General features: G+C 37.6%; 58 protein-coding genes and 1 riboswitch (2 of these 59 running past the window's edge). Of the genes, 33 read left to right on the forward strand and 25 right to left on the reverse strand.

What is annotated here, in order from left to right:
• The 4 genes from rpoD to rpsU all read right to left on the reverse strand — a co-directional run.
• Positions 1-1,340, reverse strand: partial view of an RNA polymerase sigma factor RpoD gene (gene rpoD, locus ABXH06_RS04680; RefSeq protein ID WP_311579571.1) — the 5' portion only. The gene continues 502 nt to the left of window position 1, outside the view; the window shows 1,340 of its 1,842 coding nt (coding positions 1-1,340); it begins with the start codon at positions 1,338-1,340; the stop codon falls past the left edge of the window.
• Between the two features lie 147 nt (positions 1,341-1,487).
• Positions 1,488-3,242, reverse strand: coding sequence for a DNA primase (gene dnaG / locus ABXH06_RS04685; RefSeq protein WP_353517449.1), 1,755 nt, complete (start codon positions 3,240-3,242; stop codon positions 1,488-1,490).
• A 190-nt stretch (positions 3,243-3,432) separates the two neighbouring features.
• The gene (locus tag ABXH06_RS04690) at positions 3,433-3,879 is read right to left on the reverse strand and encodes a GatB/YqeY domain-containing protein (protein WP_311579576.1); all 447 of its coding nucleotides are present in this window, start codon (positions 3,877-3,879) and stop codon (positions 3,433-3,435) included.
• 42 nt (positions 3,880-3,921) lie between these two features.
• Positions 3,922-4,137 (reverse strand): 30S ribosomal protein S21, encoded by a 216-nt coding sequence (gene rpsU, locus ABXH06_RS04695; protein ID WP_076420232.1) that lies wholly within the window; start codon positions 4,135-4,137, stop codon positions 3,922-3,924.
• A gap of 229 nt (positions 4,138-4,366) precedes the next feature.
• Here rpsU and tsaD point away from each other — a divergent pair, with 229 nt between their 5' ends.
• The gene (gene tsaD, locus ABXH06_RS04700) at positions 4,367-5,410 is read left to right on the forward strand and encodes a tRNA (adenosine(37)-N6)-threonylcarbamoyltransferase complex transferase subunit TsaD (protein WP_353517450.1); all 1,044 of its coding nucleotides are present in this window, start codon (positions 4,367-4,369) and stop codon (positions 5,408-5,410) included.
• A gap of 59 nt (positions 5,411-5,469) precedes the next feature.
• Here the strand turns inward: tsaD and plsY are convergent, their stop codons facing one another.
• The gene (plsY, locus tag ABXH06_RS04705) at positions 5,470-6,066 is read right to left on the reverse strand and encodes a glycerol-3-phosphate 1-O-acyltransferase PlsY (RefSeq protein ID WP_432280226.1); all 597 of its coding nucleotides are present in this window, start codon (positions 6,064-6,066) and stop codon (positions 5,470-5,472) included.
• A gap of 189 nt (positions 6,067-6,255) precedes the next feature.
• On the opposite strand from plsY, the gene folB reads away from it, so the two are divergent.
• The 4 genes from folB (at position 6,256) to ABXH06_RS04725 (ending at position 9,453) form a co-directional block, all read left to right on the forward strand.
• Positions 6,256-6,612, forward strand: a complete 357-nt coding sequence (gene folB, locus ABXH06_RS04710) for a dihydroneopterin aldolase (protein ID WP_311579586.1) — start codon at positions 6,256-6,258, stop codon at positions 6,610-6,612.
• Positions 6,612-7,103, forward strand: a complete 492-nt coding sequence (gene folK / locus ABXH06_RS04715) for a 2-amino-4-hydroxy-6-hydroxymethyldihydropteridine diphosphokinase (RefSeq protein WP_311579590.1) — start codon at positions 6,612-6,614, stop codon at positions 7,101-7,103. Before folB ends, folK begins: the two co-directional genes overlap by 1 nt.
• Positions 7,104-7,113: 10 nt before the next feature.
• A complete protein-coding gene (locus tag ABXH06_RS04720) occupies positions 7,114-7,941 on the forward strand; it encodes an undecaprenyl-diphosphate phosphatase (RefSeq protein WP_311579593.1) in 828 nt (275 codons plus the stop codon).
• Positions 7,942-8,295: 354 nt separating this feature from the next.
• Positions 8,296-9,453 (forward strand): acyl-CoA dehydrogenase family protein, encoded by a 1,158-nt coding sequence (locus ABXH06_RS04725; protein WP_353517451.1) that lies wholly within the window; start codon positions 8,296-8,298, stop codon positions 9,451-9,453.
• 74 nt (positions 9,454-9,527) lie between these two features.
• Here the strand turns inward: ABXH06_RS04725 and ABXH06_RS04730 are convergent, their stop codons facing one another.
• Positions 9,528-10,958 (reverse strand): diguanylate cyclase, encoded by a 1,431-nt coding sequence (locus tag ABXH06_RS04730; RefSeq protein ID WP_353517452.1) that lies wholly within the window; start codon positions 10,956-10,958, stop codon positions 9,528-9,530.
• A gap of 189 nt (positions 10,959-11,147) precedes the next feature.
• On the opposite strand from ABXH06_RS04730, the gene ABXH06_RS04735 reads away from it, so the two are divergent.
• Positions 11,148-11,987 (forward strand): tetratricopeptide repeat protein, encoded by an 840-nt coding sequence (locus ABXH06_RS04735; protein ID WP_353517453.1) that lies wholly within the window; start codon positions 11,148-11,150, stop codon positions 11,985-11,987.
• 74 nt (positions 11,988-12,061) lie between these two features.
• On the opposite strand, the gene msrA is transcribed toward ABXH06_RS04735, so the two are convergent.
• Positions 12,062-12,598, reverse strand: a complete 537-nt coding sequence (gene msrA / locus ABXH06_RS04740; RefSeq protein WP_353517454.1) for a peptide-methionine (S)-S-oxide reductase MsrA — start codon at positions 12,596-12,598, stop codon at positions 12,062-12,064.
• Between the two features lie 175 nt (positions 12,599-12,773).
• Positions 12,774-13,886 (reverse strand): DUF3083 family protein, encoded by a 1,113-nt coding sequence (locus ABXH06_RS04745; RefSeq protein ID WP_353517455.1) that lies wholly within the window; start codon positions 13,884-13,886, stop codon positions 12,774-12,776.
• Between the two features lie 188 nt (positions 13,887-14,074).
• Here ABXH06_RS04745 and ABXH06_RS04750 point away from each other — a divergent pair, with 188 nt between their 5' ends.
• Together ABXH06_RS04750 and rmf are read left to right on the forward strand one after the other, a co-directional pair.
• Positions 14,075-14,293, forward strand: coding sequence for a DUF3820 family protein (locus ABXH06_RS04750; protein WP_311579608.1), 219 nt, complete (start codon positions 14,075-14,077; stop codon positions 14,291-14,293).
• 291 nt (positions 14,294-14,584) lie between these two features.
• The gene (gene rmf / locus ABXH06_RS04755) at positions 14,585-14,758 is read left to right on the forward strand and encodes a ribosome modulation factor (protein WP_311579611.1); all 174 of its coding nucleotides are present in this window, start codon (positions 14,585-14,587) and stop codon (positions 14,756-14,758) included.
• A 129-nt stretch (positions 14,759-14,887) separates the two neighbouring features.
• Here the strand turns inward: rmf and ABXH06_RS04760 are convergent, their stop codons facing one another.
• The 10 genes from ABXH06_RS04760 to moaA all read right to left on the reverse strand — a co-directional run bounded on the left by ABXH06_RS04760 (position 14,888) and on the right by moaA (position 21,865).
• Positions 14,888-15,637, reverse strand: a complete 750-nt coding sequence (locus tag ABXH06_RS04760; RefSeq protein WP_311579614.1) for a HesA/MoeB/ThiF family protein — start codon at positions 15,635-15,637, stop codon at positions 14,888-14,890.
• A 55-nt stretch (positions 15,638-15,692) separates the two neighbouring features.
• Complete coding sequence (gene modC / locus ABXH06_RS04765) at positions 15,693-16,790, reverse strand: molybdenum ABC transporter ATP-binding protein (protein WP_353517456.1); 1,098 nt, start codon at positions 16,788-16,790, stop codon at positions 15,693-15,695.
• A gap of 17 nt (positions 16,791-16,807) precedes the next feature.
• The gene (gene modB, locus ABXH06_RS04770; RefSeq protein WP_311579619.1) at positions 16,808-17,500 is read right to left on the reverse strand and encodes a molybdate ABC transporter permease subunit; all 693 of its coding nucleotides are present in this window, start codon (positions 17,498-17,500) and stop codon (positions 16,808-16,810) included.
• Positions 17,493-18,332, reverse strand: a complete 840-nt coding sequence (gene modA / locus ABXH06_RS04775) for a molybdate ABC transporter substrate-binding protein (protein WP_353517457.1) — start codon at positions 18,330-18,332, stop codon at positions 17,493-17,495. The genes modB and modA overlap by 8 nt, the downstream gene beginning before the upstream one ends.
• Positions 18,333-18,335: 3 nt before the next feature.
• Positions 18,336-18,812, reverse strand: coding sequence for a molybdopterin synthase catalytic subunit MoaE (gene moaE / locus ABXH06_RS04780; protein WP_353517458.1), 477 nt, complete (start codon positions 18,810-18,812; stop codon positions 18,336-18,338).
• Position 18,813: 1 nt separating this feature from the next.
• Positions 18,814-19,059 (reverse strand): molybdopterin converting factor subunit 1, encoded by a 246-nt coding sequence (gene moaD, locus ABXH06_RS04785; RefSeq protein ID WP_353517459.1) that lies wholly within the window; start codon positions 19,057-19,059, stop codon positions 18,814-18,816.
• Between the two features lie 82 nt (positions 19,060-19,141).
• Positions 19,142-19,633: a cyclic pyranopterin monophosphate synthase MoaC gene (moaC, locus tag ABXH06_RS04790; RefSeq protein WP_353517460.1), complete on the reverse strand. Its 492-nt coding sequence runs from the start codon at positions 19,631-19,633 to the stop codon at positions 19,142-19,144.
• Positions 19,633-20,187: a molybdenum cofactor biosynthesis protein B gene (gene moaB / locus ABXH06_RS04795; RefSeq protein WP_311579631.1), complete on the reverse strand. Its 555-nt coding sequence runs from the start codon at positions 20,185-20,187 to the stop codon at positions 19,633-19,635. The genes moaC and moaB overlap by 1 nt, the downstream gene beginning before the upstream one ends.
• Complete coding sequence (mobA, locus tag ABXH06_RS04800) at positions 20,180-20,890, reverse strand: molybdenum cofactor guanylyltransferase (RefSeq protein ID WP_353517461.1); 711 nt, start codon at positions 20,888-20,890, stop codon at positions 20,180-20,182. Before mobA ends, moaB begins: the two co-directional genes overlap by 8 nt.
• Positions 20,891-20,893: 3 nt before the next feature.
• The gene (moaA, locus tag ABXH06_RS04805; RefSeq protein WP_311579636.1) at positions 20,894-21,865 is read right to left on the reverse strand and encodes a GTP 3',8-cyclase MoaA; all 972 of its coding nucleotides are present in this window, start codon (positions 21,863-21,865) and stop codon (positions 20,894-20,896) included.
• Positions 21,852-22,005, reverse strand: a riboswitch (molybdenum cofactor riboswitch). Its footprint overlaps the gene before it by 14 nt.
• Before the next feature lie 144 nt (positions 22,006-22,149).
• On the opposite strand from moaA, the gene moeA reads away from it, so the two are divergent.
• Positions 22,150-23,385, forward strand: coding sequence for a molybdopterin molybdotransferase MoeA (gene moeA, locus ABXH06_RS04810; protein WP_353517462.1), 1,236 nt, complete (start codon positions 22,150-22,152; stop codon positions 23,383-23,385).
• Between the two features lie 60 nt (positions 23,386-23,445).
• Positions 23,446-24,162: an alpha/beta fold hydrolase gene (locus ABXH06_RS04815; RefSeq protein WP_353517463.1), complete on the forward strand. Its 717-nt coding sequence runs from the start codon at positions 23,446-23,448 to the stop codon at positions 24,160-24,162.
• A 174-nt stretch (positions 24,163-24,336) separates the two neighbouring features.
• Here the strand turns inward: ABXH06_RS04815 and ABXH06_RS04820 are convergent, their stop codons facing one another.
• Entirely contained in the window at positions 24,337-24,687 is a 351-nt protein-coding gene (locus ABXH06_RS04820; RefSeq protein WP_353517464.1) for a DUF3718 domain-containing protein, read from the reverse strand.
• 435 nt (positions 24,688-25,122) lie between these two features.
• On the opposite strand from ABXH06_RS04820, the gene ABXH06_RS04825 reads away from it, so the two are divergent.
• The 9 genes from ABXH06_RS04825 (at position 25,123) to ung (ending at position 34,524) form a co-directional block, all read left to right on the forward strand.
• Entirely contained in the window at positions 25,123-25,437 is a 315-nt protein-coding gene (locus ABXH06_RS04825) for a YebG family protein (protein ID WP_353517465.1), read from the forward strand.
• A gap of 19 nt (positions 25,438-25,456) precedes the next feature.
• Positions 25,457-26,185 carry a M48 family metallopeptidase gene (locus ABXH06_RS04830; protein ID WP_353517466.1) on the forward strand — a complete coding sequence of 243 codons (729 nt, stop codon included), beginning with the start codon at positions 25,457-25,459 and terminating at the stop codon, positions 26,183-26,185.
• Positions 26,186-26,755: 570 nt separating this feature from the next.
• A complete protein-coding gene (locus tag ABXH06_RS04835) occupies positions 26,756-27,121 on the forward strand; it encodes a response regulator (protein WP_311579653.1) in 366 nt (121 codons plus the stop codon).
• Positions 27,118-27,750, forward strand: coding sequence for a chemotaxis protein (locus ABXH06_RS04840; RefSeq protein WP_311579656.1), 633 nt, complete (start codon positions 27,118-27,120; stop codon positions 27,748-27,750). Before ABXH06_RS04835 ends, ABXH06_RS04840 begins: the two co-directional genes overlap by 4 nt.
• The gene (locus ABXH06_RS04845; RefSeq protein WP_353517467.1) at positions 27,750-28,706 is read left to right on the forward strand and encodes a GGDEF domain-containing protein; all 957 of its coding nucleotides are present in this window, start codon (positions 27,750-27,752) and stop codon (positions 28,704-28,706) included. Before ABXH06_RS04840 ends, ABXH06_RS04845 begins: the two co-directional genes overlap by 1 nt.
• Positions 28,707-28,950: 244 nt before the next feature.
• Positions 28,951-31,419, forward strand: coding sequence for a bifunctional aspartate kinase/homoserine dehydrogenase I (gene thrA, locus ABXH06_RS04850; RefSeq protein WP_353517468.1), 2,469 nt, complete (start codon positions 28,951-28,953; stop codon positions 31,417-31,419).
• Positions 31,419-32,402: a homoserine kinase gene (gene thrB, locus ABXH06_RS04855; protein ID WP_353517469.1), complete on the forward strand. Its 984-nt coding sequence runs from the start codon at positions 31,419-31,421 to the stop codon at positions 32,400-32,402. Before thrA ends, thrB begins: the two co-directional genes overlap by 1 nt.
• A 53-nt stretch (positions 32,403-32,455) precedes the next feature.
• Positions 32,456-33,760 carry a threonine synthase gene (gene thrC, locus ABXH06_RS04860; RefSeq protein ID WP_311579667.1) on the forward strand — a complete coding sequence of 435 codons (1,305 nt, stop codon included), beginning with the start codon at positions 32,456-32,458 and terminating at the stop codon, positions 33,758-33,760.
• A 65-nt stretch (positions 33,761-33,825) separates the two neighbouring features.
• Positions 33,826-34,524, forward strand: a complete 699-nt coding sequence (gene ung / locus ABXH06_RS04865) for a uracil-DNA glycosylase (RefSeq protein WP_353517470.1) — start codon at positions 33,826-33,828, stop codon at positions 34,522-34,524.
• Between the two features lie 44 nt (positions 34,525-34,568).
• Here the strand turns inward: ung and ABXH06_RS04870 are convergent, their stop codons facing one another.
• Positions 34,569-35,114, reverse strand: coding sequence for a PEP-CTERM sorting domain-containing protein (locus ABXH06_RS04870; protein ID WP_353517471.1), 546 nt, complete (start codon positions 35,112-35,114; stop codon positions 34,569-34,571).
• Between the two features lie 323 nt (positions 35,115-35,437).
• Between ABXH06_RS04870 and ABXH06_RS04875 the strand changes: the two genes are divergently transcribed.
• Complete coding sequence (locus ABXH06_RS04875) at positions 35,438-36,955, forward strand: aminotransferase class V-fold PLP-dependent enzyme (protein WP_353517472.1); 1,518 nt, start codon at positions 35,438-35,440, stop codon at positions 36,953-36,955.
• Positions 36,956-36,993: 38 nt separating this feature from the next.
• Here the strand turns inward: ABXH06_RS04875 and ABXH06_RS04880 are convergent, their stop codons facing one another.
• Entirely contained in the window at positions 36,994-37,560 is a 567-nt protein-coding gene (locus tag ABXH06_RS04880) for a GNAT family N-acetyltransferase (RefSeq protein ID WP_353517473.1), read from the reverse strand.
• Between the two features lie 68 nt (positions 37,561-37,628).
• On the opposite strand from ABXH06_RS04880, the gene ABXH06_RS04885 reads away from it, so the two are divergent.
• On the forward strand, positions 37,629-38,966 hold the full coding sequence (locus ABXH06_RS04885; RefSeq protein WP_353517474.1) for an NAD(P)/FAD-dependent oxidoreductase: 1,338 nt from the start codon (positions 37,629-37,631) through the stop codon (positions 38,964-38,966).
• Between the two features lie 81 nt (positions 38,967-39,047).
• Here ABXH06_RS04885 and ABXH06_RS04890 read toward each other — a convergent pair whose 3' ends face one another.
• From ABXH06_RS04890 to ABXH06_RS04905, 4 genes are all read right to left on the reverse strand, one after another.
• Positions 39,048-41,459: an Ig-like domain-containing protein gene (locus ABXH06_RS04890; protein ID WP_353517475.1), complete on the reverse strand. Its 2,412-nt coding sequence runs from the start codon at positions 41,457-41,459 to the stop codon at positions 39,048-39,050.
• 121 nt (positions 41,460-41,580) lie between these two features.
• Complete coding sequence (locus ABXH06_RS04895) at positions 41,581-42,537, reverse strand: D-2-hydroxyacid dehydrogenase (RefSeq protein WP_311579688.1); 957 nt, start codon at positions 42,535-42,537, stop codon at positions 41,581-41,583.
• Between the two features lie 17 nt (positions 42,538-42,554).
• Positions 42,555-43,760: an NnrS family protein gene (locus ABXH06_RS04900; RefSeq protein WP_353517476.1), complete on the reverse strand. Its 1,206-nt coding sequence runs from the start codon at positions 43,758-43,760 to the stop codon at positions 42,555-42,557.
• Positions 43,761-43,863: 103 nt separating this feature from the next.
• Positions 43,864-44,109, reverse strand: a complete 246-nt coding sequence (locus ABXH06_RS04905) for a DUF2164 domain-containing protein (RefSeq protein ID WP_311579694.1) — start codon at positions 44,107-44,109, stop codon at positions 43,864-43,866.
• A 242-nt stretch (positions 44,110-44,351) separates the two neighbouring features.
• Between ABXH06_RS04905 and iscX the strand changes: the two genes are divergently transcribed.
• The 12 genes from iscX to ABXH06_RS04965 form a co-directional block, all read left to right on the forward strand.
• Positions 44,352-44,552: a Fe-S cluster assembly protein IscX gene (gene iscX, locus ABXH06_RS04910; RefSeq protein WP_311579696.1), complete on the forward strand. Its 201-nt coding sequence runs from the start codon at positions 44,352-44,354 to the stop codon at positions 44,550-44,552.
• Positions 44,553-44,720: 168 nt separating this feature from the next.
• A complete protein-coding gene (locus tag ABXH06_RS04915; protein ID WP_311579698.1) occupies positions 44,721-46,412 on the forward strand; it encodes an NAD-dependent malic enzyme in 1,692 nt (563 codons plus the stop codon).
• Positions 46,413-46,728: 316 nt separating this feature from the next.
• Entirely contained in the window at positions 46,729-47,160 is a 432-nt protein-coding gene (gene ndk, locus ABXH06_RS04920; RefSeq protein WP_311579749.1) for a nucleoside-diphosphate kinase, read from the forward strand.
• Positions 47,161-47,484: 324 nt separating this feature from the next.
• Positions 47,485-48,642, forward strand: a complete 1,158-nt coding sequence (gene rlmN, locus ABXH06_RS04925) for a dual-specificity RNA methyltransferase RlmN (RefSeq protein ID WP_311579751.1) — start codon at positions 47,485-47,487, stop codon at positions 48,640-48,642.
• A 33-nt stretch (positions 48,643-48,675) separates the two neighbouring features.
• A complete protein-coding gene (gene pilW, locus ABXH06_RS04930) occupies positions 48,676-49,935 on the forward strand; it encodes a type IV pilus biogenesis/stability protein PilW (RefSeq protein WP_353517477.1) in 1,260 nt (419 codons plus the stop codon).
• Positions 49,936-49,939: 4 nt separating this feature from the next.
• On the forward strand, positions 49,940-50,926 hold the full coding sequence (locus ABXH06_RS04935; RefSeq protein ID WP_353517478.1) for a RodZ domain-containing protein: 987 nt from the start codon (positions 49,940-49,942) through the stop codon (positions 50,924-50,926).
• A 41-nt stretch (positions 50,927-50,967) separates the two neighbouring features.
• The gene (ispG, locus tag ABXH06_RS04940; RefSeq protein WP_311579760.1) at positions 50,968-52,086 is read left to right on the forward strand and encodes a flavodoxin-dependent (E)-4-hydroxy-3-methylbut-2-enyl-diphosphate synthase; all 1,119 of its coding nucleotides are present in this window, start codon (positions 50,968-50,970) and stop codon (positions 52,084-52,086) included.
• Between the two features lie 100 nt (positions 52,087-52,186).
• Entirely contained in the window at positions 52,187-53,467 is a 1,281-nt protein-coding gene (gene hisS / locus ABXH06_RS04945) for a histidine--tRNA ligase (RefSeq protein ID WP_311579762.1), read from the forward strand.
• A 2-nt stretch (positions 53,468-53,469) separates the two neighbouring features.
• On the forward strand, positions 53,470-54,105 hold the full coding sequence (locus ABXH06_RS04950) for a YfgM family protein (RefSeq protein WP_353517479.1): 636 nt from the start codon (positions 53,470-53,472) through the stop codon (positions 54,103-54,105).
• A gap of 88 nt (positions 54,106-54,193) precedes the next feature.
• Positions 54,194-55,402 (forward strand): outer membrane protein assembly factor BamB, encoded by a 1,209-nt coding sequence (gene bamB, locus ABXH06_RS04955; protein ID WP_311579770.1) that lies wholly within the window; start codon positions 54,194-54,196, stop codon positions 55,400-55,402.
• A 116-nt stretch (positions 55,403-55,518) separates the two neighbouring features.
• Positions 55,519-56,973 carry a ribosome biogenesis GTPase Der gene (der, locus tag ABXH06_RS04960; RefSeq protein ID WP_353517480.1) on the forward strand — a complete coding sequence of 485 codons (1,455 nt, stop codon included), beginning with the start codon at positions 55,519-55,521 and terminating at the stop codon, positions 56,971-56,973.
• Between the two features lie 160 nt (positions 56,974-57,133).
• Positions 57,134-57,671: the 5' portion of a PilZ domain-containing protein gene (locus tag ABXH06_RS04965; RefSeq protein WP_311579776.1), read on the forward strand. The gene runs 146 nt beyond the window's last position; the window shows 538 of its 684 coding nt (coding positions 1-538); its start codon is at positions 57,134-57,136; its stop codon lies beyond the right edge, outside the window.

Here is a 57,671-nt window from a genome sequence, read left to right on the forward strand (position 1 = left end):
CTGGCTTGGTCAGCAATAGAACGAGTAATCGCTTGTCGGATCCACCATGTAGCATACGTTGAGAATTTGTAACCACGACGGTATTCAAATTTATCAACCGCTTTCATCAATCCAATGTTACCTTCTTGGATTAAATCTAAGAATTGTAAACCACGGTTGGTGTATTTTTTCGCGATAGAAATTACAAGACGTAAGTTCGCTTCAACCATTTCTTTTTTCGCACGGCGAGCTTTAGCTTCACCAATTGACATACGACGGTTAATATCTTTTATGCCATGTACATTTAAGAAAGTTTCTTCTTCTAATTGATTTAACTTATAAATACAACGTTCAACATCTAGTTCAATATCTGCCATTTTTGCAGAATGAGGTAAACCAGCGGCTTGTTGTTCTTCAAACCAATTTTTAGAAGTTTCATTACCTGGGAATATTTTGATAAAAGTCGCTTTTGGCATGCCTGCACCAACTACACAGTGCTTCATGATCAAACGTTCTTGCACACGTAAGCGATCCATTACGCTACGCATATTCTTCACTAATTTATCGAAAACCTTAGGTACTAAACGGAACTCTTTAAATACTTCCGCGAGTGCATCAATGGCTGTTTGTGCGTCTTTATGTCCACGACCTTTTGCCGCAATAACTTTGTTTGCACTTTCATAAGCTTCACGTAAAAGAGTGAATTTTTCGCGCGCTAATTCAGGACAAGGACCTGTATCTTCTTCTTCCTCGTCTTCGTCGTCATCATTGTTATCATCTTCATCTTTAAGTTCTTCTTCAGATAATTCAGAACCAATGTGAGTTGCTGCTGCTGGGATCTCTTCTTCTTCTGCATCAGGGTCTAAAAAGCCAACAATAATGTCGCTTAAACGGCCTTCTTCTGCTTCAAAATTATCCCATTGCTCTAATAAATAATTAATTGCAGGTGGGTATTCAGCAACTGAACGTTGCACTTCTTTGATACCTTCTTCGATACGTTTAGCGATAACAATTTCGCCTTTACGTGTAAGAAGTTCAACGGTTCCCATTTCACGCATATACATACGTACAGGATCAGTTGTTCTACCAATTTCACTTTCAACGGTAGCAAGTGCCTGAGCTGCAGCTTCTGCCGCATCTTCATCAGTATTTGCTTCACTCATCATTAGCGTATCGCTATCAGGAGCATTTTCAAATACTTGAATACCCATGTCGTTGATCATACGTACGATGTCTTCAACTTGGTCTGAATCGATAATGTCTTGCGGGAGATGATCGTTAACTTGAGCAAATGTTAAATACCCTTGCTCTTTACCTTTGGTAATTAACTCTTTTAATCTAGATTGTGGGGCTTGATCCATTGACGAGTGTCCACCTAATTTATGGCTATCAAATTGAAAACAGTAAGCCGGAAATTATAGCCAATCAGTGACTAAATTACCAGCGATAAACTATTATCGTATTATTTATATGTTATATAGTTAAAATATGTTTTAACTTCAACCTGTTTAAGCTGTTAGCAGGCTATATAGCTCTTGTTTTTCTTCTTTGCTCAGCCCGTTTTTTTGCTCTTTCGCAATTAATTGTTCTGTGCGCTGTTCAATAAATTTATTCAAAAAACTTTCTAAAATATCTAAAAAAGTACTCTCAGCGTTTTCTGCTTCAACATAATGTTCAAGGCACATTAATTTTGTTAATTGCGCTCCTTCAGGTGTGCCGCGAAAATACTCAATTAATTGCGCACTATTAATCTTTTCATTTTCATTACACAACTGAACTAACCGGTTTAATAACGGCATTCCTGGCATATCTAATTGCTGTAAAATAGAGCTGTCAGGAATTGCTTTTACTATATGGGGATGCTCAAGCAATAATGCAATAGCCAGACGAATTGGCGTGATTTTAGGTTGTTTGTTTTTTGGTTTGTGTTGTTCTTTACTATGATGGCGACGCAATTCTTCTAAGCGTTTTTCACTGCCACGGGCAAACTTATTGGCAATCGATGAAATAATACTTTGCTTAAGAAAACTCTCAGGTAATTTATTTAGATAAGGCTGAAATAGCTCAACAAGTTTTGATGTGCCTTCATTGGTATTTAAATCGGTTTGCTCAGTTAAGTTATTGAGTAAAAATTCGGATAACGGCATGGCATTATCTAAAATATTTTCAAAGGCTTGTTGGCCTTGTTCGCGTATCAATGAGTCAGGGTCTTCACCATCAGGCAAAAAGACAAACTTTAACGAATAGCCATCGCGGATCAGCGGTAAGGCGTTGTCCATGGCGCGCCAAGCTGCATCTCGACCGGCTCTATCGCCATCGTAACAACAAATAACTTCTTTGACGGTGCGAAATAAAGTTTGCAATTGCTCTGGTGTTGTTGCTGTACCAAGTGAGGCAACGGCATAGTTTACGCCATGTTGCGCTAAAGCGACAACATCCATATAACCTTCAACAACCACTAGACGAGTAAGTTGTTTATTGGCTTTTTTAGCTTCAAAAAGTCCGTAAAGTTCTTGGCCTTTATGATAAATACGTGTTTCAGGCGAATTTAAATATTTAGGCGTGCCGTCGCCTAATACTCGACCACCAAAGCCTAATGTTCGGCCTCGTTTATCACGAATAGGAAACATAATACGGCCACGAAAACGATCATAAGGTTTGTTTTTATCCCCTTGAATCGCCATGCCTAAATCAATTAACTGTTGCGTTATGTCGCGGTTTTTTGCAAAAGCGCTCATCATGCCATCCCAAGCATCACTGATGTAGCCCATGCCAAAGTGTTTGACGATTTCTCCGCTTAATCCACGACCTTTTAAATATTCAATGGCGGTTTCTTTATCAGTTGCAACTTTAAGTTGTTGTTGATAGAACCGAGCAATACTGTCCATCAATTCGTAATCATTTTGCTTTTGTTGATAAGCTTGCTGTTGTTTTAATTGTTGTGCAGGTGATTGATTATTCTGTTCTCTTGGCACTTCCATATTATAATGAGAGGCGAGTTCTTCTATCGCGTCAGGGAACTCTAGTCGATCAAATTCCATTAAAAATGAAATGGCATTGCCGTGTTCACCACAGCCAAAACAATGATAAAATTGTTTGTCTTGGCTAACAGTAAACGAGGGAGATTTTTCGGTATGAAATGGACAGCAAGCTTGGTAGTTTTTACCTGCTTTTTTTAAGGGTACTCTCGAATCAATTAGTTCTACGATATCAGCGCGTGCTAATAAATCGTCGATAAATTGTCTGGGGATCATACCTGCCATGTCTTTTAAAAACCTATTTGAAAAGAGATTAGTGGTTCAAATAAATTTGACTACTATCAAAAATAACCTTGCTACTTTAGCGTAAATATAAAAAAACCGCATCTAAAAGATACGGTTTTATGTTCATCAAGAACGCTATAACGTGCTGTCATTGATCACGACAAACAACTAATTATGTTCCGATTGACTTTTAACTATTTAAGGCCGCTCTCACTTGACCACTTACCGAACCCATGTCTGCTTTACCTTGCATGGCAGGTTTTAATAGCGCCATTACTTTTCCCATGTCAGCCATAGAAGCTGCACCAGTTTCAGTAATTGCATTGGTGATCAATTGTTGGATTTCGTCTTGAGTTAGTGGTTGCGGTAGAAACGTTTCTAGTGCGACCACTTCTGCTTGTTCATTCGCCGCCATATCTTCTCGACCACCATCGGTAAACATTTTGATAGATTCTTTGCGTTGTTTAACCATTTTGGTTAATACCGCAATGATGTTCTCATCAGTTGCTTCCGTGTTGTGATCAATTTCAGCTTGCTTGATAGCAGACAATGCCATGCGGATAACGCCAAGACGTAATTTGTCTTTAGCTCGCATGGCATTTTTCATTTCATCTTTGAGTTGTATGAGTAAGCTCATAATAACTGGTTCAGTTAACTCAAATAATAACTAAGATTTTTCTTAGTACATGCGAACGCGACGAGCGTTCTCACGAGAAACTTTTTTGGCAGCACGTTTAACAGCAGCTGCTTTTTTACGTTTACGTTCCCAAGTTGGCTTTTCGTAACATTCGCGACGACGAACTTCTGAAAGGATACCTGCTTTTTCACATGAACGCTTAAAACGACGTAATGCTACGTCAAATGGTTCGTTTTCTCTTACTTTAATTACTGGCATGTACTGTTTTACCTTAGTTATGTATCTATATAAATCGGTGTTCGATTTCAGCCATTTGGCCTCATCTTCACCCACTCTATTAAAAATTGGTGCCGTATTCTAATGCTAAGGTAAGGTACTTGTAAAGTTATAAATGATTTTTATCCTGTAAAGCCGCTGGTGAAAAAAGTTGTTAACAGGTAAAATCGGCGACTTTACATTCATAGCAGAAAATCTGGGCTTATAAATAATGCGTATTTTAGGAATTGAAACCTCTTGTGATGAAACTGGTATCGCTATTTATGATGATGGAAAAGGCGATTTACCTGAAGGAATAGTTGCGCATCGATTATATAGTCAAATTGCTGTTCATGCAGATTATGGTGGTGTTGTACCTGAACTTGCCTCGCGTGATCATGTTAGAAAAACGATTCCGCTGATTAAAGAAGTCTTAGCGGAAGCTAATTTAACGCCGAAAGATCTTGATGGTGTCGCGTATACCTCTGGTCCTGGTTTAGTTGGCGCGTTACTTGTTGGTTGCTCTATTGGTCGAAGTTTAGCGTATGGTTGGGGGTTACCTGCTGTTCCTGTACATCACATGGAAGGACATTTATTAGCGCCCATGTTAGAAGATGATGTACCTGAATTTCCGTTTGTTGCTTTGTTAGTGTCTGGCGGTCATACCATGCTGGTTCGGGTTGATGGCATTGGTCAGTATGAATTGTTAGGTGAATCGGTTGATGATGCTGCCGGTGAAGCATTTGATAAAACGGCTAAATTATTAGGGTTAGATTATCCGGGAGGCCCAGCTTTATCAAAAATGGCAGAAACTGGCGTTAAAGGTCGGTTTAAATTTCCAAGGCCTATGACCGATAGACCAGGTTTAGATTTTAGCTTTAGTGGATTAAAAACCGCAACGGCAACCGCTATTCGTAAAGAAATAGACATACATGGCACTATGGATGAACAAACTCATGCGGATATTGCTTATGCATTTCAAGAAGCTGTGGTTGATACCTTGGCGATAAAGTGTCGCCGTGCCTTACAGCAATGTGAATTAACACGTTTGGTTATTGCTGGCGGAGTAAGTGCGAATACGGCCTTAAGAGCAAAGCTTGCACAAATTACGCAAAAAGTTGGCGGCCACGTTTATTATCCTCGTCCTGAATTTTGTACTGATAATGGTGCCATGATTGCGTTTGCGGGCATGCAACGTTTAAAGGCCGGAACTAATTCTGATTTAACGTTTAAAGCAACGCCACGCTGGCCTTTAGATAGCCTTTCTGCTATCTAAGTATTTGATATTACAATAGGAAATTTATCGGCAATAGATAAATTTTCTCTTGTAATCGCTTAAATTTTGAGTTTGTTATTTACTTTAGGCTCTGTGCCTTTTATCAAGCGAACAATATTTCCTTTATGCCGCATGATGATGAGCACCGAAAGCATGATCACCGGATAGGTGTAAATAGGTTTTAAGAGCCAGGTATAAAATGGGGCTAACGAAACGGCGACAATTGCGGCTAAACTTGAAAATCGAGTAAATTTAAGAATGGTCAGCCATGTAAAAATTAATAAACCACCTAAGTCTAGTCCTATTGGTAATAATACTCCAAATGCCGTGGCAACAGCTTTGCCACCTTTGAAGTTAAAAAAGACTGGAAACATATGGCCTAAGCAGGTGGCTAATGCAATGACGCCTAAATAGATAGGCTCAACATTAACAAAGTATGCACCCCACACAGGTATTGCACCTTTTAAAATATCAAAAATTAAAACACTGATAGCCGCCCATTTTCCGCCGATGCGATAAACATTCGTTGCGCCGGGATTTTTTGAACCTGTGGTTCGAGGATCAGGAAGGTTTAAGACTTTGCAAACTAAAACAGCACTGGATATTGAACCTAATAAATAGGCTGCAATTGTCAATGCAAAAGTGAGCAAAAGCATGTAAAAGTCCTTTTATTAGGGTGTATGGATGTTTATTAATTCAGTATTGTATAACTTAGTTCACTAGTTTTTCTACTCTTAGGCAGGTAAACTCGCCAATTAATTTGTAATATACCATTAATATTTTATAAGTGGTTGACCTCATCCCAGAGTATTCAAGCCATTTATCGATAAAAGAGTAGCGTTAAGATGGATAAAGTTTTTATTCGAGGGTTAAATATTCAAACCACTATTGGCTTTTTTGCTTGGGAAAAAGAAATAAAACAAACATTAGTCATTGATCTTGCTATGGGTTGGAATACGCAATTAGCTGCTGAAAATGACGAGCTTGATAAAACCTTAGATTACGCTGACATATCGGAAAAAATAGCCTTGTTTGCTAATGACAACCCTGTTGATTTATTAGAAACACTTGCTGAACGTTTAGCGAATTATTTAATGACAACGTTTCATATTCCTTGGTTAAAGCTGAGTATAGGCAAGCCAGGTGCGGTTCATAATGCTGATACCGTAGGAGTAGAAATTGAACGAGGTCAAGCGAAGTAATGGTGCAAGTATATTTATCGCTTGGCAGTAATATTGATCGTGAAAATAATTTAAAGTCTGGGTTAACTGAATTAACCGCCATTTATCATGAGTTAACGTTATCATCATTATTTGAAAGTGAGGCGGTTGGATTTGATGGCTCACCTTTTTACAATATGGTGGTGGGGTTACAAACAAACCAAACGATAGAAGAATTAAGTAAAACGTTACGTGAAATTGAATATAAATTTGGCAGAGAAGCAAACGCGAAAAAATTTAGTCCAAGAACGTTAGATATTGATATTTTACTATATGGCGACCTTGTACAAAGCGAGCCAGTTCAACTTCCACGTGATGAAATTAGTTTTAATGCCTTTGTTTTATGGCCACTCGCCGAAATAGCGCCACAACTATTACATCCTGTTTTAAAACAAAGTTACCATTCGTTATGGCAAAACTTTGACAAAAACACCCAAAAATTAGCAATCATTCCGTTTAACTGGCAAGGATAATCACCAGAAAATGAGCACTATTGAGATTTTTTTATTAGCCATAATTCAAGGCTTAACTGAGTTTTTACCTATATCAAGTTCCGCACACTTAATTTTGCCATCTGCGATTTTAGGTTGGCAAGATCAAGGTCTTGCTCTCGATGTTGCCTTACATGTTGGTACCTTGTTTGCTGTGGTACTTTATTATCGAAAAGAAGTCGGTCGTATGGCGGTTGCTTGGTTTGGCACCGTAGGTATCGGCCCAGAAAAAAATAATCAATCATTCGATGGAAAATTAGCATGGTGGATTTTATTTGCCACCATTCCTTTAGGGGCGGTTGGCTTTATTGGTCATGACTTTATCGACGCAAACTTAAGAAGTGCAGCGGTGATAGCGGCAACCACTATATTGTTCGGCTTATTACTTGGCTTTGCAGATTTCTCAGCAGGTAAAAGAAAAGCAGAACAAAACGTCAGTATCGAAAACTTAGGCCTAAAGGGTGCGATGATTATTGGTTTCGCACAAATGCTAGCATTAATACCGGGTACTTCACGTTCTGGTATCACCATGACTTTAGGTTTAATGCTTGGTTTAAGTAGAGAGAATGCTGCACGATTTTCCTTTTTATTGTCGATTCCAGCGATTGCGATGGCAGGAGGGTATTTAACTTTAAAACTAGCTTCCTCTGCTGATGCAGTTGATTGGCAAGTACTAGGTTTAGGGAGTGTGTTAGCGTTTTTAAGTGCTTATGCATGTATCCATTACTTTTTAATTTTAGTGGGTAAACTAGGCATGATGCCATTTGTTATATATCGCTTAATACTCGGTTTTGGTCTTGTATGGTTTCTAATGAGTTAATCCGTGACTTATTGTTAGTGACAAATGACTTAAGATATCACGCGCTTTAATAGCGCGTTTTTATGTTCAGGATGAACGGTATAACGTAATCACATGGATGTGAAAGAGCGTATATGTTCAGGATGAACGGTATAACTTAATCACATGGATGTGAAAGAGCGTATATGTTCAGGATGAACGGTATATCGTAATCACATGGATGTGAAAGAGCGTATATGTTCTTTAGAAATACTTACCTTTTGATCATTATTCATGATGACACTTTACGTAAACGTTAAATAGTTGATGAGAAATTTTTAATCTTTGTTTAGTATAGTGGGATTGAAAACTACTTTACAAAAATGAGTGATCCTAATGAATCTTTCGTTAACTGAAGAACAGGTCATGATTCAAGACATGGCACGTAAATTTGCTGAAACAGAATTGGCACCTGTTGCTGCTGAGCTTGATGAAACACAAAACCAAACCATATTTCTAGAAAATTTAGCGAAGTTGACTGAATTAGGTTTTATGGGCTTAAACATAAAAGCTGAATATGGTGGCGTAGAAGCAGGCACTGTTGCTTTTAGTTTAGCGATCACTGAAATTGCACGCGCTTGTGCTTCAACTGCGGTAACTACCTCAGTAACCAATATGGTTGCAGAAGTGATTCAAGCCATTGGTAGTGAAGAACATAAACAAACATATTTACCTAAATTATGCAGCGGTGAATATCCAGCGGGCGCATTTTGTTTAACGGAAAGTGGCGCGGGTTCAGATCCTGCAGGTATGAAAACGACGGCTGAATTAGACGGCGACGAATATGTCTTAAATGGCAATAAACTTTATATTACCAGCGCAAGCTTTGCGGGCATTTATGTCGTTTGGGCGGTGACAGATACCAGTGCGCCTAAAGGGAAAGGTATCTCTTGTTTCTTAGTGGAAGCGAATACCCCAGGGATCACTGTCAGTAAAGCGGAAGAAAAAATGGGCCAGAAAGCATCGCCAACCAATGAAGTGAGCTTTGACAATTGCCGCATTCCAAAAAGTGCATTAATGGGCGGCGAAAATAAAGGCTTTGCGGTTGCAGTAGGTGAGTTAGCAGGTGGTCGTATTGGTATCGGCTCTTTGGCGCTAGGTATTGGCTTGGCTGCGATGGATTACGCCCGTGATTATTTGACTGAGCGTAAACAATTTAATCAGTCGTTATCGAGCTTTCAGGGCTTACAGTGGAAATTAGCCGATCGGTATACCGAACTTGAAGCGGCAAGATTATTATTGATGCAAGCGGCATATACTAAAGAGCAAGGATTACCATTTGGTAAAGAAGCTTCAATGGCAAAATTATTTGCCGCAGAAAAAGCCAACACAGCTTGTTATGATGCACTGCAAATGATGGGGGGAGCAGGTTATATTAAAGAATATCCACTTGAACGTTTCGCCAGAGATGTGCGAGTTACCTCGATTTATGAAGGCACCAGTGAAATCCAAAAGGTGATTATTTCAAGAGCATTATTAAAAGAAGTGAGTTAATTATTCTCGAAAAGTACCGTTACGAACATAAAATGTAACGGTACTTAATTTTTTAATAACTCAGCATTAAGGAATTAAGTACTCACTTTATTGGTATTGCCCAATGTCGAAATTGAATTTTTTCCTTGCGCTTTGGCTTGATACATAGCGTTATCAGCAGAGATAAACCATTCATCCGCTGAGTCTTTAGTATGTAGTTCGGAGATACCGATACTACAAGTAACGTTAGGGCAAGCTTCACTTTTCATTTCTTGCAACGCTTGTTGAAAACGTTTTGCTAAAAGTATAGCTTCATCTATATCGGTTTCAGGACATAATAATACAAATTCTTCTCCCCCCCATCTTGCTACTATGTCTGAGTTACGGGCACATTTGATCAGTACATTCGATAGATTTTTAAGAATATCATCACCGACTTTATGCCCTAAGGTATCATTGATTTGTTTAAAGTCATCGATATCAATCATGATCAAGCATGAGCGTGTGTTGTATCGGTCTTTTAACTTAATTTGTTGATTGATCATTTCAGCTAAATGAGATCGATTATAAAGCATCGTAAGTGGATCTCTTATGGCTAGCTCAGCAAGCTGCTTATTTTTAGCATCTAATTGCGCATGTAATGCTTTTAATTTTTTATTTTTACTAGCTAATGCTCGACTAAAACGCACTGAGCGTGAATATCCCACATAAAGGATAATAAAAATTGCGCTGAAAAAACACGCTAAGCCAAGCACTAAAGTGTAATCTGTTTTATGAACAAAGTTCGTGGTTTTAAAATAATCAAAGACGGTTTGATGATCTTGCTCTGAAATTTTACTAATCGCTTGATTTAAATGAGGTAGTAAAAATTCTGAATGTTTATTGACACCAATTCGCAATTTGTCTTCGAGTTCCGCGATACCAACAATTCTTAACTTGGAAAATGAAGCGTCTTGTATGATTTTATTCGCGCTATAATAAGAACCGACATAATAATCTATTTCTTTGGCTTCAACTTTTTCCAAACCTTCTAATTCATTATTTACAGCGATAACATTTATATGAGGGAAGTTCTTTTTCAAGTAATGATATAAGCGATAATCTAATACAACTGCAATTGATTGCGTGGTAATACTCGATAAATTGCCGATCATCGGTTGATCATAATGAGCATATAAAGCATTAGGAGCATGAAAATATACATCAGAAAACGTTAAAAAGTGATCCCTTTCTGGTGACTGATTAAGCATTGAAATGAAATGGCATTTGTTTGTTTTCACAAACTCTAAGGTTTGATGCCAATCTGTTGTGGGGACAAGCTGAAATGTCAGCGGCGACTTCTGACTAATAATGTCTAAATATTCTTTTGAAATTCCTTCATGCTTTTTATTGTGGATAGCTTCATAAGGTGCCCATTTAGGATCAACACAATATTTAATTTTAGTTAACTCTGCTTTTTGAGCCCAAGCAATGCTTCCCCAAAATATTAAAGTGACCACTAGTAGGCAAAGGATGTTTTTAAACAAATAAAACCTTCTTATTTTTATCTTTCGAAGCAGAAAAAGTGTTCATTCCTTTAACTACCATAGCGCTGAGCTCGTTATACTTTAATATAGAAGGGTTTTATGAAAAATAAAACCCTTAATCTTACCTTGTTAATTATTGAAGCGTCCCCAAATAAAGTGTATTGAAATCTATTAAAGATTAGGTCGAATATGAACGTTGCGATGACAGTAGAGAATTTTCAAAAAATTATTGTTGAAGATTCTAAAGAAAAATTAGTTTTAGTCGATTTTTGGGCAGAGCAAGTGCCTGAAAGTGTTGAATTAAGAGATAAACTTGCCAGTTCACTTAACGCATTTGAAGCACATATTTTATTAGCGACGGTTGATTGCCAAACCGAGCAACAAATTGCCCAACAATTTGGTATTCAAGGCTTACCGACCGCAGTATTAGTGAAAGATGGTCAACCCATTGATGGTTTATCAGGGCCTCAAACGGATGACACTATCAAAGCATTTTTAGATAAACATTTACCAAAAGAAGAAGATCTATTATTTGCTCAAGCTCAAAAGTTAATAGAGGCGAATGATATCAATCAAGCCTTTACTGTTATTTCACAAGCATATCAACTTAATAATGAACGTGCTGATATCAAACTTTTATTGGCGGATGTATATATTCAAACCGGTAAAATTAGTGAAGCAGAGTCATTGTTATCAACGATATTAATGGTTGATCAAGGCAGTGAATATCAAGCGGTCATGGCAAAGCTTGAATTAGCGAGCCAAGCGGCAAATTCACCTGAAATTCAAGCGTTAGAAAGTGAATTAGCAAAAGCGCCTGTTAACGTTGAATTACAACAAAACTTAGCGGCGCAATATAGCCAAGTGAATCGTCATGAAGAAGCGTTAACGCTTTTGTTTAGGTTAGTACAAAAAGATGGTAGCGATCAAAAAAGTAAAGACTTGCTACTTGATATTTTAAAAGCACTGCCAGACGGCGACCCGTTAGCAACCAAGTTTCGAAGAAAGTTATACACCTTAATGTATTAAAAAGAACTGTGCTTAAGCAAGAATGATTTATTGCTTAAGCACTTTTTTTTTGTCAGTTCTTAATTTAGTCTTTATTAATCTTTCAATAGATGTGAAAAGTTGTTTAAAAACTTCTGTATCTTTTTAGCAACCACTAACTGACAATATTGATTGTCAGTGTTGTTGTTATAATAATCTTGATGGTAATCTTCAGCGGCATAATAATTCAATTTATGCTCGACAACTGTCACAATGTCATCTTCAAATGCATTTGAGTCGGTTAACTGTTTGATTTTTTCTAATGCTGCAGCTTGTTGCTCATCATTTTCTACAACAATAATTGACCGGTATTGGCTGCCAATATCATTGCCTTGACGATTAAGTGTTGTTGGATCATGAATGGCAAAAAATACTTCTAAAATTGTCTCGAATGAAACTATCGCAGGATCAAATTCTACCTTTACTACTTCTGCATGATTCGTTGTTCCTGAACAGACTTGTTCATAGCTTGGGTTTTCTATATCTCCATTGGCGTAACCACTTACTACCTTTGTAATGCCTTTGACCCTTGAAAAAATATTTTCAATACACCAAAAACAGCCACCACCTAAGGTTATTTCTTCTAAGTTCATTGCTAAAGCCTATTTAGTAACTTGCTTCATCGATAAAGTGAAACAATCTTTAAAAAGAAAGGGCAATATAATCAATTGTCACGGCAAGGTCTATGTTAATTTAAGCGGATTAAATGCTATGACTGTTTGTGAAAAAGCTCGGTGCAATATTGATATATTGCACCGAAAGCGTTGATTATAAGTTGTACGCAACATGTTGATGAAATCGGATGATAAGTTCTTCTTTGTTGCCGGGTATTTCAAGCTCAGCGGCCAATAATCGCATTGCTTGTTCAATTTGATTAATAAAACGTCCGAAACGATTGTCTGTACCATCAAGCTTAGTTGCAACAAAAATAAATTGAACATTATCAACAAGTTGATCTGCTTGCCATTTACTTACTAAACCGCAAGGACTTTGTTCAGGGTTATAACCTAACATTTGTAGTTCGCCGACACGAGATACAATTTCATGAAGGCTATAACGAACGATTGGCACTAAACCATTTGCTATTAAAGCACCATTATTTAAATTAAACCTTTTTGCTACCATAGAAAACGTATCAGTTAAAAAGGTGTATAACGGGTTGTACGGATCTTTCGAACTTGGGTCTATGTCGACCATATTTAACAAACGGTTATTAATGGTTAAGTTGATTATCGCGTAAGTAATCGCTGAATTTTCTGTCGGTAAAGTCACAGCTTGGCTTTGGTAGCGCTGATCAATACTACGAAGTTTATGAGCAACAGAGCTTGTGCAGCCTTTGTTCTTGGCAAAAATATCGTAAGTGATATGTTGATGATCTCTGACTCGAAGATCCCCTTCTTTTAATGCTAATTGTTGGCAATAACATTTTAGAAGTTTTGTGACTTTTTGGTGAAATTCAGCCGCATTAACCCTAATGTCATTGCCAGAGGCTAAAAATAACAAGGTAATTTTATTCGCTCTGGCATTGGCATCAAAAAATGAATTTTGTAATTCATGTATTTGCGGATCATAGTAAAACAATATTTGTTGGCTAGTTTGCCATTGGTGCATTTCTTGGCTATAGCGCACTCTAACGAGTTTATCATTGGCAACAAACACACTGCTCTTTATGTTAAAATCATTACTTAACGTAAACAGTAATTGTGATAAGTTTTGATAAAACTGAAAGTAAGGTTGTTTGCTGTCTTCAGAAAAATCGGGAGAAATTTGCGTTAACAAAGCATCCGATAGTTGCAACTCTGCCAGGATATACTGATTATCACGATTGTTTGACGGAATATAGGCTTTATTTGCCGCACTTCTTTTTCGAACTATTGACATTGAATGTCCTTATTTGAATGCATAAATATCTAAATAATGCTGAAATTATATGGGTAACTTGTGACAAATTTATGTCAGACACTTTGTTAAAATAAGTTAAACTTTGGCGAGTTAGCCTTTACTATTTAGCGTATTAATTAATAATAATGCACAATAAAAACACTAATATTATTTACAGTTAGGAAATTATGCTTTCAGATCAACAAGCGCTTATTCGCGCCGTAAATCAAGTGATGCCTTTTGGGAAATATGCCGGACGAAAATTGCTGCAATTACCCGAGCCTTATTTAGTATGGTTTCATAGTAAAGGGTTTCCTGAAGGTAAATTAGGCGAACAATTAGCACTGATGTATGAAGTAAAATTAAATGGTTTGGAAAAAATGTTAGAACCCTTGTTAGAAAGTTAATGGTGATTATTTTAACTTTCGTTAAATGATTTTCTTATATAAAAATACTTTTTATTAGCTTTAGATCTAATCCAATTTTAATAACAATCTGTTTTTCAAACACTTCTTTTTTGTTCAAAAAACAGTCGAGTCTTAGCAGCTTAAAATTTCAAATTTTTGACACTTTTATGATCATTTTCAACTTGCTTTAAAAAAATAAATGTTCTTAAATGAAGTGTCAGTTGTTAATTCTTACTGATAAAGAAAACTAAAGAAAAACTATACTTATCATCTAGTTATGGAGACTCGTATATGAGAAGACAGAAAAGAGATCGTTTAGGTAGAGCGCATTCAAATGGTTACCAAGCAGGCCTGTCAGGTAAAAATAAAGAAAATTGTCCTTATCAAAATACTGATGCAAAATCTGAATGGTTAGGGGGATGGCGCGAAGCCGTTACTGACCGAAATTCTGGATTATTTAAATAGGCATTAATTTCTAATTACGCTAATTAATCACCTTAGAAAACGGGTAGAGCCCTCAATATTGAGGGCTTTTTTATGCGTATGTTTTTTAATTTTATCACACGTTATTATTTCGGTTATGCAATAGTAAAATTAATTGCTCTGGCATATGGGGCAATTTACTTGTTTTGTAATGTTGAATTGTTGCCATTGATTGTGTAAGCCATCATAAACGTTTAATTGATTATGTTTAACTTCAATGCCAGCTAATAACTTGATGGCTTGTAATGCTTGTAATCCGGCAATAATTGCTAAAACTGGTCCCATAATACCTACAGTTTGACAGTTGTTTTTGGGAGCTGTTTCAGAAATCGGAAAGAAACATTGATAGCAAGCCGCATTCTCTTTTCTAGCATCAACGACAAGTTGTTGTCCATCAAAGCCTGTTGCTGCACCTAGAATAAACGGTTTTTTGTGTTCAACACATAATCTATTGACTAAATAACGCGTCTCGATATTGTCGCTACAATCAATAACTGCATCAACTTGCGGTATATAAAATTGGCCGAGTTCTTCATCAAGCATTTCATCAATGACTTCAATGTGTGTATCGCTATTGTTTTTAGTGAGTTTTTCTGCCGCGCAATCGGCTTTATTTTGGTGTAAATCTGACTCGCCGAATAACACTTGTCGCTGTAGGTTTGTCACATCAACGTTATCACCATCGGCAATGATTATTTTGCCGACGCCTGCGGCATTTAAATACATAGCAACGGGGTTACCTAAGCCACCCATTCCAACAATAAGCACACTCGCATTACGCAATTTTAATTGGCCATTTTCGCCAATATGCTTAAGCATGGTTTGTCTGCTGTACCTTAGTTGTTCTTGTGATGTAAGCACATGGTTCTCGCTGGTTATAAAATAAAACTAATCAAAATAATAAACGTTATTCAAGCTAAATGGTCAATGTTCGCACCGCACTTGCCTTAAATTGAATATAGACAGCTTGGTTGATGCTTAACGATAACTTATCGAGAGAATAGCTTGAAATATTGGCAAAAAACGTTTGTTGCTGACAGGTTAACGTAAGTAATACTTGTGACTCAACTTGAGATATCTTTGTGATTTTGCCATAGAGTTGATTGACGATCGAACTACTTGTTGGCTCTATAGTGGCAATACTGATATCACTGGCAAAGATATAACAACGTAAAGAATTAAGTTGTGTTAACGCTAGTTTATCTTTCTCGGTTAAGTGATCAATCATCATAAAAATAAATTGGTCATCAAAGGCTAATTTCACTAAACCATGTTGGTTATTTATCTCTGCAACTTTTACAGATAAGCTGGTTTGTTGCTTAATTAACTGTGTACTATTTAATTGGTGTAAAACTTGATGAACCTCGCCTGAATTTATGATTTTTCCACGCTCAATTACTATTAATTGCTCTGCAAGTTGCTGTAATTCTTCACTACTGTGGCTGACATAAACCATAGGTAAGTTTAATTTTTTATTAACCGTTTTCAGTAAAATTAATAACTCTTTTTTGCTATGTCGATCTAAAGCACTTAGTGGCTCATCTAATAACAGTAATGCCGGCTCTGATAATATCGCCCGCGCTAAGGCGACTTTTTGCTGCTCGCCACCGGAAAGTTCAGTTACTTTTTTATTCAATAAAGTACTGAGATTGGTTAATTCGATGATTTCTTGTTTAGTTAATTTACTGTGTTGGCAACGCTTAATCGCAAACTCTAAATTCTCTGAAACAGTTAAATGAGGAAACAATCTAGGCTCTTGAAACACCATGGATATATGACGATTCTCTGCGTTTATATTTTGCTTATTTTTAGTATCAAGTAGCATACGGTCGTTAAAAGATATTTTGCCTTTAACGTGTTTATCAAGTCCGGCAATTGCCCGTAGGAGGCTGGTTTTTCCTGAGCCAGAGTGTCCAAAAACTCCAACAATGCCAGAAAAAGACAAACATTGCTGAATCACTAATGAAAAGGGACCTTTAGTTGATTCAAGGTTAAGAGTTAAACGATTCTTCAAGAGAAATTATCCATGCTTTAACGTATCACTTTCTTTGATTTTATCGGTTGATGATTGAGCAAATAAATCGCAGATAATAAAACTAATGAGGCGATCACTAAACTGATGGCCAAAGTATGTGCTTGCGAATAATTAAACGCTTCAACATGATCAAATAGAGCGATTGACAGCACTCGGGTTTCACCCGGTATATTGCCGCCTATCATTAAAACTACGCCAAATTCGCCCACGGTATGTGCAAAGCCTAAACTGGCAGCGGTAATAAAACTCGCTCTTGTCATCGGGAAAACTAAAGTGAAAAATCGGTCTAACGGACCAGCTCTTAGCATGGCTCCGGCTTCTAGATAATCATTTCCTAATTGTTCAAAGGCTTTTTGTAGTGGTTGCACCACAAAAGGTAAGGAGTAAAAAATAGATCCTATCACCAAAGCACTAAAACTAAAGGCTAACTGTTGCCCTGTAAGCTCTTGCCATATTTGCCCTGGGAGATATTGAGGTGAAAAAGCAATTAATAGGTAAAAACCCAATACCGTTGGCGGTAAAACTAAGGGCAGGGCAACGATTGCTTCAATAAATACTTTACTCCGGCTGGTCATTTTCGCTAAAAACCAAGCTAATGGTGTGCCAATTATCATCAGAAAAAACGTAGTTAGTCCAGCCATTTTAAGCGTCGTGACTAATGCTAAACCGTCGTCAGAGAGCTCAATCATTATCTCGTCCTTTTAAACTGATGAATGGAATGACCGGCTGATAACCTAAACGTGCAATGATTTGTTGGCTTTCCCTTGATAATAAATAGTCACTAAGCGATTGGCTTGGCAAAATATTTTTACTACCAGATAAGATAACGAGTTGTTGTTCAATAGGTTGATAATATTGATTTGGTATTTTGATACCAGATAAATTATTTAAGATCAGTTGGCTATCGGCCACTATACCGAGAGCAACAGCGCCACTTCTAACTTGTTGGAATGTTTGATTAATATTACTGCCCATAATTAATCGTTTTGAACTGATTTTTGGCCAAAGCTCTGTAGTTTCTAAAGTTTGCTTGGCGGCAACACCGTAAGGGGCAATTGCTGGGTTGGCAATAGCCATTCGTAAACTGTTTGCTTGTATTTCCTGTAACAAGCTTTGAAAAGTTGGCAAATTATTTTTCGTTTTGTTATCGCTTTGCCATGAGGATGACCAAAATGAAATAGTCCCAAAAGCATAAGTTTTTAAACTGTTTTCAAGGGCGAGACCCGCGGCGACAAGCCTAGAAGGTCTTATTTTATCGGCAGCAATAAAAATATCAAAAGGAGCGCCGTGATGAATTTGTTGAAATAAATTACCCGTAGAGCCAATAAATAACTGTGTGTTGATACCGCTTTGTTGTTCAAATTTAGGTAATAACTTTTTTAAGGTTGGGGCAAAATTGGCTGTAACGGCAATATTAAGTTTTTTTTCTAGAGGCGCTGATGACCCTTTGGCAAGTATCGCTTGCGAAGTTAACAATGCGAAACAAAACCATGTAGCGGAGCAAAAATTAACTTTCATCATAGTTTAAGATTGCCAGAGTTTTGCTTTAGCTTCATCACTTTGCTTAGCCTCTAACCAACTTTCTACTCCATCACTTAATTCCTTTTTCCAAAATGGCGCGCTCACTTTTAAATAATCCATAATAAACTCGCAAGCGGAAAAAGCATCTTGTCGGTGTTTACTGGTTACGCCAACAAAAACAATTTGTTCGCCTACTTTTAGCTGGCCAATACGATGTATAACGGTAATTCTTCCTAATTGCCATTTTTGTTGAGCTTGCTCAATGATGCTGTGTAAGGACTTTTCAGTCATGCCTGGATAATGTTCTAGGAATAAACCACTGACTTTTTTGCCGAGATTATTGTTTCTTACTCTACCGCTAAAAGTGACAACAGCACCGTCTTCATCATTTTGCTGCTCTAACAAATTAACTTCATCTGTTAAGTTAAAATCAGCGGTTTGAATGGCAATTTTGACTGATGATTCATTTTTAACGTCCATGTTATCCACCCGTTACTGGTGGAAAAAATGCAACTTCATCACCGGAGTTAACAGGATGATCTTTGCTTACCATGTTTTGATTAACCGCATAAAGCATGCTTTGAGAAAATGCTGTCTGCCATTGTGGGTTCAAGGCAAGTAAAGCGTTAATCACATCGGCAACGGTTGCTGGTTTTTCTACGGGTATTGTAATTTGGTCACTGCCTAGTTGTTCACGCAGCGCGGCAAAAAATAATACTTTTATCATAGGATTCTCGTTTTATTTTCAGGTATTTTTCTAACGTATTCTTTTATTGGTTTGCAGTGGCTTTTATAGCGTAATCGAAAAACTATGCCTGCCAGTTTCCTGACTTTCCACCTTCTTTAGTTAATACTTTAATGCCATATATTTCCATTGTAGGATCTGCTGCTTTACACATATCAAACAATGTTAAGCAAGCGACAGAAACGGCAGTTAAGGCTTCCATTTCAACGCCGGTTTGCCCTGTTAACCGGCATAAGCTGGTGACTTTTATTTCGTTTTCCTGACCGTTAATTTCAAAGTCGACATGCACTTTTGTCAACATTAATGGATGACATAAAGGAATTAAATCGCTGCACTTTTTAGCTGCTTGGATGCCGGCAATACGCGCAACGGCAAAAACATCGCCTTTTTTGTTATCGCCTTGCTGTATTAACGCGAGGGTTTCTGCCGTCATTTTTATGAAACCTACGGCGGTTGCGGTTCTTGATGTCATCGCTTTTTCAGTGACATCAACCATATTAGCTTCGCCCTTTGAGTTAACGTGGCTCAAGGCGACTTCTTTGTTTGGCGCTGTCATTAGCTTCTTGTCTCACATTGTTCAGTATTAATATTCAAATGAGGTACAAAATTACATGGTCGATGACTCGCGTCTAATTGTTCTTTGATTAATTTATCCCAAGCGGTACGACATGCGTTAGTTGAACCAGGTACACATAAAATAACGGTTTGATTAGCTATGCCACCAAAAGCACGAGATTGAATCGTCGAAGTACCAATTTCATCTAAGGAAATAGCACGAAATATTTCACCAAACCCTTCTACATTTTTATCAAAAAGTGGCAATAAAGCCTCTGGTGTATTATCGCGTAGCGTAAAGCCTGTACCGCCAGTGCTGATAACTGCATGAATATTTTCATCGGCAATCCATTGAGAAACAGTGGCGCGTAATTGATAAACGTCATCTTTAACAATAGTTTTTGCTGCTAATTTGTGCCCTGACGAGGTAACACGCTCTGCTAATAATTGCCCTGACGTATCATTTGATTCATCACGTGTATCTGACACGGTTAATACGGCAATGTTGAGGGGAATAAATGCTTTACTGTTGTGATTATTCGCTGAACTAGACATGATCTTTCCTGTTTTGCACAATAGTGTTGTTAAACTTTTGCTTAGCTTGTTGCCATTGCTCGGGGGTATTGGCATTAAACAAGCATTGTGAATTTTTAGGGATTAATGTTTTATGGGGTGTTTGCATTAATAATGCTTTAATCGAAGGCCCTTTAACCGCAGGTTTATCTTTAGTTTGGTGAAAGCCCGCTGATTTATCAGAGGATAAAAGTGGTTTAAAGGGCAAAAAGCTTTGCTCAAAAAACTGTTTAACAAACGCATTTACGGGCAAATATAATGGCAACATAGAATTGTGAAAAAAAGTCGCCTTTTGTGATAATTCCCCAGCACGTTTCAGTTGCAGTAATGATTGACTGTCTATTAAAGGCAAGTCAACCGGCAAAATTAACATGGCTTGTGGTTGGTACTTGTTGAGCACAGTATAAATACCGCCCATTGGACCTAATTGCTCATATTGATCGGCAATACCATGATTTTTTCCGCTAACAATAATCTCATCCACGCCTGCATTTTTTAATTGTTGTTTACTATACGACAACATATTTTCTTGAGGCGCATGCTCATTTTGTCGGTTATCACTTTGTCGATAATCACTTTGTCGGTTAAGTAATGCTTTATCACTCCCCATTCTAGAGGATAAACCACCTGTTAATACCACCCCTAAACAATGTTGATTCAGTATTATATTTGCTGCTGTTTTCATCGACTAACCACCCAGCATTGCCAAGTTTTTTGTCGCACCCGTGATTTTGTCATGGAGAAAATGCGTCGCTTTTTTATCACTCATCATGGCAACAATTTGTTGTTTTAACGGTTCCACATCATCTTGTTGTAAGTATTCTTTTAATGACAAGCCTGCTTCGGTAAATAAACACAAATGAAGTTTCCCTAAAGCACTGATTCTTAACCGATTACAAGTGTTACAAAAGTCTTTGCTGTATGGCATGATTAAACCAACTTTTCCTTGATAATCAGGGTGATAAAATTCTTGAGCAGGGCCAGACGATTTATCACGAATAGATGGCAGCCAACCGTCAAGAAGCAAGTTCTGTTTAATTCGAGACGCTTGAACATGTTGCTTATTAAAAAAATCTTGATTATCACCTGTTTGCATTAATTCGATAAAACGCAAGGTAACCGGGGTATCTTTTAACCAATCTAAATAGGTTTTTATGTCATAACCATTAAATTCACGCATTAACACCGTATTAATTTTTACGGATGTTTTACCACTTGCCAATGCCATATCAATACCCTTTAAAATTTTAGGTAATTTGTCATGGCCGGTAATGGCATGGAATTGTCTTGGATCTAAACTATCAATACTAATATTAAGCGCATCAAGGCCAGCATCTAACCAAGGGTTAATATGTTCAGGTAATTTATAGCCGTTAGACGTTAATGCGACTTTTTTGATGTGTTCGGTTTGTTTGCAGGCAGCAATAATGTCGGGAAGATCTTTTCTTAATGAAGGCTCACCACCAGTGATACGAATTTTTTCCGTGCCTAATTGACCAAAGGCTTTGGCCACTCTTTGTATTTCAGCAAACGATAAAAAATCACGGTCGTGATCACATTGATAACCATCGGGTAAACAATAGTTACAACGAAAATTACAGACGTCGGTAATCGATAGGCGTAAGTAATAAAACTTACGACCAAAATTGTCAGTTAACATTCCACCTTTCCAAATGTCGGGAGGCTAATATGTTTCCACATTAACCCTGGCGATTAAAAAATAATCACGGCTAAAATCACGTATCTGTTTCACGAAAGTAAAACAAAGTTAGCAATAGAAGCTCGGCGAATAATCAATATAATATAACATAGTTATGACTAGATGATATGATAATTAACGATGTTCCTAGTTGATTTGTATCAAACAATAACGACGCAATTGACTCGTAGTTCATTGTGGATTATCAGATAATATTGATATCAGTAATTTTAAGGTAAATACAAATGGTTGATTGTTGTTCAGCTCAGGGCTTACTCCCTTTTGAGCAGGCGTTAGAAAATATGTTAACGGTGGTCAAACCGATTAGTGACACAGAGCAAGTTACGCTGACAAATGCGTTAGGAAGAGTCTTAGCACAAGATATTAAAAGTCCAGTAAATGTCCCGCCAAATGATAATTCTGCAATGGATGGTTACACATTTTCATCGCAAAGCTTAGCTGAAAATAACACCCTGAAACTGGTTGGACGCTCGATGGCTGGTGCGCCTTTTACAGGTGAATGTAAAGCGGGTGAATGTGTACGTATCATGACTGGCGCTAAAGTACCTGCCGATTGCGATACCGTTGAAATGCAAGAAAATTGTCAGGTTGATGGTGAAAATATTACTTTTTTATCGCCAAGAAAACGTGCGGATAATGTGAGAAGTAAGGGAGAAGATATTGCTAAAGAGCAAGTTGTTTTTCTTACAGGACGAGAGTTAACGGCTATCGACATTGGCGTGCTAGCTTCCTTAGGTATTGATAAAGTCACGGTTTTTAGAAAACTTAAGGTCGCGTTAATTTCAACCGGTGATGAATTAAAAAAACCAGGACAGTCGCTTAATGATGGTGATATTTACGAAAGCAATAGTCAGTTCTTAACATCATTATTGACTAAACTCGGTGCTGAAATTATTGATTTTGGTATTGTTGAAGACGTAGAAACAAGTATTTTTACCGCGTTTAAAAAAGCCGATGATGTTGCTGATGTGGTGATTTCATCTGGTGGTGTTTCTGTTGGAGACGCTGATTATACCAAAACGGTCCTTGAAGCTTTGGGTAAAATAGCATTTTGGAAAATCGCCATGAAACCCGGAAAACCTTTTGCTTTTGGCACGCTTACTAAGGCATATTTTTTTGGTTTACCAGGTAACCCCGTTTCTGCCTTAGTCACCGCTCATCAGTTAGCACTTCCCGCGTTATTAAAAATGCAGCATGTTAATCGTGAACAACCGTTAACATTGAAAGCGAAAACTACCCAAGTTTTAAAAAAATCACCGGGGAGAATGGATTTTCAGCGGGGTATTCTAAGTCAGGATGAAAATGGTGATTTACAAGTTACTTCAACGGGAAGTCAAGGCTCTGGCATATTGACCAGTATGGCTGCAGCCAATTGTTATATTGTTCTTGCGGCTGAGCAAGGGAAAGTGAATCAAGGTGAATGGGTTAAGGTACAAATGTTTGATAAATACTTACAATAGTTTTACCTATTTATAGACAACTTTTGTTGGCTTAATTTTTAATGAGTTTGGTTTTTGACTATGCGACAGTCTCTCTATTTATTGCCCGGTACTATGTGTGATGCACGCCTATGGCAGCCAATGATTTCAGCCTTGGAAGCGTTGAGTGACATTCATTTTGATTTTCACTTTTTAACTATTGCTCAAAAGCCAACAATCAATGACATTCTTGATGATATAAAACAGCAACTGCCTGATGAAAAAGTCGTCCTATTGGGATTTTCATTAGGGGGATATTTGGCATCTGCTTTTCTATTAAAATATCCTCAATTGATTGAAAAACTATTGGTGATAGCTAATATGCCATGTGCTTTGCCAGAAAGAGAAATGAAAGAGCGTGCTCGAGCGGTAGCTTGGATCAAAAGGAATGGCTATGCCGGTATTGCGCGAAAACGAATATTAGCTTTATTAGATAAAAGTGCTCATCATCGCAACGATATCGTGTCTTTGATTGAAAATATGGATAAATCATTGGGGCAAGAGGCACTCGTTCATCAATTATTGGCCACAACCAAACGAGAGAATATTTTTCATCAACTAGTGTTACTCAATCAGAAAAAATATTTTTGTGTCGGTGAAAATGATCCTTTAGTTTCGATATCATCGTTGACGGATTTCCAACAACTCGATAAAAACATGACCTTAACTATTTTTGAACAAGCCGGCCATATGTTGCCATTAGAAAAGCCAAAGGCACTGGCTCATTGGTTAATGGGAAATCTAACTGATCATACATAAAAACTTACTGTTATTTAGTGTGTTAAGCGTACTTAGTTACAGCGTGGAAGTTGAAAATTAATCATTGACTATGTTCAGCAAACAGCAAGCAATTGAAGAAGGTTCGCTTCAAATTGCTCTGCCGTTGTCGCTTAAACATCATCAGGGATAGGGAACTTTTGCATCTTGCTCTGACTATTCGACAAATTTTACGTCGATTTTACTCAGCGCTGCTACATCCGTAATACTTACATTCCCGTTTAAGCTTTTCTCAAGTTTTGCTGCTACTTTATATGAACCATGGTTTCTAGCAAAATCAGTAATATCGTCACCATTGCACATTACCTTATTGGCAACTGCTTTGTTATTTAACCGATAAGATTTCATGGTTTTGTTAAATTTCAACATGCTATTGGTAGTAGATGCTTTACAAACTTCAATTAAAGAATCTTCTATATATTTGTCCATTGCTGAACTAGTAAAACTCGCGCCTGCTAATAATGTCACTGTAATGGCCGTTGTAATGGTTGATTTAATTTTATTCATGATAACGCTCCTAAAATATCTAAAGTGGTAAAACGACATTTGCAAAATTGCTATGTACAACTTAATAGTGGCGTTTTTTTCAATAAAAGTTGCAAGATTTATCTGGATGAATGTAAGGAAAATCTACGGTGTAATTTTAATGGAGAGGATTCTATTGTTATGATTTAAAAGGGAAATCTGTCTAGTTTGCAAGTTGTTTTTATGGAGTTGTGTCATGGATATTTACATTCATCGTTAAAATGACACAAATTAAATGAGGAATATGTCAGTCGTCGCATGATGGTTAACAGGTTAATTTTCATGTTTTAGTTAATTTATATTGCATTTTTTGCCAAAAAAGATATTCTACTGTTTTTATATACAGCTCTTGTGGTGCGCATTGCTTCGTTTATGATGTACTTACCAGAGTAGCTTTTCGTTAAATAAGGGAAAACAATGGCCGTTGAAAGTCGATTTGTTGTCATAAGACAAGGTGTGGAGGTAGAAACATTTATGGATAAGAAAGCCGCAGATGAATATGACAAGATGTTAGATATGGCTGATAGTCTTGCTGAACTATTTGAAAGTGCCACGATAGAATTATCGGAAAATATGCGAGAAGAACTCAGTGTTTATATCGCTCAACATAGGGAACAAGTGCTTATTGCCTTGCAAGCTAAGAAACCTAAAGTCGCAAAAAAACAAGTCCAAAAAGTGGAAGACAATAATAGTGCTGCTAAGGAAACTGAGCGTAAAAATGATGCAGCATAGTCGTTAACTGATAGCTTTTATGATTGAGTATCAGTTAATCCGCAGTCATAAGCGGAAAAGTATTGCCTTACAGGTAAAACAGGGCCTTGTTATCGTTCGGGCTCCACAATATGTTAAAGAAAGTTATATTCAGCAGTTTGTTCTTCAAAAGTCATCCTGGCTTGAGGTCAAGCTTTTAACCCAAAATAATCTACTCAAAGAACAAGCATTGAACCATCAAGGAATTGTCTTGAGTGAAAATGGATTTTTATGGTTTGAGGGGATCAGAAAAAACATTTCACTTACTTTTTCAAGCAAAAATTGTATCGAAAATCATGGTGACAGTATTCAAATTACGCTCGCTCAACGGTATAAAAATGTCGATAAAACGCGACAACAGAAGGTTATTAAACAGCTTGTGGAAGCTTGGTTTAAACAAAGTGCTGAGACAGTAATAGCAGAAAAAGTTAAATATTTTAGCGCTCAACTTAATTTATACCCAAGTAATATCAAAGTCAGGCAATATAAAGCTCGTTGGGGGAGTTGCAACAATTACGGACAATTAAACTTTAACTACTTATTGATGATGGTACCTGATTGGGTGATTAATTATGTAGTTGTTCATGAACTTTGCCATTTAAAGCATTTAAATCATAGTCGGCAATTTTGGTCATTAGTCGAAGCGTTTTTTCCTCGTTTTAAAGAAGCTAAACATTGGCTTAAAGTCCATCAAAGTCATCTTCAATGGCCAACACAATATATCACCTAGTAAAATACAGTTAATGTTTCATTTAACTTATTGATAATGTAGCGTATTTTTATCCGTATTTTTATCCGTATTTTTCTTAAAGTAGTCATTTTTATCTTTATCTTTTTAATAATTCTTTTGTTATCAATCAGTTGTTTTATCTTGGCATGATAATCGCTTGTATTTTATACAAATAATAATAAACAGCTTTTCAGTCAACAAATTGACTGGAAGATTAATATGAGGAATTGTGATGAAAGTAAATCGATATAATTGGAAAATGGCGTGTATTTATGCGATTTCGGCTATTTTATCCTTAGCTATATTAAAAGTGTTATTTGGCTTTTAAAGAGGTGTTGCCAAATTTATCCTAGATAAATGGGGCTGGACGGTGAAAATAAATGCTAGGGGGGATAATTGATGTAATAATATTAATTATATATTTATCAATGTGTTAAATAATTATGTCTTTTAGTGCGATCCATTTGCTTGAAAAAAAATCATAAATTGTGTGTTTAGCCGTTAACAGCCTGACTTTTTTAAGGTAAATTACACCCCATTAAAAATAATAATAATAGGAATGCCCATTTCATGAGTTTGTCAGTCCTTATTTGTGATGACTCCAATATGGCTCGTAAACAGGTTCTAAGAATTTTACCTGAATCACTGTCTGAAAATGTTCAACTTGCCACTAATGGTGTTGAAGCATTAGAAATCTTAAATAACCAAGCTATAGATGTGCTTTTTCTTGATCTTACTATGCCTGTTGTTGATGGCGTTGGTGTGTTGCAAGGTATCAAGGAGGCCGGTCTAAATGTAAATGTTTTTGTTATCTCAGCTGATATTCAACCTGAGATGCAAAACAAAGTTTTAGAGCTTGGCGCGAAAGCTTTTTTGCGTAAACCCGTTCAATTAGATGTCCTTACTTCTCATCTAAAACAACATGATATTATATGAACAACGTTAATTTAAATGACGATCAACAAGATTGTTTACAAGAAATTATCAATGTAGCTATGGGGCAGGCTAGTGATCAACTTGCTCGCTATTTAGATACTTTTGTTTATCTTAAAGTCCCAAGCATCGAACAGGTCAGTTCCCAACATTTATCAGATACCTTAAAGTCTGAAGCACAGTCTGTAGCGGTAGTCAGCCAAGGTTTCTTTGGTTATGAAGGGATCCGCGGCGAAGCTTTATTAATGTATCAGCCAAAAGACTCTGATCGCTTAGCGGATTTACTGGGTTACGAGCCAGATGAGTTGTCGGTTGAAGAACAAATTATTGATTTAAGTTCGATATTAACGACAACGTTTTTAAATGTCTTTGCTAGTCAAATTGATAATCAAATGTCATATAGTGCACCTCGACTATTATTTTCTAGTGATGCTGCGAATTCCAACGCTAACCAAACGTCTATTTCAGATCATATTCAACATAATTCATTCAATTGGGACGTTGCATTAAAAGTTAAGATCACTTATCAAGTCACGGATTATTCATTCAATTGCGATATGATTTTATTGATACCAGAATCGGCTATTATCAATATAACCTCTGTAATTGACCGTATATTGGAAGATTACTAGTGTCAGATAATCCATTATGTACCACCATTACTGAACAGTTAAATACTGGGGTATTAATTCTTGATCTAAACTACAACATTGTAGAGTGGAACCGATTTTTCGCGATCCATGCTCACCTTAACTTACAAGATATTGTAGGCAAAAATGTTTTTACTGCTTTTCCTGAGCTGCCTAAAAGGTGGTTTGAAAGAAAACTGTCAAGCGTCATTCAATTAAAGACACAAAGTTTTTGTTCTTGGGAACAACGCCATCATTTATTTGAGTTATCGCATTCCAGACCCATTACGACAGATAGCCATTTTATGGCGCAAAACTGTACTTTTTTTCCGATAGAAACCAATAACGAAATTACGCATATTTGCATCTTAATCGAAGATGTTACCGATGTTTGCCATTATCAGACGAGACTAAATAAAACCTTAGAAGAGCTTGCTAAAGCCAATAGAATTGATGGTTTAACACAAGTATTTAATCGTAAGCACTGGGAAGAGTGCCTAGACAAAGAGTTTTCTCGTGCTCGCCGATATGATCACGGTTTAGCCTTAATCATGTTTGATTTAGATCATTTTAAATTACTTAATGATACTTATGGTCATCAGTGTGGTGATCAAGTCTTGATTAAAACAGCACAAAAAATAAGTAGTTTACTTAGGTTATGTGATCAGTTTGGCCGCTATGGTGGTGAAGAGTTTGCCGCAATTTTACCTGAGACAGATTTAGCTGGCGCAGTTGATGTTGCCGAGCGTATATGTCGATCCATAGAAGAGCTTGTCATTGAATTTCAAGATAAGCGTATTCGTATTTCTACAAGTGTAGGTGTAGCAACTATCAATCCTGATGATAAACGCTATGAAGATTTAATTTCAAATGCAGATATTGCCCTGTATGAAGCGAAAGAAACCGGACGTAATAAAGTTTGTGCCGCTAAAGAAATAGAACTTATTCTTGAAGATTAAATATTTATACGATTTTATCTGCGTTTATTCATAAATCATCTAATTTTATTCACAAATAGCTATTGACAGAAAATTACATTTCAGGCATTTTAACCGCATGAAAAATCTTACACGTCACACCATTATTATTATTACCACCACCTTCACCGGAATGGCGGTCATTGGCTAACGTGTAAAATATAGTATTTTATCAAAGCCCGTGACCATAGGTTACGGGCTTTTTTCGTTTTTAGAGGAAGTAAAAATGCGTGTGTTAAAATTTGGTGGATCATCGTTGGCATCAGCTGAACGGTTTGTTCAAGTTGCCAATATCATCAAAAATCAAAGTATGTCATCAGCCGTTGGTGTCGTTGTTTCTGCGCCGCAAGGGGTTACGAATCATTTAGTGGCGATGGCAGAAAACATTTCTGATGAAATAAAATTACAAAATGATCTGCAACATTTTAGACATGCAATTGAAACCATAATAGATGACCTTGCTGCGTCATTGAATAATTTTGATGTTCAGCACGCTGAACAAGTATTGGCAAATTGGGAACATCAATTAAGCCGTTACTTACAAGGGGCAACAATGTTGTCTTATTGCCCTGATCATATTCGCTCAATCATCATTAGTATTGGTGAACGAATGAGTGTTGCGATATTAGATTCAGTGTTACGGACAAGCGATATAGATGTCTCAATCTTAGCGCCAGAAAAATTTCTCAGAACGAACGACGTTTCTTTAAATGCCTTAGCTGATTTAGTGTTATGCAAAGAGAAATTTCAAGCTGAATACGACAAGTTAAATAGAGTGGCTTTGATGCCTGGTTTTATCGGTGTTGATAGCCAAGGTCAAGTGACTACTTTAGGACGAAATGGTTCGGATTATTCTGCCGCTGTATTAGCTGTATGTACGCAAGCAGAATGTTGTGAAATTTGGACAGATGTTGATGGTGTTTATAATGCTGATCCTCGTTTAATAAAAGAAGCAAGTTTACTTGATTATTTATCTTACCAAGAGGCAATGGAATTATCATTTTTTGGTGCGAGTGTGTTACACCCTAAAACGATTGGTCCTATTGCGCAGTATCATATTCCTTGTTTAATTAAAAATACTGGCAATCCTGAAGCACCAGGGACGTTAATTGCTAATGAAAATGATCAAAAGAAACAAGTAAAAGCGATTTCAAATCTTGATGATTTAACGATGGTTAATGTCTCTGGTCCAGGTATGAAAGGTATGGTTGGTATGGCTAGCCGTGTTTTTGCTACTATGAGCCGAGATAACATTTCTATTGTATTAATTAGCCAATCATCGAGTGAATATTGTATTAGTTTCTGTATTCATTCTGCGGATGCTCGTTTAGCTGAAGAAAGTTTAAAACAAGAATTTGAACTTGAATTGTTAAATGGTTTATTAGAGCCAATTTCACTTACTCATGACTTGTCTATTGTGTCATTGGTAGGAGATGGCATGCATCACCAACAAGGTGTTGCAGCGAAATTCTTTAGCTCACTGGCACAAGCACGAGTCAATATCGTTGCAATTGCACAAGATTCATCTGAGCGTAGTATCTCGGTTGTTATTGAAAAAAGAAAATGTACTGATGCCATGAAAGTCAGTCATCAAAATTTCTTCTCACATAAACCAACCATTGATGTTTTCTTGGTAGGTTGTGGTGTAGTTGGCAGTGAATTGATTGCCCAAATTGCACGTCAACAACCTAAATTAAGAGCACAAAATATTTCGGTAAAAGTTTACGGTATCGCTAATAGTAAAGGGATTGTTTTTGATAAAGACGGCATTGAATTAGATAACTGGCAGCCATTATTAGCTAAAAACTCTGAGCAGCAAAGAGTACCTGTTTCTGCTGAAAATATTAAAAAATTTGTACGCGAAAATCATTTAATTAATCCGGTTATTGTTGACTCAACATCTAATGAAACCTTGGCAATGAGTTATGTTGATTTTTTAAACGAAGGCTTTCACGTCGTCACTCCGAATAAAAAGGCCAATACAGATTCTTGGCAATATTACCAAGCGTTAAGAACGGCTGCACAAAAAACCAATCGTCGCTTCTTATATGAAACAACGGTTGGGGCAGGTTTACCTGTTATTGATACTTTGCAAAGTTTAATCAAAGCCGGTGATGAGTTGCAGCAGTTTGAAGGGGTGTTATCAGGTTCACTCTCTTATATTTTCGGTAAGTTAGAAGAAGGGATGACGCTTTCAGAAGCTACGGCGATTGCGAAAGAAAATGGTTTTACAGAGCCAGATCCTCGTGACGATCTCAGTGGGATGGATGTTGCGCGTAAATTGTTGATCATGGCTCGCGAAGCGGGGATGCAATTAGAGTTATCGGATATTAAAGTCGACTCTGTCTTATCTCAAGGATTTGATGACAGTGGAGATGTTGCCACTTTTATGGAAAACCTAACACAATTAGATGGGCCTTTTTCAGAAAGAATCGCGTCAGCTAAAGCAGAAGGTAAAGTTTTACGGTATATTGGCACTATCATTGATGGTAAATGTCAAGTTTCGATAGACGCGGTCGGTCAAGACCACCCTCTATATGGCATTAAAGATGGCGAAAATGCCTTAGCTATTCATAGCCGCTATTATCAACCTTTACCGTTTGTACTTCGAGGTTATGGTGCCGGCGCTGCCGTAACAGCAGCAGGGGTTTTCGGTGACTTATTAAGAACACTTGCGTGGGAGCAACAACACTAATGAGTGAAAGCAAACAAAAAGTATCTGTATTTGCCCCAGCATCTATTGGTAATGTTAGTGTTGGTTTTGATGTATTAGGGCTAGCGGTAAAACCGATTGATGGTACCCTCTTAGGTGATGTAGTTTCGGTAGCCGCTAGTGAGTCAAATAGCTTAATTGTTCAAGGAGAGTTTGCCAAAAAACTTCCCGGTGAGCCAACCGACAATATTGTTTGGCATTGTTTGCAATTATTTAACCAAGCATTAGTTGAAATGAATCAAGCTATCGATTCGGTAACCTTAACGCTTGAGAAAAAAATGCCGGTTGGCAGTGGGTTAGGTTCCAGTGCTTGCTCTGTGGTTGCGGCGCTTGAAGCGTTAAATTGTTATTATCAAACTAATCATCAATTTGGTTTTGATAAAGAAAAAATGCTATTTATGATGGGGCAAATGGAAGCGAAAATCAGCGGTAGCCTACATTATGATAATGTTGCACCTTGTTATTTTGGCGGTATGCAATTAATGGTACCTGACAGTAATATTATCACGCGTACGTTACCTTCTTTTGATGATTGCTATTTTGTCATGGCTTACCCAGGCATTGAAGTATCCACCAAGGCGGCTCGAGATGTATTACCAGAGCGTTATTCACGCAGTGACGTCATTACCTTTGGCCAAAATTTAGCGACTTTTGTTGATGCTTGCCATCGTCATGATAAACAGCAAGCATTCTCAGTTGTAACAGATATTGTTGCACAACCTTATCGTCAACATCTTTTACCCGGTTTTGAAAATGCCTGTGATTACTTGTCTTCACAAGGTTGTTTAGCCGTAGGGATCTCAGGCTCAGGACCCACTCTGTTTTGTGTGACTGACGATAAAGAAAAAGCGCAAAGTTTTGCGCTTTGGTTAGAAGAGCATTATTTACAGACTTTAAGATCTGGAATATGTGAAGGTTTTGTTCATATATGCCAAGCAGATATTCAAGGTGCGTGTCAGATTTAACAATAAAGCTTTGTTAATTCATAACGCCATTTAAGTATTAGTAGGAAGTACAAGTGAAATTTTATAATTTAAAAGAAAATGATGAACAAGTCAGTTTTTCTGGCGCAGTAAAGCAAGGATTAGGGCGTAACCAAGGGTTATTTTTCCCTGAGAATATACCTCAATTCGACAACATTGAAAAACTACTGGCTCTGCCAATGGTAGAACGAAGCGTTGAAGTACTTTATCCATTTGTTAGCGAAGACTTAACGAAAGCACAACTTCTTGATATTGTCACGGATGCCTTTAATTTTCCTGCGCAAATTCAACCTATTAGTGAAAATCGAGCGATTTTGGAATTGTTTCATGGTCCAACATTAGCATTTAAAGATTTTGGTGCTCGTTTTATGGCGCGTTGTTTACAAGCTTTTAGTGCCAAAGAAGGAAATAATAAAAAAATTACCATTTTAACAGCTACTTCTGGTGATACTGGTGCTGCCGTAGCACATGCTTTTCATGGTATAGATAACATTCGTGTTGTGATTATGTATCCAAAAGGAAAAATCAGTTTATTACAAGAGAAAATGTTCACGACGCTTGGTGGCAATATTGAAACAATCGCTGTTGATGGAGATTTTGATGATTGCCAAGCGCTAGTCAAACAATCTTTTGATGATAAAGCGTTAAAAGAGGCCATTGGATTAAATTCTGCCAATTCTATCAATATTAGTCGTTTACTTGCGCAAATTTGTTATTACTTTGAAGCTGTCGCTCAACTGTATCGTCAAAAAGGTGCTGCGGCCCTAGACAATATTGTTTTTTCTGTGCCAAGTGGTAATTTTGGTAATTTAACGGCAGGTTTATTTGCTAAAGCGATGGGGTTACCTATTAAACGTTTTATCGCGGCAACAAACGCTAATGATACAGTTCCCCGTTATTTAAAAACCGGCGAATGGTCACCGAATGAAACAGTTGCCACAATGTCTAATGCGATGGATGTAAGCAACCCGAATAACTGGCCTCGTGTCGAGTTTATGTTGAAGTCTGGTTTAGTCGAGAAAGATTGTGTCAGCTCGGTTTCTATCGATGAAGAGCAAACACAAATGACGGTAATTGGTTTAGCAAAACTTGGTTATATTAGTGAGCCTCATGCTGCAGTTGCATATAAAGCATTACAATATAATGCTACTGATGAGGAGTTTGGGGTGTTTTTAGGTACCGCTCACCCAGCTAAATTTAAAGAAGTTGTTGAAAGTACTTTAGGTCAACCGATTGGTTTACCTAAAGAATTAGCTGATTGTGCGTCTGAGACTATTCTTTCGGTTGAACAAAGTACTGAGTTTAACGATTTAAGACAGTATTTATTAGCAAAAGCATAAATTTTTATTTATTTAAAACTTGATACGTTAAACTAAGGGCACTGTTAAATAACTGCCCTTTTTTTATGTCTGAAATTTTACCGCATTGGCACGCGATAATTACGCGCGAAAGTAATAAACCATACTTTATTGAATTACAAAAAAACTTGGCAAAGCAAAGAAAAGATCATGCCATTTTTCCACCAGAAAAAGATGTCTTTAATGCGTTTACTTATTGTGATTTGGCTGATATTAAAGTCGTTATTATCGGTCAAGATCCATATCATGGCGTTGGAAAAGATAATCAACCTCAAGCCCATGGCTTGGCCTTTTCAGTAAATCCTAACATTAAAGTTCCACCATCTTTAGCGAATATTTACAAAGAGCTAGTAACAGATATTGACGGTTTTGAAATCCCCGAACATGGCAATCTTGTTGAGTGGGCAAAGCAAGGAGTATTATTGCTTAATACGGTGTTAACGGTTAAGCAAGGCCAAGCGCATGCTCATGCCAAATTAGGCTGGGAAAAATTCACTGATGCTATTATTGACGAAATTAATCAAAAAAATACTGGGTGTTGCTTTTTGTTATGGGGCAGCCATGCTCAGAAAAAAGGCCGTAATATTAATCTTAACAAGCATTGCGTTTTAACCTCAGTGCATCCGTCTCCGTTATCGGCTTATCGTGGGTTTTTTGGGTGTGGGCACTTCTCAAAAGCTAATGCTTGGTTGGCAAAAAATAATAACAACATTATTAATTGGCAATTACAAAATAACAGCCAATAAAAAAGGCTTCATTAGAAGCCTTTTCAAATAAAATGATATTACACTTAAGCTTGTTTTTGCTTACGTGATAACCCTAAGCATGCTAAAGCTAAGCCAAAAATAGCAACACTTGTCGGCTCTGGCACGCTAACACTTTGTGAAACTAACCATGCACCAACATTACCTTGATCAGCAGTTGAAACATGCGTGTCATTACAACAACTATAATGGATATACATACCACCATTTGCAGTATGTAACCAATCTGAAGAGGCAATCGTTGGATCAGCAACTAAATCTAATACGAGCTTGGCACCACCAGCTTGAAAGTTGTGTGAAGTTGTGGATGTCACAGTTTCACCTGTGATATTTGAAAATAACTGGTTTAATTGTGCTGTTGTTGCCAATACCCAAGTACGGCCATTAAAAGTAACGCCAGCACCAAAGAAGCTGCTGGTATTTGCCGCCATTATATCAATATCAAGGAAGTCTAATCCTTGCGCCGTATCAGTTGTATAATCATTGTAATCAATGATTGTAGCTTGAGACGAAAATGCGCAGATTAATAGCGTAAATAAAGCAATAGACTTTTTAATAGATTGGATAAACATGTTGTTTTCCTTTTTTAAACATTATTGTTATCTATGTGTTTCAAAGCATAATTCAAGCCAATACTGTAAGTGACTGTTATGTATGTATTTATTGGTTTGTGGCGATTTAAGAAAGCACAGAGTGTAAAAAAAACAGACATTCAATTCTTCTGAAATAATTTTCTAATTTATAATGACGCAGGTGTTTTTGTAAGTATATAAAACTATAAAATAGATTAAATAGAAATTTATTTGCTATTAATTGTTTTTATATTGGTTTTACTTGCTCCTTTAATAAGGGTTGATAGAATATATCGAATGTTTCACTTGGTTTTGGTGTTGTTATGTCTTTAGAAAATTACTTTATTCCCTTTCGTCGTCATGTCATAGGTAATGATTTATCCCATCAAATTAATGGTCAAAACCTCGCAATTATCTATGCTGATTGGACGGCGAGCGGCCGTTTATATCAACCGATTGAAGATTATATAACCAATACGCTGGGTCCTTATGTTGCTAATACTCATACTGAAACCAACCTTACAGGCAGTGCGATGACGCATGCTTATCATGAGGCGCAACATGTTATTAAAAAGCACGTTAATGCTTGTAGCAATGATGTGTTAATTACGGCTGAAGCCGGTATGACTGGAGTGATCAATAAATTTCAACGTATTTTAGGTTTACGTATACCTGAGCGTATGCAAGAACAAGTGAGCTTTAATGAAATTGATAAGCCTGTCGTTTTTATCACTCATATGGAGCATCATTCTAATCAAACGTCTTGGTATGAATGCGATGTTACTTTGGAGATCATAGATCCTGACAGCAACGGCTTACCATCATTAGAGCATTTACAAACATTATTAGCAAAGTATCGAGACAGAAAAGTCAAAATAGGCTCCTTTTCCGCCTGTTCAAATGTTACGGGGATCAAGACTCCTTATTATCAACTCGCTGAAATAATGCATGAACATAATGGCTTGTGCTTTGTTGATTTTGCTTGTTCAGCGCCATATGTTGATATTGATATGCATCCGACAAACCCGAAACAAGCTCTTGATGCCATTTATTTCTCACCTCACAAATTTCTTGGTGGTCCGGGGAGTTCAGGCGTTTTAGTGTTTAATAAATCCTTGTATAAAAATAAAGTCCCTGATCATCCAGGTGGCGGAACGGTGACATGGACGAACCCTTGGGGAGAGCATAGTTTTTTCGATGATATCGCTTTACGTGAAGACGGTGGCACCCCAGGATTTTTACAATGTATTCGTACCGCTTTAGCGATTAAAGTAAAGGAGGCGATGGGGGTTAAAAATATTGCCTTGCGTGAAAAAGAAATTACAGATTATGTGATGGATAATTTAAGTAAAAATGAACGTGTAGTGATGTTAGAGCCAAACATGAAAGACCGTTTAGCGATAGTGTCATTTTACGTACTGGGAGCGCATTACAATTTAGTGGTTCGAATCCTTAATGATCGCTTTGGCGTGCAAACGCGTGGCGGTTGTTCTTGTGCTGGAACCTATGGTCATATACTCCTTAATGTTGATCATGATACTTCGAATAAAATCACTAAGAAAATTAACTCGGGGGATTACGCGGAAAAACCGGGTTGGATCCGCGCATCTTTTCATCCGACTATGTCGAATAAAGAAATTGAATTTGTCGTCGATGCTATCCATCAAGTAACTGAAAATATTTACCAATGGAGCCAAGAATATCGCTTTAATCCAGCGACAGGCGATTTTGAGCATTGTCATTTAGCGGTTGAGTTTCCAGAACTTAAAGGTTTTGATCCGATGCATTCGTGTTCAGTGAATAAAGCTAACCCTTCAATTTTGCATCGTATTTTTGGTTAATGAAAAATCGATTGATAAACGCTTTTGTCATAAGTTTATCAATCGAATTCGATAAGCATTTCAGCGGCACTACAATGGCAAGTTTTGCCGCATACAGGGCAAATATAACCTTGTTTACTCAATTCAAGCCATCGATCATTATGAATCTTCATTAACTTACCACCACATTTAGTGAAATATTTTACGGCACTATTTCCAGGACTCTGCATCCATAAATGGCTGACACCCGCATTGGCTCCTTGCTGTTTTGCCGCAGTAATGGCTAATTGCAGTAATTGACTACCTATGCCGTAGCCGCGATAGTTTTCATCAACAGTGTTGCATTTAAAATAACATACTTTGTTTTGCTCGCTAGGCCACAGTTCAGGCGAACACCATGAATCTACTGGCCAATTTCCCACAGCAAAGGTAACTCGAAAACCGACTAATTTGTCATCATCATAAGCGACAAACCCGGCATTAGTACCATTTTTTATGCCTTTTTGAACCCATTGTTCAAGGTTTTGTGCATTGATATATCCTTCACCATGAACTTGTGTGCCTAGTTCAATGACTGCTTGATAATCTTCAGGTGTGATCGCGTGATAGCGTATGGTGTTTTTCATTATTAATTTGATTGATCTTTCGCTGATTATTGTTAGTTTACCATTGGAATAATAATTTAGGGAAACCGATGTACGATCCTCTTCATGATAAGTCACCAGGTTGCGGAGAAAAATACCCCAACAGTTACTGGGCAAATACCTCAGGTGTAGCTCCTGAGAATGATGGTAAATTAGCGCAAGATATAGATGTTGACGTTGCAATAATTGGTGCGGGTTATACAGGAATGTCTTGTGCTTTACACCTTGCCAGAGAGCATAATATTAAAGCACATGTGCTAGAAGCGAACCAAACGGCTTGGGGATGCAGTGGTCGAAACGCTGGCTTTATTTTAAAGTCATCAGGAAGAAAATCTTTTTCAACCATGCAAAAGCAATGGGGTGAAGAAGTGATGCGTGGTATTTATCAAGAAATGTCGGCGGGCGTTGAAACTGTTAATCAGTTGATTCATGAAGGCATTGACTGTGATCCACAAAGCTTAGGCTATATAAAGGTTGCGCATAAAGCCAATAAACTGAATGAGTTGATTGAACTGGCGAAATTGCAAAAAAAAATGTTTGGATATGATGTTGAAATATTATCGAAAGATGAATTAAGTCAACAATATATGGATGATAAAAATGCATATGGTGCTATTCGTTATCAAGATGGTTTTGGCTTAAACCCATTAAAATTGGCGTGGGGTTATCAAAAGTTAGCACGAGAAGCTGGGGCTAAAATTTATTGCTCATCGCCAGTCATTGATTGGCATAAAAATGGCCAAGTTCAGCAATTAATTACCCCTCAAGGAATAGTAAAGGCAAAGAAAGTGGTTATTGCTACTAATGGTTATACCCCTAAAAATTTTAATGTTTTAGTCTCTGATCGTACCTTACCAGTGCTTTCTCAAATTATAGTGACAGAGCCCTTAACTGAGGCACAAATGGCTGCATGTAATTTTCTTACTTCAAATGTGGTGATGGATACAAGGGCATTAAAATACTATTATCGAAAATTACCTGATAATCGCATTCTATTTGGTGGCAGAGGAGCTATTACAGGGAAGGGCGCAGAAGATCCATATTATGCCAAAAGATTATTGTCCGTATTAAAAAGCAGTTTCCCGGCCTTACATTCGTTAAATATTGCCTATGCTTGGTCAGGCTGGATTTGTATGGCATTAGATGACTTACCACACATTTTCCAGAATGACACGAAAGATGTTTTTTATAGTATGGGATATTGCGGTGCAGGAGTGTCATTCTCTGTTCAAGCAGGTAAACGTTTAGCAGATAAGGTCGCTGAAAAGTCGGTTCCACATTTACCTTTATATGACCGCCCGTTGCCTAAGTTTCCTTTAGCGCCATTAAGACGTGTCGGGCAGTGGGGTTACTTTCATTATGGAAAAATTAAAGATACGTGGTTTTAAGCATCATAGTTCACTAAAAACACCAGCTGAAATAGCTGGTGTTTTTCAATGTTAGAGCGCCGTAAAAATTTACTTTCGTTGTTACAGTAAGTTGATTGATTTAGTCACATAAGTTGTTGCTAAAGTATTAGGGGTTTCAATACTGATAGTTAACGTTGCTGTTGCAGGATCGCCATCGATAGGGTTATTAATAGAGAAATCCATAGCGCTAAAACCATCAGCGTTAGTATTTCCTACTGATATTGTTGTTGTTCCTTGTAATTCTCCACCATCAAGTGTCACGGTAACTGTGGTACCAATTGGCATGGTTTGCATCGCACTGTCTGCAAAACGGAAACGTAATGCTAACGCGCTTCCATCAGCAACGTCTGGCAAGTTATTACTCGTTCCTTGATTATCAGCATAGGTTGTCGTTTGAGTGGTATCAGATAAAACGAAATTGGGGTTACTGCTAGATGACATAATTAATACTAATGCTTTACGCAATATCGCATTTTTCACCTCATTATCACATTTATCACCACTACATTGTGGACCGTTAAATTTTTCATCAGCTAGACTAAATTGATCATCATTATTTTGGTCAAAGAATTTTGTTTCCTGAGGATCTTTAACATGGTTTTCATTATCATCACGCCATGCTTCAGACATATCGACAAAACCAGCAGATAAGGCAACTTGTCGGCCAAAACCTGAATTTACCATGTTATTATTAATTGCATCACCATCATTGTTGTCAAAGACATTATCACCATTTGAATCAAAAAATGTCTCATGGCCTGACGTGGTGGCTAAAATTGTCGAACGATGATCTGTTAAATAAGGCTCTGTTGCTGTCCAAGTTACCGCACAATTACCTGCAACTGTGTTACATGATGATTCTATTGTTCCACCTTCAGTCGTGAAATTAATTGGTGTGCCATCAGGCACAGGGTTATTAAAACTATCGGCTAGCCAAACGCGGATCACTGATTCTTGGCCAACGATGTCGGCTTCTGGATTAAGCACTGTGGCAGCAATGGTCATTGAAGCTTGTTCTGGTAACCCAGTATTTACTGACAGTTCACTTGATTGCGTTTGTACGCTGATAGTTTCACCATTAACTTCCATAATGGCTTTCGCGGTAACTCTGACGACTGTTGGCACAGTACCGGATGAAACCTGTGTGGTAATTAAACCTTGGCTATTGGTGAAGCCACTGGCTCTGCTTAAAGCAATACCACCAACAATAGTGTCTAAGCTAAACTCAACTTCTTGTTGTGCAAGGGGATTTCCTAACTGACTTTTTAATAAAAAAGTTAACGTCGATGTTTCTTGACCGCCGCTGCCTTTGATTACGATGGAATCTGGTTGAGATGAGACAAACTCAATTGACCCAAGTTCTTCTGAACTAATGTTGATATTCGTTGAAGCGGTATTTGTTACACCATTTGAGGTGACAGAAGCGACGATGATATCTTCAGTGCCATTAATGCCTGCACAATTAATATCTTCAAAAGTAGCCCCAGCTTTACCTTTGATACTAATAACTGTTTCGTCTATGGTTGCTGTTTCGTTGATCACACAATTAGAAGTAAAGGAAACCGTTGTGGGCGTATTTATATACTTATTTTCGCTATCAACTAATTCAACGGTCAAACCTAATGTGCCGCCTGCGCTGATTGTCTGATCGGTAATTGAAAGCTTAATAGCTCCTTCGATAAATTGACTGTTTTCATCAAAATAGCCAATGCGGACATCATCAAGTAATACGGTATCTGCTGGTAGAATCTGATAGTTCATTTGTGCGCTGATACTACTATTGCTGTTCAAAGAAACCGCTATAACCCCAGCACCGATCACGTCGTCACCGGCTAATGTGACAATTGCCTGGCCATTTTCATTGGTTAATGCGGTGGTTGTTGTTAACGAACCTATATCAGCCGCAAAGTTTATTATTTCATTTTTAACCCCTGCACCTGTGTTATCGAGTAGGGTAACTTGAATTTGTGCTTGTTCATTACTTTTAAATTGATTAGTGTTTTGACCATTAAGTTGCATCGCTATTGATGCACTTAGTGAGGGTGCTACGACAGTGGAGGTTGTATATTCATAATCAATGCTGGTGGAAATACTACTTTCCGCGCTAGCAACTGAAGCGGTAAGCGTGCCGGCACTTAAAATAAGATCGCTATTTAAAATAGTGATTGTGGCTACGCCATTGGAATCTGTCAGTTTAGAGTCAACCGATAAACTACCTAAATCTGCTGAATAATTTACTCTAGTGCCGCTCATCACCGCATTAAATTGATCTTTAACGGTTGCTTGCACTGTCACGTTATCATTGGTATCAAAACTAAGTTGTTCGACACCTTCATTATTGAGCAAAACCACCGAAATGCTTGTTGCAACGGACACTTCGTCACTGTCTGTTGGGTTTTCACCTGAGCTACCATTACAACCTGTGATGAGCATTAAAAGAAGCAAAGAAAGTGTGCTTAAAAACTTATTCATAAATGAAAATTCCAGTACAGGATAATTATTATTTGTTGTTAAACTAAATCATAAAAGGCTATTTAACAAAAGTCCACGTATATCAATGTACTAATTAATGTTAAGAGGCTAATTGTAGCGATTAAACATCTACACGGTTGGTAAGTTTTCCGTCAATAAAATCGGCTATATTATTGGCAAGAATTTTAATAAGTCTTTGTTGTGCTTCAATAGTTGCCCAAGCAATATGTGCGGTAATCTTTAAATTGTGTGGCTGATCAGTTAATAATATATGATCTGGAGCGGGGGGTTCTTGCTTAAGGACATCAAGAATGGCGTATGCAATTTCATTGCGCTTGAGTGCGTTAAGTAAATCAACTTCATTGACAATAGCACCACGAGCAGTATTGATTAACACTGCAGATGATTTCATTTTGTTGAAAACATCAGCATTAATTAAACCAATAGTGTCGGTGGTTTCAGGGCAATGTAAAGACAGGACGTCGGCTTCTTTTACGACGGTATTAAACGCTATTCTGCCGGTGCGAATGTTTTCACGATTCGGACGCTCAGCGATTAACACCTTCATGCCAAAGGCCAGTGCAATTTTTTCTACTGCTTGAGCGAGTGTACCATAGCCAATTAACCCTAGCGTTTTATCGGCTAATTCATGGCTACCATTACCGTGATAACAAAAAGAAGGACTCTGCTGCCATAACCCTTGTTCAACATTTAGATTGTGATGACTTACTTGACTAAAATACTCCAACATTTGTCCGAAAACGTATTGAGGAACCGACCCTTTTGCATAACCACTGACGTTCGTTACCCCGATATTTAATTTTTTAGCAGCATCAATATCGACATTATTAATACCCGTTGCGGCGATACAAATGAGCTTTAGCTGTGGCAATTTTGCTAATAATTGTTCACCCAACAACACTTTATTGGTAATAATTATATCAGCATCTTGAGCACGGCTTAGTACTTCATCTGGTTGAGTTAGTGGGTAACAGGTTAATGAGGAGATCTGATTTTTAATGTCAGTTAACTCTATATCGGCTGAAAACGTTTGTTGATCAAGAAAAACCGCGTGCATGTTATATCCTTAAATAATTAACCTGGTCTGCCATCGAGCCTGCCTTTCAATAACATAGGCGCATAATGAAAAATAAAAATTCCAAACGAAAAGTACCAAAGACCCGCGCTTGCTTGATAAATGCTCAGTATAGACTCAGGGAATATTAACGGTAAAAAGCTTCGGATAATAGCCGCAATAAAAATGAATAAAAAAGCCAACGACATGGTTTTTGGCGGTTGTAATGAACGCCCAGTATGACCTAAAGAGACACGAGAAATCATCGCAAGAATTAATCCTCCCATGCCACCAATCGTCAAAAGATGCCATAAATGACTGGTTGATAATTCAGTTGAAAAATAACTATAGCCGATAAAAAATAACCCAAGCACAATAAAAATCACGGCTAAATGTAAAGACCATAATAATGGCACCTTGATGGTGATCCATGGACGCCAACGAGCAATACGAATCGCTTGAAACATAGCCGCAAGAATAAATAAACTGCCAAGCACTTGGAGATTTATAGCCACTAGTGGATGTAAGATTAAATAAAAGGTGATGAGAGCTAAACTGCCATTCGTGGCTTTGTCTAACCATGCAATATTCGTCACTTTTGTGGTTTGAGTGCCATTAGCGGTGAACATTGGACCAACTCTGCCTACCATTACCGACATCAATAAGGTGATTAACATCACTCCCGCATAGGCAGATAATTGTACTGAAAAATTTTCAGGCGACATCAAGGCCAAGTAAAACTCAATATTGACTAACGTAAAGAGCATTAACAACGGGACAAAAAATAAATTACGATATTGTTTAATTTTGATAATCGGCTTGCCAAGGAAAACCGCGACAGCGGGTAAAAAGGCGATATCTAATAACATCGTGATGTTTTCGCCGAGTAAATTGGGCTGAATTAAGGCTATTCGAGGGATGAACCAAAGTAAAACAAGAAACAACAATGACTTATTTTGAATGCCTGATATTCCGGTCCAATTTTGTACCGCGGTTAATAAAAATCCGGCAATAATGGCGCTGGCAAAACCAAATATCATTTCATGTAAATGCCACCAATAACCACCACCGAAGGGAGTGAAGTCACTTTTACCTTGTAGCATCAACAACCAAATAAAAATAGCAATCACTGCAAAAGCAGCACCGAATAAAAAGAAAGGTCTAAAACCTAAACGTAAAAGGGGTAGAATTTTTTGTTCTTTTTGTAAGTCAGTAATTTGCATCATTTTCTGCACGTCTATTTAAAGTAGATAAACCATTCTAAAACTTTGCGTTAATAATTCATTAAAGCAGATCAAAGAAAACACATTTAATGATTATTTTCTGTGATTAATTCACTGGCTTTTCTAATTCATAAATAGCTTCGCTGATTTGTTCAACACGATCGCTGATGATATGTTGAGCATCATATAAGCCACGATTGTAATAGAAGCTACCAAACTCTTTACTGACAAAGTCTAATAGAAACTCAGCGTCAAATTGCCCTAATTCTTGCTCTAATTCACGATCAAAATAGCGTTGTAATTTATCCACTAGTTGTGCTTTTTCTTGGGGGGAAAATTTAATCTCACTCATTTAAATTAGCTTGTCTGGTAGAAATTTATCAATAGTGTATCGAGTTTACTCTATACTAACCAAAGATTTTATTTTTCTAATGTAAAAAATGTTGTGACCAATTTTCTAGCAGCACTAAAAAAAATGTGGCAAACCGATTGTCAGTTTTGTCGAAAATCACGCATGCTTATTTTATGGCTGATCTTAATGCTGCTTGCTGATGCATTATGGTTTCATTTGTTAATAAAATAACGGAGTAAAATATGGGATATCGTTGGGTGGATTCACAAGAATTAGCGTTAGATTTAATGGAGGCACATCCTGAAGTTGATCCGCTAAAATTACATTTCACTGAACTTAGAGAGTGGATTTTAGCGCTTGAAAACTTTGATGATGACCCAAAGCATTGTGGTGAACGTGTATTAGAAGCAATTCAATTAGCTTGGATTGCTGAAATGGATTAACCAAGGTTGGTTTATTTTAAATGAGATATTCAAACTAGAATTCCCTCATTTAACGCTTTTTTGTCTTAAGGCGTTCGACTATACTAACTCATCTTTATTCGCGTGGTGAATCTTTAACATTCACCAAATTAATATAACAACATATAAGATCACTATTACAACGCTATTATGACCAATAAAAATAAACGTCCTTTATATATACCATACGCGGGCCCCAGCCTTTTAGAATCACCCTTACTAAATAAAGGTAGTGCTTTTAGTAAAGAAGAGCGTATTAGTTTTAATTTGACTGGCTTGTTACCGCCAAGTTATGAAACGATCCAAGAACAAGTTGATCGTTGTTATCGTCAATATAGTAATTTTCGCACGAATTTAAACAAGCATATCTACTTACGAGCCATTCAAGATAAGAATGAAACCTTGTATTGCAAATTGGTACAAGAACACCTAGAAGAAATGATGCCTATTATATATACGCCTACCGTAGGCGATGCTTGTGAGCAATTTTCAGATATATATCGAAGTAATCGTGGGTTATTTATTTCATATGAAGATCGTGATCAACTTGATGATATTTTACGAAACGCCACCAAAAACAAAGTAAAAGTTATTGTGGTAACGGATGGCGAACGTATTTTAGGTTTAGGTGATCAGGGTATCGGTGGTATGGGGATCCCCATTGGTAAATTAGCGCTTTATACCGCATGTGGTGGCATTAGCCCAGCTTATTGTTTACCTGTGATGTTAGATGTTGGTACGAATAACGAAAAATTGCTAAATGATCCTATGTATATGGGCGCAAGACACCAGCGCATCGAACAAGATAAATATGACGAATTTCTTGATATGTTTATCAAAGCGGTGAAGCGTCGTTGGCCACATGTGATGTTGCAATTTGAAGATTTTGCCCAACCAAACGCAACGCCTTTGCTGACTCGATATCGTGATGAAATATGCTGTTTTAATGATGATATTCAAGGTACCGCTTCTGTTACTGTTGGTACCTTGCTGGCGGCATGTCGATCAAAAGGCGTAAAACTCTCTGCACAAAAAGTTACTTTTGTTGGTGCAGGATCTGCTGGTTGTGGGATTGCTGAGCAAATTATTGCTCAAATGATCAGTGAAGGCATATCGCCCGAACAAGCCAGAAGTCAGATTTTTATGGTGGATCGTTTTGGTTTACTTACTAAAGGCATGCAAGATTTAAGAGATTTTCAAGAAAAATTGACCCAATCGAAAGACGCTCAAGCCTCATGGAATATTGAAGGAGAATTTGCCTCATTACTGGAAGTGGTTAATGAAGCCAAGCCTGATATTTTAATTGGGGTATCAGGGGTTTCAGGTTTATTTACTGAACAAGTGATCAAAGCGATGAAATCACATTGTGATATGCCAATTATTTTTCCATTAAGTAACCCAGTCAGACAAGTTGAAGCAACGCCAGCGCAAGTGATTCATTGGACTGATGGTCAAGCGATTGTTGCTACTGGGAGTCCATTTGAACCTGTTCAACATAAAGATAAAGTTTTCCCTATTGCCCAATGTAATAACAGTTATATTTTTCCCGGCATTGGCTTAGGTGTGGTTGCTGCCAATGTCAACCGAATTACCGATGAAATGCTAATGGTGGCGAGTAAAACGTTAGCTGAGGCTTCACCTTTAGCCAATACCGGTGAAGGTGAATTACTGCCACCTCTGACAGAGATTGCAAATTTAAGTAAGAAAATTGCTTTTGCAGTTGCGAAAGTTGCCTTTGACCAAGAGTTAGCGCTACGTATAGACGATGAAAGCTTGCGAGCGAAAATAGAACGTAACTTTTGGCAACCCGCCTATCGTCAATATAAACGTATTAGTATTTAATTTTTATTCTTGTTTAATTCTTTTATTGAGAATTTTATGACTAAACCCGTTAATCGCAAGTGCAACGGGTTTTTTATGGCTGACTCTTCATTTTACTTATAGTTATCTTGTGCTTTCGCTAGACAAATAATCAAATTTTTCCTCTAAGGTTATCTGTATTAGCTTTTCAACGAAAGACTGTAAACAGAGATAAACACCTCGTCTTTTACGCAATGAGCAACAATAGATATAACATTAGTCATTTGATTATATTTCGTCTATAATCGCGCCAAAATTTATACCACCTAATTTATTAAAATTTATAAGAGGGCTTATCATGGCTATCGAACGTACTTTTTCAATCGTAAAACCTGACGCAGTTGCTAAAAACTTAATTGGTCAAATCTACAATCGTTTTGAAACAGCAGGTTTAAAAATTGTTGCTTCTAAAATGGTTCATTTAAGCAAAGAAAAAGCAGAAGGTTTTTACGCAGAACACAGTGAACGTCCATTCTTTGGCGCTTTAGTTTCATTCATGACTTCAGGTCCGGTAATGGTTCAAGTTTTAGAAGGCGAAAATGCTGTTCTTAAAAACCGTGAAATCATGGGCGCAACTAACCCAGCTGAAGCACTTGCTGGTACTATTCGTGCTGATCTTGCTGACAGTATTGATGAAAATGCTGCTCACGGTTCTGATGCTTTAGAATCTGCTGCACGTGAAATTGCTTATTTCTTCTCTGATGATGAAATTTGTCCACGCACTAGATAATTTTCTTTAAACGTCGTTAATAACGAGGTGTCAGTAGCGAAAATGCTCACTTACACACGTAAGTTCTGCGTTTGCTACTTGAATTCTTGCTTTTAACACCGTTTAAAAAAATTAACGCTCAAAGGGTTTTACTGAATTTTCAGTAAAATCCTTTTGTTTGTTTAGCGATATAATAAATATAAGCACTTTAAAGGTTATCTAAGTTCTAAATAGCCTAAATGATTAAAATATTTATATTTGTTTTATCCTTTGATTAAAATTGTTTGCTTTGGTTGAAAAGTGTACAATTTGTCCCTGAAATTTTGCTGTATCGAGAATTTTTACATGAGTGAAGTCACTGAGTTTGTTAGCCCGAGTAAATCTAAAATTAATTTATTAAATTTGGATCATCAATCAATGCGTGAATATTTTCATTCTATTGGTGAAAAGCCATTTCGTGCTGATCAAATCATGAAATGGATTTATCATTTCGGATACTCAGACTTTGAGTTAATGACAAACTTAAATAAAAAGTTACGCGAAAAGTTACAACGTAATACTGAAATTAAAGCACCTGAAATTTCTGAGAAGCAAGTGTCATCAGATGGCACTATTAAGTACGCATTAAAGCTTGAAGGCGGACAAGAAGTTGAAACGGTTTGGATACCTGAAAACGATCGAGCCACGTTATGTGTTTCTTCTCAAGTGGGTTGTGCTTTGGAATGTACTTTTTGCGCTACGGCCCAACAAGGCTTTAACCGTAATCTTTCGATGAGTGAAATTATTGGTCAAGTTTGGCGTGTCGCGAATGATATTGGCGCGACGCGCATTGCAGGAAAACGCCCAATCACAAATATTGTTATGATGGGCATGGGGGAACCGTTATTAAATATGAAAAACCTAATTCCCGCGCTTGATACCATGTTGAATGATTTAGGCTACGGTTTATCTAAACGCCGAGTAACGGTAAGTACTTCAGGGGTTGTGCCGGCGTTAGATATGTTAAAAGAAAAAATTGATTGTGCGTTAGCAATTTCAGTTCATGCGCCAAACAATGCGTTACGTGATGAATTAGTGCCGATTAATAAAAAATATCCGTTAGAAGAGTTTTTAACTGCCGCGGGTCGATACATTGACGGTTCAAAAGCCAATAAACAGGCGACAATTGAATATGTCATGCTTGATCATGTTAATGATAGTACCGAGCAAGCTCACGAATTAGCGATCGCATTAAAAGATTTACCGAGTAAAATTAATTTAATTCCTTTTAATCCATACCCGGGTTCTCCTTATAAAAGGTCAAGTAATTCTCGTATCGACAGATTTGATAAAGTTCTGCAAAGTTATGGACTTACGGTTATTACAAGACGTACTCGTGGCGATGATATTGATGCTGCATGTGGTCAGTTAGCCGGCGATGTTTTAGACCGTACCAAGCGCACAAAAGAGCGTGATGAAAAAAAACAGGTGAAAGCTGATGAAATATCAGTAAAAATAGTCTGATTGCCAATAAATTAATAGTGACGTCAGTATTTTATGGATAAATATTTAAAGTTTCTTGTCAGCCTACCGGTCGTGATTGTACTTACCGGTTGCGTCACACAAAACTACGAGAATGATAAAAGTACCCCTGTTATTGAGAATGAATCGACCAATAACGAGATTGCGATGACGCGTATTTCGCTTGGTCTGGGGTATTTGAAAATGGGGAATACCACACAAGCAAAGTTAAATTTAGAAAAAGCGAAACGTTTTGCGCCCAAATTAGTACAAGTTCACACCGCGTTTGCCCATTATTTTGATAGTGTTGGCGAGCCAGAACAAGCAATAGCCTCATATGAAACAGCCTTATCGATCAAACCCGAAGATGCCGATACTTTAAATAATTACGGTGTGTTTTTGTGTAAACAACAGCGTTATCAAGACGCTGAAAAACAGATTCTAAAAGCCATTGCCCAGCCAAGTTATATTTTGGTTTCACAAAGTTATGAAAATTTAGCTTTATGCCAATTAAAGGCACAAGCTTTTGATAAAGCTGAATTGTATTTTGATAAAGCGATACTCCATAGCCCAAGCAGTGCTTCAGCATTATTGCATATGGTACGATTACAATATGCGAAAGCAGAGTATAAAAAAGCGTTGGTTTTTTTAAAACGCTATGAAAAAGCGACACGTCGTTTTTCAGCTAATGCTTTGGCGCTTGCTTATAAAATTTTTGAAAAACAACGTGACCCTAAAACGGCGAAAAACTACGCCACTATGTTAGTTAAAATGTTTCCAAACTCTTATGAGTCGAAACAATATTTGTTAACTGGCTTAAGCGAGATTGAAGCGGATCAATTGGCGAAAACATATCAAGAAAGTTTGCGAGGGCAGCAGCAACCTAAAAAACGGGTTGTAGTGTTATCACCTAAAACGTCAAATACGACTGTGACAGAGAACGTTGTAAATAAACACAAAACTGCGAAAAAAACATCAGCGAGTCTTGTTAAAGAAAAAGTAATAAAAACGACTGATTCGACAGTAAAAAATACACCCAAAATACCACAAGCCAACACAAAAACGTTAGCGTCTAAAACTTCAATTAACGCAGGTTCTACGGCACAACAGATGGTGAGTTTACCTATTCACCTTGTCGTTAAAGGCGATAGTTTATATTCTATTTCAAAAAAATATAATATTCATATGAAAGCGATAATGCGTTGGAATAAACTTAAGCACAACAGTATTTTGAAAATTGGAGATGTTATTTATTTAGCGAATCCGAAAAAAATAGCAAAACCTGAAGAGCAATAGCTAAATGACCACAGAGAATAACATAGAAGAACTTTGCGAAGATATCGAAGTAATAGGTCCAGGACAAATACTGTCTGAAGCAAGAGAAGCTATGGGGTTAACCCAACAGCAAGTTGCCGAAAAACTAAATTTTAGGACTACTTTAGTTAAAGATATTGAAAAGGATCAATTTGATCATTCGCTACCGGCAACTTTTAATCGTGGATATTTGAAAAATTATGCCAAATTAGTGGAAGTGTCTGCTGATGAAGTTCTTGCCGGTTATGAAATGCTGAATGTTGCAAAGAAGCAAGGCGCCGAGATGCAAAGCTTTTCTAAAGAAACTAAAAAACAAGCTGAAAATAATATGGTGATGTGGATTAGTTATTTAATTTTAGCTCTGTTAATTGGCTCTACTATCCTGTGGTGGTTACAAGATGCAAAAAAATCCAATGACGGAAATAATCTTGTTAGCCAGACAGCACCAACATCCACTGAGGTGAATGAAAGTATCTCGAAAACACCAGCGGTAAATCATGATAAACAAACGCCAAAGGTGCAAAATGATCTTACGCAAAATACAGAAATTACTACGTTATCTGAAACTTTAAAATCAGCAGCCACTAACCTTTTGCCCAACGAACAGGGCAATAATTCCGTTAACGTCAGTGAAGCGAATATCGACATTGATTCAGCTACTACCGAGCAAGAAATATCGCCTGCGATTAACCCTGTGACAACTCCCTCAGAAACCATGGATTTTGGTCCAGCTGAAGTGGCTATTTTTACATTTTCCGGTGATTGTTGGGTCAACATATATGATGCTACAGGCGAGCGTATCGCATGGGGTATTAAAAAATCTGGTTATAAAATGGAAATTACCGGACAAGCTCCATTTGAAATCACCTTAGGTAAGCCTGAGTTAGTGACGATAATGTTTGAAAATGAAGATGTAGATATGTCGCAATTTAGTCGTGGCAATATTGCAAAATTTAATCTTCCCTTAGAATAAAATTAGCTTTTTAACCGATAACTATTTTGTATTGAGTAAACATGTTTAAAGAATCTCCAATTATTCGCCGAAAATCCCGTCAAATCATGGTGGGAAATGTCCCCGTTGGTGGTGATGCGCCAATCACGGTTCAGTCCATGACTAATACTTCAACGACGGATGTTGAAGCTACTGTTGCGCAGATAAAATCTTTAGAAGCCGTTGGCGCAGATATAGTTCGGGTGAGTGTGCCAACCATGGATGCTGCGGAAGCATTTCGAGAAATTAAAAAACAGGTTAAGGTTCCGTTAGTTACAGACATTCACTTTGACTATAGAATCGCTCTAAAAGTCGCGGAATACGGAGCTGATTGTTTACGAATTAATCCCGGAAATATCGGTCGAGAAGACCGTGTTCGTTCAGTGGTTGAATGCGCTCGAGATAAAAACATCCCTATTCGAATTGGTGTTAACGGTGGCTCACTTGAAAAAGATATTCAAGAAAAATACACAGAGCCAACGCCAGAAGCATTGCTCGAATCAGCGATGCGTCATGTTGATATTCTAGATAGATTAAATTTTCATGAATTTAAAGTCAGCGTAAAAGCGTCGGATGTATTTTTAGCGGTAGGAGCATATCGTTTACTCGCTAAACAAATCGATAATCCTTTGCACCTTGGCATCACCGAAGCAGGCGGTTTGCGTTCTGGCTCAGTAAAGTCCTCTGTCGGTTTAGGTATGTTATTGTCTGAAGGCATTGGTGATACTTTACGTGTTTCTTTAGCCGCCGACCCTGTTGAAGAAATTAAAGTCGGTTTTGATATATTAAAGTCACTTAAATTACGTAGCCGCGGTATTAACTTAATTGCATGCCCAAGTTGTTCAAGACAAGAGTTTGATGTGATTTCAACCGTGAACGCATTAGAAGAACGTATTGAAGATATTCTTACTCCTATGGATGTTTCTATTATTGGCTGTATCGTCAATGGTCCAGGGGAAGCGACTGTTTCAGATCTAGGATTAACCGGTAGCAGTAAAAAAAGTGGCTATTATTTAGATGGTATACGTCAAAAAGAACGCTTTGATAACAATAATTTAGTTGATGAGTTAGAGCAACGTATTCGTGCCAAAGCAAAAATGGTTGATAAAGCGAATAAAATTGAGATCCAAGAAATAGATTAATTCCAACAAAGCTTAGCAGTCGCTTATTTACGTTTCTGTGTAAACTGCCTATAATGCGCGCTTTATTTTTAATTTTCAGCAAACAGAGAGAACCACTTAGGTGAGTAAAACAATTCAAGCAATTCGAGGGATGAACGACTGTTTACCAACGGAAACAAATATTTGGCAAATGGTTGAGTCAGTACTGCGCCGTGTCGCGAGTAATTATGGTTTTGCTGAAATTCGTATGCCCATTGTTGAGTCGACAGCTTTGTTCAAGCGCTCTATTGGTGAAGTTACTGATATTGTTGAAAAAGAAATGTACACCTTTGATGATCGCAATGGTGATAGTTTAACTTTGCGACCTGAAGGTACCGCTTGTTGTGTTAGAGCCGGAAATCAACATGGTTTGCTCTATAATCAAGAGCAGCGTTTATGGTACATGGGACCAATGTTTCGCCATGAACGGCCACAAAAAGGTCGTTATCGTCAATTTCATCAATTTGGCCTAGAAGCCTTTGGTATTGCAACGCCAGACATTGATGCGGAAATTATTTTACTGACTTCTCGACTTTGGCGGGAACTTGGTCTCAATGAGTTTGTCACACTAGAGCTAAATTCATTAGGTTCAAATGAAGAGCGAGTAAATTATCGCGATGCGTTAGTTGAATTTCTAACAGCAAAGCAAGACTTACTTGATGAAGATTCAAAGCGACGTATGCACACTAACCCATTAAGAGTGTTAGATAGCAAAAACCCTGAAGTTCAAAAGGCTTTAGAGGGGGCGCCAAAACTGGCTGATTATTTCGGTCAAGACTCACTTGAGCATTTTGAAGGTGTTTGTCAACGCTTAGACGATGCCGGCATTGAATATGTGATCAATGATAAATTAGTGCGTGGTTTAGATTATTATAATCGCACTGTTTTTGAATGGGTTACGGATAGTTTAGGCTCACAAGGCACAGTATGTGCTGGTGGCCGTTATGACGGATTAGTTGAGCAATTAGGCGGAAAAGCAACGCCTGGAGTTGGTTTTGCTATTGGGATAGAACGTCTTGTACTGATGCTAACGAGTTTAGAGAAAGTGCAAAATATACGCCCACAAGTTGATGCATATATCATTATGTTAGGAGAGGGCGCTGACACAAAAGCTAATGCGTTAGCGGAACAATGGCGTGATGAAGTCAATGAAATAAGAATTCAATGTCACTGTGGTGGTGGCAATATGAAAAAACAAATGAAACGTGCAGATAAGTCGGGTGCGCAAATAGCTATTATAATCGGAGAAGATGAAATAGCTAACCAAGCGGTGACGATCAAGTATCTGCGCGGACAACATGAACAACAAAGCATGGCGTTTGCAGAAGTGCCGAGTTTATTATCAAATATAATTAAGGGTTAATAGTGTCTGATCATCAAACAGAAGAACAACAAGTAGAAGCAATTAAAGCGTTTTGGAGCGAAAATGGCAATGCGATTATTGCCGGTTTAGTATTAGGTTTCGCCGGTTTTATTGGTTATGGCTATTATCAAGAAAATAAATTAGCGCAGGAAGTGAATACTTCAGAAGCGTATCAAAACGTTGTCGAGTTATCATCAGGCGATGAAAAAACTTACCTTGCTGAAGGCGAAAAATTTATCAGTGAAAATGGCGATTCTAGCTATTCAGTCTTGACAGCACTTGCGTTAGCAAAAGAGGCTGCTTCTCACAAAGATTGGGCAAAAGCTGCAGAGTATTTAGCAACCGCACAAGAAAAAGCTACCAACCCAGGGCTAAAGGCGATTGCGACAACGCGTCTAGCGCGAGTACAAATTGAGTTAGCACAATATGACAATGCGTTAAGTTCCTTAGCGACTCCATTACCCGCCTCTTTTAAGGCAAGTGTTGAAGAGATCAAAGGTGACGCTTATTTAAAACAAGACAAAGTTGATTTAGCAAGAAATGCTTATCAAGCTGCTATTGATGCATCAGAGCAAGCAAGCCCTGTATTACAGATGAAACTTGATGATCTTGCACAACATAATGTGTTAACGAAGTAATTTTGGCGGATTATTTCGCAAATTATTAATTTTTTAAGCCACTGTATAGTTCAATTTAAAGTAAACTATACAAACGTTGGAGCATTAAGTGCTTAATTTTAAAAATATTATTCTTAATAAAAAGCTGTTTCTCGCTTGTTTATTAACTTTAGGATTGATGGCTTGTTCATCGACAGAAGATGAAATAGATGAAACAGAGCCGGTTGAATTAACCGAAATTACGCCTTTATTTACCCCGCAAGTGATTTGGGATGATACTGGTGAAGGCGTTGGTGATTATTTTTCACGCCTAAAAGCAAAAGTCGCTTATGGTAAAGTCTTCACGGCAAGTCGAGAAGGTTTTGTTTATGCACATGACGTGGTAACAGGTAAACAAGTTTGGCAAACAGACTTACGAGAAAATAGCGAAGACAGTGGTTTTTTTACCAGCTTAAAACCAGCATTAATAAGTGGCGGCCCTATTACAGGTATCAATAAAGTCTTTATTGGTAGTGAAAACGGTAAAGTGTTTGCTTTAGATGCAGAAACCGGTGAAATTTCTTGGCAAGCTAAAGTGAAAGGTGAAGTCATTTCTGCACCAGCATTTGATGCTGGTACGTTAGTTGTTAATACTGTTTCAGGTGTTTTAAAAGCATTTAATGCTACTAATGGTGAAGTTCAATGGCAGATTGAACAAGATGTCCCACCTTTGACTCTTCGCGGAGTGAGCTCTCCAGCCATTGCCGCTGGTGGTGTTGTTGTAGGGGCAGCAGACGGTAGCTTAACGATCTATATCTTGGCTGATGGTCAACAAGGTTGGACATCTGAAGTTGGTGAAGCAACTGGGTCAACTGAATTAGAACGAGTTATCGATATTGACTCAAAACCGCTCATTTATGGCGATACTGTCTATGCTGTTTCGGCACGAGGTCATTTAGTGGCGATAGAATTACGTACTGGCCGCATGTTATGGAAACGTCAATATTCTTCTTATCGTCAATTATCGATAAGTGGTAATACTATTTTCTTAACGGATATCAAAGGCCATATTTATGCCATAGATCGCATCAATGGCTTAGAACGTTGGAGTCAACAATCGTTTACTAATCGAAATGTAACAGGTCCTGCGGCATTGAAAAATTATGTTGTCGTTGGTGATTTTGAAGGCTACCTACATTGGTTAGATCAGGAAACGGGTGAACTTGTTTCGCGTCACCATGTTGATGGTAGTGGCATATATACTACGCCAACGGTTGCCGATGAAATCTTATATGTACAATCACGTGATGGTGATTTACAAGCGATAAAAACACCGTAAGGTTTTTTATCAGCTAGAATTAAAACGGCTCCTCGCATTGCGTAGGAGCCGTTGTTTGTTATTTAAATGGCATAAAAAATAATATTTTTATGCAAAGTAAATTTTTAGAGGTAATCATGCTTCCTGTCGTAGCCCTTGTAGGGCGTCCAAATGTTGGTAAATCAACATTGTTTAATCGTTTGACGCGTAGTAGAGATGCGCTTGTTGCTGACTACCCAGGCTTAACGCGTGATCGTCAATATGGACAAGCGCAAGTTGAAGAGCACCCCTTCATTGTAATTGATACCGGCGGTATTCATGGTGACGAGCAGGGTATCGACGCCTTAATGGCCGAACAGTCATTAATGGCAATCGCTGAAGCTGATGCTGTGTTGTTTATGGTTGATGCGCGTGCAGGATTAACTTCTGCAGACATTGGCATTGCTGATTATTTACGTAAACAAAATAAAAAAGTATTTCTAGCTGCTAATAAAGTTGATGGAATAGATGCTGATTCTGCTGTTGCTGAATTTTACGCCTTGTCGTTAGGGGAAACGGTTCATCAAATTGCTGCAGCACATGGGCGTGGAGTTACTCAATTATTAACGCTTGCCTTAACGCCACATATTGAAGCCTTAGGCGTTGAAAAAGCTGATCTCGAAGAAGAGCCACAAGAGCTTTCAGAAGAAGAGATCAACGAACAAGCCCCCAAAGAATCAGATAAAATAAAATTGGCTATTATCGGTCGACCTAACGTTGGTAAGTCGACTTTGACTAACCGTATTCTCGGTGAAGAGCGCGTAGTGGTTTATGATATGCCAGGTACAACCCGAGACAGTGTTTATATTCCGATGGAAAGACATGGTCGAGAATATACTTTAATTGATACTGCGGGTATTCGTCGCCGTAAAAATGTTACCGATGTAGTCGAAAAATATTCTGTCATCAAAACCCTGCGGGCGATTGAAGATGCCAATGTATGTTTATTGATTATCGACGCTCAAGAAGGTATTTCAGATCAAGATCTTAGTTTATTAGGTTTTATTCTTGAAGCTGGTCGTTCGTTAGTCGTTGCGGTAAACAAATGGGATGGCTTAGATGATCATGTGAAAGATCGTATCAAAACAGAACTTGATCGACGTTTAGGATTTATTGATTTTGCTCGTATACACTTTATCTCTGCGTTACATGGTACTGGAGTAGGACATTTATACGAGTCAGTTGAAGAAGCTTTTGTTTCTGCAACTAAACGAATTTCAACATCAATGGTGACCAAAATATTAGATATGGCTATTTTTGATCATCAGCCACCTATGCATAATGGTCGCCGTATCAAATTAAAATATGCTCATGCGGGTGGATATAATCCACCGTTAATTGTGATACATGGAAACCAAGCAAAACAATTACCTAACTCATATAAACGTTATTTAATGAATTATTACCGTAAGTCATTAAAAATAATGGGCACACCGATAAGAATTGAGTTTAAAGAAACGTCAAACCCATTTGCGGGTAAGAAAAAGTTAACCTTTACCGAACAAAAGAAATTGGCGAGAAAAACGCAAGGTTACAAAAAGTCGGAAAATTAACACACATCGAATTCACGCTCAATCAAATGATTGAGCGTTTTTATTTCGCTCAAGTGATAAATTGTCATTTATTGTGAGTAGTTAAATTGCTTTTCGTTATATTTTTGACTAGTGTATTTATTATTACTTTTATAATGAATAGCTTACATACCTATTAACTATGTCTTTAGCGCCAGTCAAAATAGAAACCTTATCAAGAATTAATAATAACCTTGGCTTAATGCAAGCAGGTTCTATTGTCAGTATTGATATCAGCACACCCGCAGGCCAAAAAGGAAAGTTTCGTAGTACCTTCGTAGGTTTTTTGGCAAAACAGTATGTTTTGATACAAATTCCTGATTCAAGCAAAATGGGCAATTTCGGCCAATTTATAACTCAAGGTACAGGAGTGACTGTACGTGGTCTTATTGAAGGCAATGAAGGCTCAGTTGCGGCTTTTGTTAGTAGCATTAAGCAAACAATTCAATTGCCGTCAAAACTGATGGTTCTAGAGTTTCCAACGTCCATGAGTGTGCAAAGTTTAAGAAAGTCGATTCGCGTTGACACGGATATTCGCGCTAAAGTTCGGATTGAAAAAAACTTTTGGGAAGGAATGATCACCGATCTTTCTAAAAATGGTTGTCAATTAAGAGTAGATAATGGCGAAGAAATATCATTAGCAACCGATAAGAGTATTGATTTTGTGATTGAAACATTTC

The organism is Thalassotalea sp. SU-HH00458, assembly GCF_040362795.1.
Lineage (GTDB): Bacteria > Pseudomonadota > Gammaproteobacteria > Enterobacterales > Alteromonadaceae > Thalassotalea_H > Thalassotalea_H castellviae.

What these genes read in the sequence shown, in the direction of transcription:
- ABXH06_RS04820 (WP_353517464.1), bottom strand. Translation starts at nt 24,687, where the DNA reads ATGAATAAAATTAAATCAACCATTACAACGGCCATTACAGTGACATTA.
- ung (WP_353517470.1), top strand. Translation starts at nt 33,826, where the DNA reads ATGTCTGAAATTTTACCGCATTGGCACGCGATAATTACGCGCGAAAGT.
- ABXH06_RS04875 (WP_353517472.1), top strand. Translation starts at nt 35,438, where the DNA reads ATGTCTTTAGAAAATTACTTTATTCCCTTTCGTCGTCATGTCATAGGT.
- ABXH06_RS04725 (WP_353517451.1), top strand. Translation starts at nt 8,296, where the DNA reads ATGAATCTTTCGTTAACTGAAGAACAGGTCATGATTCAAGACATGGCA.
- ABXH06_RS04935 (WP_353517478.1), top strand. Translation starts at nt 49,940, where the DNA reads ATGACCACAGAGAATAACATAGAAGAACTTTGCGAAGATATCGAAGTA.
- thrA (WP_353517468.1), top strand. Translation starts at nt 28,951, where the DNA reads ATGCGTGTGTTAAAATTTGGTGGATCATCGTTGGCATCAGCTGAACGG.
- plsY (WP_432280226.1), bottom strand. Translation starts at nt 6,066, where the DNA reads ATGCTTTTGCTCACTTTTGCATTGACAATTGCAGCCTATTTATTAGGT.
- mobA (WP_353517461.1), bottom strand. Translation starts at nt 20,890, where the DNA reads ATGAAAACAGCAGCAAATATAATACTGAATCAACATTGTTTAGGGGTG.
- modB (WP_311579619.1), bottom strand. Translation starts at nt 17,500, where the DNA reads ATGATTGAGCTCTCTGACGACGGTTTAGCATTAGTCACGACGCTTAAA.
- ABXH06_RS04870 (WP_353517471.1), bottom strand. Translation starts at nt 35,114, where the DNA reads ATGTTTATCCAATCTATTAAAAAGTCTATTGCTTTATTTACGCTATTA.
- ispG (WP_311579760.1), top strand. Translation starts at nt 50,968, where the DNA reads ATGTTTAAAGAATCTCCAATTATTCGCCGAAAATCCCGTCAAATCATG.
- dnaG (WP_353517449.1), bottom strand. Translation starts at nt 3,242, where the DNA reads ATGGCAGGTATGATCCCCAGACAATTTATCGACGATTTATTAGCACGC.
- moaB (WP_311579631.1), bottom strand. Translation starts at nt 20,187, where the DNA reads ATGTCTAGTTCAGCGAATAATCACAACAGTAAAGCATTTATTCCCCTC.
- ABXH06_RS04815 (WP_353517463.1), top strand. Translation starts at nt 23,446, where the DNA reads ATGCGACAGTCTCTCTATTTATTGCCCGGTACTATGTGTGATGCACGC.
- ABXH06_RS04835 (WP_311579653.1), top strand. Translation starts at nt 26,756, where the DNA reads ATGAGTTTGTCAGTCCTTATTTGTGATGACTCCAATATGGCTCGTAAA.
- moaE (WP_353517458.1), bottom strand. Translation starts at nt 18,812, where the DNA reads ATGGACGTTAAAAATGAATCATCAGTCAAAATTGCCATTCAAACCGCT.
- ABXH06_RS04885 (WP_353517474.1), top strand. Translation starts at nt 37,629, where the DNA reads ATGTACGATCCTCTTCATGATAAGTCACCAGGTTGCGGAGAAAAATAC.
- ABXH06_RS04895 (WP_311579688.1), bottom strand. Translation starts at nt 42,537, where the DNA reads ATGCACGCGGTTTTTCTTGATCAACAAACGTTTTCAGCCGATATAGAG.
- ABXH06_RS04735 (WP_353517453.1), top strand. Translation starts at nt 11,148, where the DNA reads ATGAACGTTGCGATGACAGTAGAGAATTTTCAAAAAATTATTGTTGAA.
- ABXH06_RS04830 (WP_353517466.1), top strand. Translation starts at nt 25,457, where the DNA reads ATGATTGAGTATCAGTTAATCCGCAGTCATAAGCGGAAAAGTATTGCC.
- modA (WP_353517457.1), bottom strand. Translation starts at nt 18,332, where the DNA reads ATGATGAAAGTTAATTTTTGCTCCGCTACATGGTTTTGTTTCGCATTG.
- moaD (WP_353517459.1), bottom strand. Translation starts at nt 19,059, where the DNA reads ATGATAAAAGTATTATTTTTTGCCGCGCTGCGTGAACAACTAGGCAGT.
- ABXH06_RS04890 (WP_353517475.1), bottom strand. Translation starts at nt 41,459, where the DNA reads ATGAATAAGTTTTTAAGCACACTTTCTTTGCTTCTTTTAATGCTCATC.
- ABXH06_RS04745 (WP_353517455.1), bottom strand. Translation starts at nt 13,886, where the DNA reads ATGTCAATAGTTCGAAAAAGAAGTGCGGCAAATAAAGCCTATATTCCG.
- folK (WP_311579590.1), top strand. Translation starts at nt 6,612, where the DNA reads ATGGTGCAAGTATATTTATCGCTTGGCAGTAATATTGATCGTGAAAAT.
- ndk (WP_311579749.1), top strand. Translation starts at nt 46,729, where the DNA reads ATGGCTATCGAACGTACTTTTTCAATCGTAAAACCTGACGCAGTTGCT.
- der (WP_353517480.1), top strand. Translation starts at nt 55,519, where the DNA reads ATGCTTCCTGTCGTAGCCCTTGTAGGGCGTCCAAATGTTGGTAAATCA.
- ABXH06_RS04915 (WP_311579698.1), top strand. Translation starts at nt 44,721, where the DNA reads ATGACCAATAAAAATAAACGTCCTTTATATATACCATACGCGGGCCCC.
- tsaD (WP_353517450.1), top strand. Translation starts at nt 4,367, where the DNA reads ATGCGTATTTTAGGAATTGAAACCTCTTGTGATGAAACTGGTATCGCT.
- moeA (WP_353517462.1), top strand. Translation starts at nt 22,150, where the DNA reads ATGGTTGATTGTTGTTCAGCTCAGGGCTTACTCCCTTTTGAGCAGGCG.
- moaC (WP_353517460.1), bottom strand. Translation starts at nt 19,633, where the DNA reads ATGACAGCGCCAAACAAAGAAGTCGCCTTGAGCCACGTTAACTCAAAG.
- ABXH06_RS04750 (WP_311579608.1), top strand. Translation starts at nt 14,075, where the DNA reads ATGCTTTCAGATCAACAAGCGCTTATTCGCGCCGTAAATCAAGTGATG.
- folB (WP_311579586.1), top strand. Translation starts at nt 6,256, where the DNA reads ATGGATAAAGTTTTTATTCGAGGGTTAAATATTCAAACCACTATTGGC.
- ABXH06_RS04690 (WP_311579576.1), bottom strand. Translation starts at nt 3,879, where the DNA reads ATGAGCTTACTCATACAACTCAAAGATGAAATGAAAAATGCCATGCGA.
- rmf (WP_311579611.1), top strand. Translation starts at nt 14,585, where the DNA reads ATGAGAAGACAGAAAAGAGATCGTTTAGGTAGAGCGCATTCAAATGGT.
- ABXH06_RS04880 (WP_353517473.1), bottom strand. Translation starts at nt 37,560, where the DNA reads ATGAAAAACACCATACGCTATCACGCGATCACACCTGAAGATTATCAA.
- iscX (WP_311579696.1), top strand. Translation starts at nt 44,352, where the DNA reads ATGGGATATCGTTGGGTGGATTCACAAGAATTAGCGTTAGATTTAATG.
- moaA (WP_311579636.1), bottom strand. Translation starts at nt 21,865, where the DNA reads ATGTTAACTGACAATTTTGGTCGTAAGTTTTATTACTTACGCCTATCG.
- pilW (WP_353517477.1), top strand. Translation starts at nt 48,676, where the DNA reads ATGGATAAATATTTAAAGTTTCTTGTCAGCCTACCGGTCGTGATTGTA.
- thrB (WP_353517469.1), top strand. Translation starts at nt 31,419, where the DNA reads ATGAGTGAAAGCAAACAAAAAGTATCTGTATTTGCCCCAGCATCTATT.
- ABXH06_RS04720 (WP_311579593.1), top strand. Translation starts at nt 7,114, where the DNA reads ATGAGCACTATTGAGATTTTTTTATTAGCCATAATTCAAGGCTTAACT.
- ABXH06_RS04840 (WP_311579656.1), top strand. Translation starts at nt 27,118, where the DNA reads ATGAACAACGTTAATTTAAATGACGATCAACAAGATTGTTTACAAGAA.
- ABXH06_RS04900 (WP_353517476.1), bottom strand. Translation starts at nt 43,760, where the DNA reads ATGATGCAAATTACTGACTTACAAAAAGAACAAAAAATTCTACCCCTT.
- msrA (WP_353517454.1), bottom strand. Translation starts at nt 12,598, where the DNA reads ATGAACTTAGAAGAAATAACCTTAGGTGGTGGCTGTTTTTGGTGTATT.
- rlmN (WP_311579751.1), top strand. Translation starts at nt 47,485, where the DNA reads ATGAGTGAAGTCACTGAGTTTGTTAGCCCGAGTAAATCTAAAATTAAT.
- rpsU (WP_076420232.1), bottom strand. Translation starts at nt 4,137, where the DNA reads ATGCCAGTAATTAAAGTAAGAGAAAACGAACCATTTGACGTAGCATTA.
- ABXH06_RS04905 (WP_311579694.1), bottom strand. Translation starts at nt 44,109, where the DNA reads ATGAGTGAGATTAAATTTTCCCCCCAAGAAAAAGCACAACTAGTGGAT.
- ABXH06_RS04825 (WP_353517465.1), top strand. Translation starts at nt 25,123, where the DNA reads ATGGCCGTTGAAAGTCGATTTGTTGTCATAAGACAAGGTGTGGAGGTA.